This window comes from Marinomonas algae (assembly GCF_047525555.1).
GTDB lineage: Bacteria > Pseudomonadota > Gammaproteobacteria > Pseudomonadales > Marinomonadaceae > Marinomonas.
Genome location: NZ_JBLIXK010000007.1, coordinates 1 through 57,671, shown reverse-complemented (window position 1 = coordinate 57,671; position 57,671 = coordinate 1). Strand labels below are relative to the sequence as shown.

Below are 57,671 nucleotides of genomic sequence, written 5' to 3'. Positions count from 1 at the left end.
CACACCATATTCAGATACAGCATTGTTAATGTTGTCTGTGCAATTAACATGACCGAAAACACCATGATCTTCATAGAATTTCGAGTTACAGGCATACAAAAAACTGTCATGTCGGCCGACCGTATCTTGCACCAGTTCCAACATAGTCTTCTGATAAGCATCTTGAAACTTAGAATGCAGCCCTGGTGTTGGGGTCGTGCGACCATCAGTTGTTCGGGTGCCAGCAGCATCAATGATCACTTCTCGCCCCTGTTGCAGAGCATCATAATCAAAAGCAACAAAGTCCGAACACTGCTTCCCTTCTACATCGATGATTTGTATCCACTCACCTTTTTTCACAAGGTAGCTTCGCGCCGAACATCGAGGCACTCTGATGTCCTGAACTGGTTCAGCAAGGGGCGCAGGCAAATCATAGTAATCCGATTGACTCACCAAGTGATGAGCCACTAACAGCTCAGTGATGGGGTTCTGTTCATCAACCAGCATGTCTTCACCACAGCACAAGACGACAACAGTGGCGTCCTCATCAAAGTATAAAGTCGGCAACTCGCTACTAGAGAAAGCATAGGCTTGCTGAAGTAAATCTGAGGGGATATTCCAGCTGTCCAACTGCGTGATTAATCGTTCAGATGAAGCATTACTCTGTTCCATTTGAGCAAGAGCCTGCTTTGCTGGAACTCTATCGTAAGGCATTTTTTTAGGCTGACCATCCTGAGCTAAAACCAATAACTCACAACTTTGCAGCCCATCAAATGAGCTTATATCAAGTGATTCTCCTGCTTTAACATGCAACCTTAATGCGCTTTGCCCAATCACTCTGTGCTCTCTGATTAGGCCCGCTTCATGTGTATCTTGATGACATTGCTGCAAATTCATCTTTTATTTCCTACCAACAATAGTATGTTCATCAGCTCTCGAATCGACCTGAAATGATGCTTAAAAAAGATGTAAGAATCATCTTGGTGCGCTTTGCAATACACTGAAACGCGCGCTTAAATTATTCTCAACAGTTAAAAATATTTACCTATAGTGCTTTGCCACACAATGCTCAGGAAGGAGTAAGACCAATGGAGTAAGCTTCAATACCCACAATAAAAAGCAACCACTTGGCACACTAACTGCTTGGTCAAAGATCAGTTCACATTGGAAACGGTTGAGTACTCAATGCCTAATTCACTCTCTTTGCTACTGCATAATAGCTTCTCTGCTTTTTTCCCTAAAAAGGTAAAAGTAGAGAAAAAAGAAGCAATGGAAAGCTTTGACCACCTAATATTGGATCTTGCTTTAAGTGATGACATAGACCACACCTTGCGCACAGCACTCAAAGACATCCAAAGCTACATTCGAGAAAAACTGGATGCTGATGTTTTTGTTCTAAGCCCTAAAACTCAGAACAACCAATGGCTATTTGCCAAAAGTGTGGCTTCTGTACCAAGTATTCTAAGTAAAATTAATAAGCAACATCCCAAAGTAATATTTCAACATAGACTAGCCTCACCAAAAGACACATCAACATTGTCTAGTCACGTTAGTGTTATTCAATATGGAAAAAATCCCCCTTCAACCAAGGAAAGCACTTTACTCACTTTGGTCTTTGCCAGTCAGAAACCATCTGATGAAAAGATTCAGTTTTATTTAGAAAAAGTCATTTATACCCTAGAAAAGGGATTAAGCGCTTGGCATAAACAACAAACCAAAATGCAAAGTGTTGTTGATGAGATTAATGCCAATTATGCAGCTGAATTACACGACACACTTGCTCAAACATTAGGATACCTAAGAATCAAAACCTGCGGTTTGGCAAAGGAATGTCAGAACTTTGAAGGTTCGTCCGTTAGTGACACCAGTGCAGAAATCGCCTCTCAAGTGAAATTGGCTTACCGTCAGGCACGAGACATTATTACCACATCACGCACTAAGCTTGAGTCGGAAAACCTCATCAAGCTAATCAGTAACGCCATTGAAGATTTTGAATTACGTTCCAGCATCGTTTTCGAGTTCGATAATCGCCTAAAAGGTGATCTGCACACGCCAGATGATGGACAAGTGCTTTACATTGTCCGTGAAGCACTTAGTAATACCATACGCCACGCTCAAGCCAGCCACGCAAGGGTTCTGATCCAACATCAGGACAATGGCCGCATATTGATCCGCGTAGAAGACAATGGAAAAGGTATACAAGAAAATGGAAAGCGTCATGACAGCTTCGGACTCAGAATCATGCACGAACGGGCTGAAAAAATATCAGCCTCTCTTACCATTAATAAACGACAAGGCGGAGGCACTCGAATTGATCTGAGTCTTCCGGAGGTAAACGAATGATAGGACATGAAACAACAAAAGTTGTTGTATTAGATGACCATCCACTTTTTCGACGCGGTCTTGTAGAACTATTAAATAGCCATCCAGATTTTCACGTGATGGCAGATTATGATGATGGTTTTGAGTTTTTAAAATCGCCCTACCCAACTCAAATCGACTTATTGCTCCTCGATTTACACATGCCAAAAATTTCAGGCATCGACACCTTAAAAAAAGTTCGAGCACTGCAAAATCAACTCAAAGTTGTCATTATTACCGCTTCTGAAGACAGCTCCGAATTATTTGAAGCCATCACTCTTGGGGCAAATGGTTATTTGCTAAAAGACTCCAGTCCAGACGCCATCCTCAGTCAATTAGGAACTGTACTGCAAGGTGACATTGCGATTGATGCAACAGGCGTCACCATGCTGGCGAAACACATCAGCGAAGGGAACAATACCGCCTCACCAGTAAGCCATGAAGATGATGCCTTTGAACTGACAGAGCGCGAAAAACAAACCCTACAGTTAATTACCCAAGGCATGAGTAATAAGCTCATCGCCCGTGAATTAGGCATCAGTGACGGAACAGTGAAAGTCTACGTAAAAAACCTATTAAGGAAGCTTAATTTAGGGTCAAGACTTGAACTGGCTGCATGGGCTCACGCCAGCCATAATTTCCAGTCGGAGTGACCCTATGATCGGATTGGATTTCTTATTTCCTCAGAGAAAAAAAGCAAAAGCATCACGCTACCAAGAACCTGATGTGGTTTTAAACAGCTTAAACGATGCTATTTTAGTGTTGGATCATCACTACAGCATTCAGCACTTTAATACCTGCTGGTCAAATATGATCAAACGCAGCACCAAGCACATTATCGATTCGCTATTCATCGATTACATACATCCTGAAGATCAAGCTAAATGGCGAGATGCGATTCAATCTATCCCGAAAAAGCTCACTCCGACCCAACTCACGCTACGGATTCTCACGCCAGATCAAGAAATAAAATGGTTTGAAGCACAACTACAGCAGCTCAATCCACAACAAATATTTCCTATCACAATGACATTGAGTGATGTCACAAGGAAAACGCAACAACATGAAATACGTAAGGCAGGCCATCGAAATCTGGCAGGCTTAGTGAGCCGCATGCCGGCTATTTTGTATCGTGGTCTGAATAACACCAAATGGACAATGGAATACATCAGCGATGGTTGCTTTGAACTCACGGGATACCATCCAGAGCAGTTGATCAACCAGACGCAGTTTTCATTCGGCGACCTAATTCACCCAGAAGATGCACAAAGCGTCTGGGAAGAAGTGCAAATCGCCATACAAGAACAACGCTACTTTGATTTGTCTTATCGCTTGCGTCACGTTGATGGCCATTACAATCGAGTCACTGAAAAAGGCCAAGGAATTTATTCTCAAAGCGGAGATGTACTGAGTATCGAAGGCATTATTTTACAAGTGTCATGAACATAGAAAACACAGATCAAGCAAGAAATAGCGCACAAAGAAGCATCACGCTCGCTATTCGTGCATTAAATTAGGGTCATTAGAGTTTATTAAAAGCGTTTTATTTGAGGAAAGGTCAGTACAGAGTCAGTTAGGTGCGAGAAACTACTCACATCTACCTACTTTTACTTATCCTTTATGAGGAATTTCAGCATTACGAAATAATTCTTACTCTGTTGGTATATCCATTTTTCATACAACACAGTTTACAGAAATCAGGAGAATTAGATGTCAAAACGTATTGCTATTATCGGTGCCGGTCCAAGTGGTTTAGCACAACTACGCGCATTTCAATCTGCTCAGGCAAAAGGTGCCAACATCCCTGATATGGTCTGCTTTGAAAAACAACAAGATTGGGGCGGGCAATGGAATTACACATGGCGAACAGGTCTTGATGAAAACGGTGAACCTGTTCATAGCAGTATGTATCGCTACCTATGGTCTAACGGCCCAAAAGAATGTCTTGAATTTGCTGACTACAGTTTTGAAGAGCACTTCGGCAAAGCCATTGCGTCTTATCCTCCTCGTGAAGTTTTATGGGATTACATTAAAGGACGTGTTGAAAAAGCCGATGTTCGAAAATACATTCGCTTTAATACCGCGGTTCGTAGTGTCACTTTTGATGAAGCAACAGAACTGTTCACTGTTACTGTACACGATCACACAAAAGACAGCATTTACTCTGAAATTTTTGACCACGTAGTGGTTGCATCTGGCCACTTTTCTACACCAAAAACACCTTATTTCCCTGGTTTCGAAAGTTTTGGCGGTCGAATTCTTCATGCCCATGATTTCCGTGATGCACTTGAATTCAAAGGCAAAGACATCCTGATTGTCGGCAGCAGCTATTCAGCAGAAGATGTCGGTTCTCAATGTTACAAGTATGGCGCAAAAAGCATCACCTCTTGTTACCGTACTGCGCCAATGGGCTTCAAATGGCCTGACAACTGGGAAGAAAAACCTCTACTGGAAAAAGTAGATGGCGACATGGCCTTTTTCGCAGACGGTACTTCCAAACACATTGACGCCATCATCTTATGTACCGGTTATCTTCATCACTTCCCATTCTTACCAGAATCACTATGCCTAAAAACAGACAACCGCTTATGGCCGCTTGACCTTTATAAAGGCGTCGCATGGGAAAGCAATCCAAAACTTTTCTACCTAGGCATGCAAGACCAGTGGTACACATTCAACATGTTTGATGCCCAAGCTTGGTACGTTCGCGACCTCATTATGGGCCGCATTGAGATGCCAGAAACCAAAGAAGAAATGCAGAAACATAGCCAAATGTGGCGTGAACGTGAACTGACATTAGAAACAGCTGAAGAAATGTTCACCTTCCAAGGTGACTATATTTTAGAGCTCATCGAAGCGACGGATTACCCGACTTTTGATATTGAAGGTGTGCGCCAAACATTCCTTGAATGGAAGCACCATAAAAAAGACGACATTATGGGATTCCGTAACCACGCGTACCGCTCTTTGATGACAGGCACTATGTCACCGGTACACCACACACCATGGATTGATGCTTTAGATGATTCGCTCGAGGCGTACCTGAATGAGAAATAGATTAACAAACTAACCCGCGTTAAAAACCGATTAAATCTTTAATCGGTTTTTGCGTTTCTAGCACTTGATGATTATGGGGCTGAATTCAGCGATTTTTATTCACTAACAAAGGACTTTCATATGCCATTTTTTAAAAGTTCAACACCGGACCTGACAAATATAGAAAAAGCATTCGATGCCATAGTCAGCAACCAGTCGATTGACTCTGAACTTCACGCCGGCCAGAAGACCGATTTGTATAAATCGATCGTTAACAAAATGCAGGCGCTATGGAATAACAAAAAAGCGGAAGAACAAGGTTACCAGAAAAAAATCGCTTCTTTAGAAGCCGAGCTAGCGCAAACTCAGATTGAATTATCGAATTCAAAATCTGAGCTCGCTGAGGCCAATCAACATATCGAAACATTGAATCAAAGTTTAGTCGAGCACTCAGAAATAAAAGAAGCACACCAGCTGCTCATACAGAATCAAAGTGCGTGGGAACTTGCTCAAAAAGTCATTTCTGAGGGCTATTGGGATCTAAAGGTGATCGACGGCGACCCAGACAACGAAGCCAACTTAATCACTTGGTCGAGCAAATTCAGAGAGCTAATTGGTTACTCGAAAGAAGAATTTCCAGACGGATGGGATAGCTTTTTTGCCGTCGCCCACCCAGATGACCTAAAAGGCACAATGGATGCTTTTGGTGAACTAATGGAAAGCACAGATCCAGATTATCAGTACGTGACTGAATACCGAATGAAACACAAAAATGGCGAGTACATTTGGTTTCGTGAGCGTGGAGCCTGCTTAAGAGACGAGAATGGCACTTTGCTCAGAGTAGTTGGAGGGGCAAGTGACATCTCGGTTGAGAAAGAAACAGAGCGTGCTCAAACGAAAGAGTACGAACAAATGAAATCCAATTACGAACAAATATCCCATATCGTAGGTGTCATCACGAACATTTCCAGCGGCACTAATTTACTGGCGTTGAATGCGGCTATTGAAGCAGCTCGCGCAGGCGATGCTGGCCGAGGTTTTGCTGTGGTTGCCAATGAAGTAAAACAGCTTGCCACACAAACTCAAGATGCCACCCAGCAAATCCAAGCCATGTTAGATTCCAGCCAACAATCAATGAGTGCACGCAGCCACAACCAAGACAATTAACTTTCCAAGGCGGTTAATTCGTTAAAGCCATTAATCTGCATAAAATTACGCCGCATTTAATGCGGCGCAGTTTACCCTTTAGCATTACCAAAAAATCTTATTGATCAAACTGTGACAACCAATCTACCAACATACCGTGATAGCGAGTCAGACCTTTGTAATCAATGATTTCAGGTGGTAATGAACGCATCGTACGGTGAATTCTCTTCGCCCACTGAGGGTTAGTCACCAGATCTTCCATACTGATCAAGTAGGTTCGAATATTCATCATTAAAGCGTTGCTTCGTGGCATACGATCAAACACTTGCAGCTCGACTCTGAGATACACTTTTTCACCAATATTGTCCGGTGTCACCGTGGTTCTATCCGCTCCCCAACTAGGATATGTCTCTGGAGAAGTGTCCATTCTTGGATTAATTGTAAGCGTCCAATTCAAACGGCGCGTTGGTTGCTTTTGAGGAATCGACATCAAGAATTTTAAAGCTCGATCGATAATTCCCTCACTGTGAACAAATGGCACAGGACCATGCCATTGGGCAAAGCTCATACCAACATCAAACGCCAAAGACCAATCCGCTGGGCAAGTTATTAAACCAGCATCCATGAAAAGGTTATTTTCACGCTGATCCATTAACGCCAAATCCCCTTGCACCTGTTTACCAATGTAAGCAAGCGGTGGTTCAGGCAAGGTGCTGGAATCACCAAAGGTAAAATGATCTTTTCGATTCAATAGGCGGTTATGCCAAAACCACTGATCACCTTGTTTTTCAAGACTGAAATAATCAGGGTAGTCTTTGGACAAAGAATGCATGGTGACATCAATTAAATCCCAGCAAGCAAGATCCATATGAGGCAACATCAAGCAACTTGCAGGTCGCTCTTTCATTACCATTTCACGCTCTGCCATTTCTGAAAGATAGTGCTCATCTATGTCATAAAAGTACTCGAACACAGAACCTGGGCCGTCTTTTGGCTGATGCGGTTCAATGTTGACTGAATATCGGTATTCATCTTCTGGAAACGGGAAAGGAAAACGTGCAATGGCTTCCTTGGAGTTACAATAGGTAAAATCATCCCGAAAAGTCTGAACGGGTTTTGGTGCTAATCGCATTTCAACTCTCCTACAAATCTAAAACTAATGATGGGCCAGTTGCTCGCGAGACACAGGGCATAATACACTTCTTACTCGCTTTCTCGTCAGCGCTCAAAAATTCGTCTCTGTGTTCAATATCGCCATCCAATACGGAAACAAAACAGCGACCACAAACACCACCTCGACAAGAGCTTTCAATAGGGACTTCCGCAGCTTCCAATGTTTCTAAAATGCTGCTATCGGCTTTAACGTGCAGTTTCACGCCCGACTTGCTCAATTCAATATCAAATGGCTTACCAGGTTCTGGTGCTTTAAAGGCTTCGAAATGAATCGCTTCTCTTGGCCAACCTAACGCTTCGGCTGTTTCTAACACACCATCAATCAAGCTTTGTGGCCCACAAATATAAACATGTGTGCCAACAGGCTGATCAGACAAAATGTCGGTCAAATTACCACGTACGCCTTGGTCAGAGTCATAACAAAACAAGCGGTTTCCTAGCTGACTTTCAAGCTCATCTCGATAAGCGCCAGTCTTACTGCTATGAAACATATAATGCATTTCAACGGTTTCTTCAGACTGCAAAAGCTGAGGAATATAAGACATGAATGGCGTCACTCCGACACCACCGGCAATCAGAATGTGTTTTTTTGCTCCCCAATAAGGCGCAAACAAATTGCTTGGTGGCGTGATAGATAAAATGTCACCTTCTTTCACAACACTGTGCATAAAGACAGAACCGCCACGGGATTCTTCTTGTAGGCGAACTGAAATCTTATAGCATGAAGCATCGTTCGGGTTGCTGACGAGAGAATAAGCGTTGCGCATTACTGCCTCTTCACTTTTCATCGTCACAACCACATGGGAGCCAGCTGAAAAGGCGAGCAAATCGTCATCCTTTTCAGCGACTAAGGTAAATTCTCGAATGGCAGGCGCTACTTCTTTAATCGCACTCACCTTGACAGGAATGGTGTAGTTACTCATTACAGCGCCTCCTTCTCAGGAATTTCAGTAGGGTCTTCAGCGTTAATGTTTAAACCAACATAAGCACCATGAGCGCGGGAGAAATGATCGCGAACTAACAATAGCAAGCCACAACCCTGACAATGGATTGGTGTCTCAACAATGTCTTCCATAACGGTGTAACAATGGGTACAAAACACCCTTCTTGCAGAGGAAGCAGGTTCATTCAACTTCACCTGTTCAGACATAAACCCAGCACCCAGTGCAAACTGATGTATGTCCCACAAAAAAGCCTCTGAACCAAAGACATAGATTTTGGACGACATTGGCAGGCTCGCCATTGCGTTAAGCAAAGCTTGAGGAGGAAGCTTCCCACTTCCTTCTGTCGCCCAATCACTCAAACTAAAATGCAGCACTGTTTTTTTGTCTGCCTCCAACTTCTCGGATACCTCTGTCATGGCATCAGATCGACCCTCTTCCCCTACAAACAGACTCATGCTCGCAGTAAGATCAATCTCCACGGGTTGATAGCTAGGCTTACTTTTCACCTCGGACCCCCATTATCTTCTCCCACTTAATCCAAGACTCATTGTTAAAAATGAATCAATTAATCTTTCACAGTACGTTTTTTCTTCTCTGGATCGTCAAACGGTAACGAATGAGCAATAGCAGAAGTACTGAGGCTGCCTTTCACTTCTAAAGGAGCGCCCTGCTCAGCATAAGCAACATCAAAACGAGCAATGGCCATGGATTTTTTCGTCAAAGGCGAGTACATAGCACAGGTAATAACACCCACTTCTTTGCCATCTGCCCAAAGGGTATCGCCAGCCGCTGCAGCACTGTCTCCTTCCAGTAAAACGCCAAAGATCTTAAAGCGCTCTTTACCTTGCAGACGGAAGTGCTCAGCCGCACCGCGGAATTCTGTTTTGTCTTTGGAGACAGTGAAGTCCAATCCCAACTCCCACAAAGTATCCCCTGCAGGCTCATTTTCAAATGGGTAAACTTCAGAGTTATCATCTGGGAAAAACAACAAGCTACTTTCGACTCGAAGCATATCCAAGGCTAGGAAGCAGCAAGGTTTGATTCCCATTGGTGCGCCGTCTTCTAAAATCTTGTCCCAAATCGCCGTCACATCTGCAGCTTTACAGAAAATTTCGTAACCACGTTCACCTGTATAACCCGTGCGAGAGATCATCACTGGGTAGCCAAATAAGCGAGTTTGCATGTGGTGGAAATAAGGCAATGTACGAACTTCTGGAATGTATTTTTCTAAGAAATCAACCGCCAATGGGCCTTGTAGGGAAATATCATGCAGATCATCATCAAATAAGATCGCCACTTGTAGACCTTGAGCCGCACAAGTCAGCATTTCATAACCACGGCCAGCGCCATGCACCACCATAAAAGCATTTGGGCCAGTACGATAAATAATGCAATCGTCAACAAACTTACCCTGATCATCCAGCATAGAAGCGTAAACAGATTTGCCAGGATACAATTTGGACACATCACGAGTCGTCGCATAATCAATCAGCTTTTCAGCGTGCGGCCCTACGTAATGTACTTTTTTAAGACCAGAAACATCCATTAAGCCAGCTTTTGTGCGTATGGTTTCGTAGGAGCTTTCTACGCTAGCTTCATAAGTCCACGCGGTTTCCATGCCATTCCAATCTTCTAAGGTTGAACCCAATGCAACGTGTCGTGATGCTAGGGCTGTTCGACGCCATGAATTTGCCATAGTGTAGGTTTCCTTTTTATTGAGTTTCAGTAAGTATATCCTTCACTTTACAGAGCCAGTTCGAGATTAGAAATACCTCCTTAGCACTACTCCTAAAGGGTAATGATAAAATATATTTATCAATTAAAATCAATAAGTTATAGATATTAAGAGTATTATTTGAAGGGGTAATCAAATAAGGATTTACCGCATTTAAAACAGCATTTTTTAGATGACAGAAAAAGAGCAAAACAACTTAAAAGATTACACTCAAAATAGAGTGTTTATCTGGGAATACAGGAAAGAAAAGAAGGGAAAATAAAGCCGCTTTTACAAAGTAAAAGCGGCTAGTAGAAAGGATTAAAATTCTTGCGCGGAGTCTATCAAAGCATCCCAAAGATGCTGAGAACTAGACACATCGCTGCACAGTAAATAACGATCCGAAACGCTATCAGAAGCCGAAACATTCACAATAATGCCATTCACTCGTGCAATAGAGGTTTGCGCTATGCAGCCTGCAGCGAACTTATCATGAGACAAATCAACGCCACATACTTTTGCAAACATTTGCGAGCCAAGTGTTCCTGATATTTCAAACATCCCATGACTGTGCTGACAATAAAGTCGATAAACGTCTGCTAAGCCTTGAGAGAGCTGCTCAAGAAGAAAAATACTGTTTGATAGCTCTCCCGTTAAATCCACCAGCCAAAACTCTGTTTTACTCAAGCGTAAAACCCAAAGCCCTGCTTCCGAAAGAAGCGCTTGGTTAGGCGCACTAGGAAAGTTAACGCCTTGACTGGTCAGAAACGCTTCCACACCCACACCACGAAAGCCAACTCGGCTTTTTGTGGTGCTGTCTTTCAACTGAATAGAGCTTTGGTAGCCCGAAGGCAAAAGAGAAAATATCTGGCTCTGACGAGACTCCGCACTTTCACTTACAATAAATTCAGCCATCTTACGCTACCTCCTGACGAGCACCTGTTGGGTCATAGAAAGGCAAAGCAACAACCGTTGCCCACACTTCCTGACCATTAATGCGAATAGGGAAATTCTTGCCTTCATCTTGTTGTTCAATGCCAACAAATGCCAAACCGATATAAGTATCCAGTGTTGGAGAATACTCACATGAAGTCACATTCCCTGTAATATTTGCATCACTTCCTGCGGCATCTAAAACAATGTGGCCTTCTTCTGGTTTTGGAGAAAGTTTATCCAATGTAAAACCAACCAATTTACGCGTCTGCTGACGAGCCATCACAATGTCTACTGAGCGGCTGCCAACATAAAATGGTTTCTTACGGGCAATCGCCCAATCCAATGATAATTCACCCGGATGAGACATACCGTCCGTATCTTGGCTGACAATGATATGTCCCTTTTCAAGACGCAATAAACGCTGTGTTTCCACACCAAATGGTCGTATATCAAAGGCTTTACCAGCCGCCATTAACTCATCCCAGATTTTCAGAGCAAACAAGGTTGGCATGTGAACTTCATAACCTAACTCACCGACAAAACCGACTCGCATTAATCGCACTGGCATGCCATCAATGCTGCCTTCTCGGTAACCTAAGTAAGGGAAAGCTTCATTTGATAAATCCACATCCGTACAGACTTTTTCCAGCACTTTACGAGCCAAAGGCCCAGCGATATTGACCGCTGAAAAAGCAGATGTCACATTGGCAATGTCCACTTTTAAACGCCATTGAGCATTCCACTTTGTCATCTCACGATAAACAGCGTCGACACCACCTGTTGTCGCAGTGACATAAAAATGATCTTCAGCAATACGACACGCCACACCATCATCAACAACAACGCCTTGCTCATTGGTCAAAACCGCGTAACGGGTTTTACCAACTGGCTGCTTAAGGAAAGCGAAAGTGTACATGCGGTTCATAAATTCTGCGGCATCTGGGCCACGCAATTCAATGCCACCTAACGTACTCACATCGATAATGCCAACCGCATTACGAACGGCCATGGCTTCTTGTTTGATCCACTCGCTTCGCTTGTCTTTAGAGCCATAAAAAGCGGGACGACGCCATGCACCGGCAGGAATCATGTGCGCTCCCAACTCAAGGTGTCTCTTATGCATTGGCGTGTAACGATGAGGGTTAAAAATACGACCTGCAATGTTCGCTAATTTCTCAGGAACAAAAGGTGGACGAGCCGTCGTCACGCCAGTTTCGCTAACAGTACGCTCTGTTGCCTTCGCCACCAAACGCGCCGTCGGCAAAGCTGAGTGACGACCTTGAGAAGGCCCCATTCCAACCGTAGAAAAACGCTTCACCAACTGAATATCGCGATAACCTAAACGGGTCGCATTAATAATGTCTTTGGCTTGTAAGTCTTCATCCAAATCAACAAATTCTTTGCCTTTTGGATGTTTAAAAATAGGCCAATCAAAGTTGGTATTTTTAGTACAAGTCACCGCTTCAAAGGGCTTATCTGCCAAACCTAATGCAACCAGCATTTCTTGCGCTGCTCTTTGGCCATCTTTCATCACAGCGTCTAAATCGTGAACACCGTTCACAGAGCCCGCGATAGCAACGCCTTTCGGCAAACCTGTTAACGTGAAACGAGCGCTGGCATCGTCATATTGAAGCTTTGCGCCCCCCTGACACAAAAGCTGATAAGTTGGCATATAACCAGCCGACATGCAGAGTAAGTCACATGGAATTGTGACGCCATTGCGAGCGACCTTGCCTTGCTCAGCAATAGAATGGACTCGAACCGCCGCCAAATGCTTTTTGTCATGACTTGAAACCGCTTCAAACACGGTCGAGTTGGTTTTAATCGCGATGCCTAATGACTTCGCCATGTCGGATAATTCCGATGACGCGCCTTCTTTACGCATATCAACAATCAAAGACACCGTAACACCTTGTTGCGCCATTTCAATCGCAGCCAAGTAACCGTCATCGTTTCCTGTTAACACAACCGCTCGGTCACCCGGTTTGATCGCATAATGCTTCATCAGACGCATCGCTGCGCTGGACATCACCACGCCAGGAAGGTCGTTATTGCGGAAAACAACATGCTGCTCAAAGGCACCAGAAGCCACAATACATTGCTTCGCTCGGATTTTATGCATTCGCTTGCCTTGAATAACAGGCAAATAATTGTCTGCGAACCAAGCATTACAAACCGCTTCTGTCATTACTTGAATGTTTGGATGTTGATCAACCTTGGCAACCAAAGACTGTAACGTGCTTTCTGCCAAGCCGCCTTCAGCATCAAATCTGTGGTAAGTAAGCGCACCGCCAAGCTGCTTATTTTCATCAATCAAGATGACTTTAGCTCCCGCTTCTGCCGCTTGAATGGCTGCCGCTAAACCGGCAGGGCCAGCACCAACCACCGCAAGATCACAAAAACCATAAGCTTTATCGTAATAGCTAGGTCGGAAAGTTAGATCGGCAAAGCCTAATCCTGCTTTTTTACGGATGAAGGGTTCCCACTTATCCCAAATCCCTTTTGGCTTATAAAACGCACGGTAATAAAAGCCTACTGGCATAAAACGCCCTGCGTAACCTAACTTATCATCAGCATCGTCTTCTAACGTGCCGGAATAGTTTTGGCCAAACACGCACATGCCTTTCTTGATGTCTGTTCTATCTGCCAAGACATTCGGTTCTTCAGGCAACTGAACAAGCGTATTTGCATCTTGTCCCGCCATGGTTAATGGCGCTCGTGGTCGATGGTATTTAAAGGAACGGGACATAAGCCATTGATCATTCGCGATCAAAGCGCTGGCAATGGTGTCACCTTCAAAGCCCATATAACGATAGTCTTCAAATTCGAAATTGATCTTTTTATTACGATTAATTAACGACCCCATTGGGGCAGGCAAACGGTCTAAAGCACTCATGCTCTTCCCTCCTGAAGATTTTCACCCTGTTCAAAATCGACTCTGTCTTGATACAACTCAGATGGATCATAGGTTCGTAAAATTTCATCGCTCGCGGTGTGACGCTCAGCAATAAACCAGTAGCCAGAAGGTGAATGAAACCACCATTCTTGAATCACTTTCACTGTGTTATCAGAGTAAAAAACGTAATCGGCCCACTCTTTGTCACTGCAGGTTTTATGGTTAGGCATTTCTTTCACTTCACCGCCGTAGACAAATTCGGTGATGTTTCTAGGGCCATTTAATGGACAAGTCATTAATTTCATTTCGATCCTCCTAGTGACTAGCGGCCGTCGCGCCCATTTCATTGACTTGGCGGAAAACATCAAAGCGATCCATAGCAAAAGGCGCAATCAAATCTGGCACCTTACCGCCATTTGCAACCAATTCAGCCATAGTTTTCCCGCAGATTGGTGTCGCCTTAAATCCCCACGTTCCCCAGCCAGCATCAAGGTAATAATTCTCTACTGGGCTTAACCCCATTATTGGGCTGTAATCTGATGTCATATCTGTAATACCAGCCCATTGACGCATTAGCTTAAGGTTCGCCATGAAAGGAAACATTTCTACCGCACTGGCTAATAGACTTTCTTTTAAATCCAAAGTGGAACGGGTGTTGTACAAAGGATAAGGATCCGATCCGCCACCGAAGACGATTTCTCCACGGCCAGTTTGCTGCACATAGCAATGCAAAGCAGAAGAGCTGACTAATGGATCTAAGAATGGTTTTACAGGTTGAGTAACCATGGCTTGCAACGGATACGTCGTAATTGGCATCTTAATGCCCGCCATCGCCGCCACAATGGAACTGTGACCAGCAACCGCTTGAACCACACAACCACAACTCACCTTGCCGCGATTAGTCTCTACGCCAACGACTTTCCCATGATCAACCGTAACGCCTGTCACTTCGGTTAATTGGTGCAATTCAACGCCACGTTGAGTCGCGCCTTTTGCGTAACCCCAAGCAACCGCATCGTGTCGAGCGGTTGCCCCATCAATGTGCCAAAGACCCGCTAAAATAGGCATATCAGCTGGGTTCATGTTCAAGGTAGGTACCAACTCTTTGATTTGCTTCGGATCGATCAATTCAGTACGACCACCAAAGTGCTTATTCACTTCCGTACGCTGACGAAATGAGCGCACTGTGGCATCTGTGTGAGCAAGAGTCAGTTGGCCACGAGACGAATACATAATGTTGAAGTCAAACTCGTTAGATAGCCCCTGAAAGAGGTCAACCGATTGCTTGTAGAATTTCACCCCTTCAGATGTCAAATAGTTAGATCGAATCACCGCCGTATTACGAGCCGTGTTTCCTCCACCTAAGTAGCCTTTTTCCAAAATAGCGACATTAGTAATACCGTGATATTTCGCTAGATAATAAGCAGTTGCCACGCCATGACCACCGCCGCCAATGATGACCACATCATAATGGCGTTTTAGCTCGGTCGGTGTTGGCAAGTCCGCATCTTTCTCAAATGGATAATCATTGGAAAGACCATATTTCAACAGAGAAAATGGCATAGCAGAGATCCTCTTTTAAATCGTGTATAACCGGCTTAATGCGAAATGTTCATTAATCGTTTCGCAGCCACTAGAGTATTTTTCATCAAACAAGCGATGGTCATTGGTCCTACACCACCAGGAACCGGTGTAATCGCCTGACACATGGGTGCGACTTTGTCGTAGTCCACATCGCCGACTAATTTACGCTTACCATCAAGTTCAATCGCATTGATACCAACATCAATCACAACCGCACCGGGTTTAATCCAAGCATCGTCCACCAGCTTAGGCACACCAACAGCGGCTACTACAATATCCGCCATGCGGCTAATTTCGCTCGCGTTTGGCGTTCGAGAATGCACAACCGTGATGGTGCAGTTTGCCTGCAATAAAAGGTTCGCCATTGGTTTACCAACGATATTTGATCGACCCACAATCACCGCATGCTTACCAGACAAATCACCTAATTCTCGCTGCAGCATTTCCAGACAACCTAGCGGAGTACAAGGAATCAAATCCGCTTGCCCTGTGCCTAACAAACCGACATTCACTGGATGAAATCCATCCACGTCTTTTTGCGGTGAAATCAAACGGATAATACGTTCTTCTGATAAATGCTTAGGAAGAGGTAACTGAACTAAAATGCCATGTACTTCATCGTCTTGGTTCAACGCTTCGACCACTGCGTCTAATTCTTCTTGGCTACAATCTGCCGACATACGCTTTTCAATAGAACGAATGCCTGCTTGCTCAGCTCGTCGAATCTTGTTGCGCACATAAACGCCACTGGCAGGGTCGTCTCCCACTAGCACAACAGCCAAACCTGGCGCTGCATGTCCGGCTTCACACATTTGCTGCACTTCTAAACGAACTTCTTCAACCAGATCGTCTGCCACACTTTTACCGTCAATGACCTTGAACGTCATGTTTGCTCTCCTCAATTATTTAAAAACAACGGTTTTGTTACCGTACATAAACACCCGATTTTCTAGGTGCAGACGCACTGCGGTAGCAAGAGCAACGGTTTCTGTATCACGACCCACTGCCACCAAACGATCTGGCGAGAACGTATGATCAACAGGCTGAACCGATTGAGAAATGATTGGCCCTTCATCTAAGTCAGACGTCACATAATGGGCCGTAGCGCCAATTAACTTCACACCTCGTTCATGGGCTTGGTGATAAGGCTTGGCACCTTTAAATCCAGGTAGGAAAGAATGGTGAATATTAATCGCGCGGCCGTTGAGTTCTTTACATAGACCATCTGAAAGAATTTGCATGTAACGAGCCAATACAATCAAATCCGTTTTGGTTTCTTTCACTATGTCCAACAAAGCCGCCTCTTGTTCTAGCTTGTTTTCTTTATTGACAGGCAAATGTACAAAGCGGATACCTTCACGTTCAGCCATTGGGCGCAAATCTTTATGGTTAGACACAATGGCGGTAATTTCCATTGGCAACTCGCCTTTACGATGGCGGTACAATAAGTCGTCCAAACAATGATCAAATTTACTGACCATCAATAAAACACGCATAGGGGATGCTGTATCCGTCATATCCCACTCCATATTGAATGGAGCCACTTGTGCGTCAAAACCTGCTCGAACTGTATCTAAGCTCGTTTCTGCAGATTCGATGCGACACACTGCACGCATAAAAAAGCGTTTATTTTCTTCATCATCATATTGATGCATTTCTGCGATATAACAGCCTAAGTCTGCTAGGTAAGACGTCACGGAAGCCACAATTCCACTCGTTGCATCACAAGCCGCTTTAAGAACAAACTCTTTTGATTCAGACATTTTTTCTCCTAGAGCACTTTATTAATGAATAAAAGTCATAAATTGATTTGTTTATTTACAGTAAATTAAATATATTCTTAAGAAATAGTTATGACAATAACTTAACCAAATAAAAGCTCATATCTCACAAATTAATTCATATAGTAAAAATACATTTGTATTTGGATAAAAAGATGACGAAGACAACAGAGTATCAAGTACCCGCTTTAGTAAGAGGCCTGCACATTATCGAACTATTCGATGCCAACCATCGTGTATTAAGCACTCAAGACTTCGCAGATCAGCTTGGCGTGAGTGCTTCATCGACTTACCGAATCGTACAAACCTTGCTAGATAGAGGGTATTTAAAAAAAGTCGCACGCAACGCTTATGAACTAGGCCCACAGATAGTGTCCCGTGGTTTTGCTTACTTGGCAGGGAAAGATTTAATCGACGTGGCTGCACCACATTTGAATCAGCTCAGAGATGAGACTTCTATTTCTTGTCATTTGGCGATACGCGATGGACTGGATACGCTCTATATCTATCGAGCACAAGCCTCACAACGACTGTCCGTCAATATCCCGCTAGGAACTCGGCTACCCTGTCACACTAGCGCCATGGGACGAGTTTTATTGCAGCAACTGAGTGATATCGAGTTCAGTGCTATTTATCAGACCCAGCAGCTAGACATGCACCCTCATCCGCATCCGCAAACCATCGCAGAATTAAAGCGTTTGTTAAAAGATGAATGGCAGCAAGGTTACTCTAGTAATCGCTCGGACAACGCCACCGCCATCGCCGCACCAATCCATAATTACATGGGAAAAGTAGTCGCCGCGATCAATATTTCCGGCGCCGACCAAGTGATGAATGATCCAGAGAAGTTTGAAGAGACAAAAAACCAACTATTGAAAACGGCAAAAGCCATCTCACAAGTAGTTCCCATTTAAGGGAACTACTTCATAGGCATCTGTTTTTATTGACTAAAACGATTAAATATCCCCTAAACAAACATATTTCATTTCTAGATAATCCTCTAAGCCATACTTAGAGCCTTCTCGTCCTTGGCCTGACTCTTTGACACCACCAAAAGGAATCACTTCAGAGCTGATGGCCGTCTCGTTTACGCCAACCATGCCGTAATCTAAACGCTCACTGATTCGCCATGAACGAGATTGATCTTTCGTAAACAAATACGCAGCCAAACCAAACTCCGTATCATTGGCCATGGCGACGGCCTCTTCTTCTGTATCAAACCGAAAAATAGGAGCAACAGGCCCAAAAACTTCTTCCTTGGCGATACGCATACTTTGATCTGCATCTCGAATCACGGTTGGTTGGAAAAAATAGCCCCCTTCTGCTCCGCTATTATCACCACCAGCCGTTAACTTAGCCCCTTTGCTCAGGGCGTCTTCTACTAGTGAAGAAACATTTTCAACAGCAATTCGAGTTATAAGCGGCCCCATAGTACTTTTTTCAGCAAGGCCATTTCCGACAACGAAAGCCTGCACTTTTTCCGTATATTTGCTGACAAACTCTTCATAAACACCACTTTGAACAAGAATACGGTTAGCACAAATACAGGTTTGACCCGCATTACGAAATTTAGCGGCTAAGGCACCTTCAACGGCTTTATCCATATCAGCATCGTCAAACACCAATACTGGCGCATTCCCTCCTAATTCCATTGATGTACGTTTGACTGTTTGAGCGGCCTGAGCCATTAGAATTTTTCCAACTCGAGTAGAACCAGTAAAAGTGACTTTTTTAACTAATGAGTGCCCTGTTAATTGCTCTCCTATCTCTGCTGCTGCAACGCCTGGAACCACATTAAACATGCCACTTGGAATACCTGCGCGCTGAGCCAACTCGGCCAAAGCAAGAGCGGACAATGGTGTTTCCGCGGCTGGCTTTAAGACAATAGAACAGCCAGCCGCTAAAGCAGGAGCCACCTTTCGAGTAATCATAGCCACAGGGAAATTCCATGGTGTAATGGCACCCACAACCCCAATAGGTTGCTTAATAACAAGTGAACGACGATCTGTACTTGTACTAGGTAAAACATCCCCATATATGCGCTTCGCTTCTTCAGCAAACCATTCTATATACGACGCTCCATAGATTACTTCTCCTCGAGCTTCGGCAAATATTTTGCCTTGTTCAAGCGTCATAATTTTGGCCAAATCATCTTTATTTTCCATGACCAAATCGAACCACTTCCGCAACACTGCCGACTTTTCTTTTGGTGTCTTTTTAGACCAAACCGCCATGGCATCATGCGCAAGCTCAATTGCTTGTTTGGTTTCTTTACCGCCCAAATCAGCCACTCGAGCAATGACTTCATTAGAGGCAGGATTAACCACATCAAACTCAGCACCATTCTCAGCGGAAACCCACTGACCATTAATAAAACCCTGTGTTTTTAAAAGGCTAGTATCACTTAACATCTGTTCGATCATCATATTCTCCTAGGCGAAATGCCAAGCCTCAGAAATACATGAGCTTATTGGCACGGACTCGCAGACTGAGCCGCCTTACATTTATTTTGGGGATTTTTAAGGTCTCTTATCTCGCTACTGCAACCCTTAACGAGATCAACTTGTACTTTGAGCCAAATGCTTTATTGAAATAACAACAATGCACTCTAGGTGATGCGTACATCACCTAGACAACATTGAAAACGATTAATGAAGCTGAGTTTGGAGTTATCTAACGCATAACAAATGGGTTAGACATAGGTTCACTTGACGTACTAATCCAGGTGGTTCGTACTCGTATATAGTCTTGAATCGCTTGAATACCAGCCTCACGACCATAACCAGATTGGTTTACACCGCCAAAAGGTGCCATGTAAGACACAGCTCGATAAGTATTCACCCAACAAATACCAGACTGAATTTTTTGCGACACGCGTAAAGCTTTAGAAAGGTTCTCGGTAAATAATCCAGACCCTAGACCAAATTCAGAATCATTGGCTAAGGCAATGGCTTCTTCCTCTGTATCAAAGCAGGCAATCGATAAAACAGGACCAAACATCTCAACATGCAAGGTTTCAACGTCATGGTTAGGACATTCCACAATCGTCGGAGCAAAATAGTAATCTGAACCCAAATCAGGTAAACGAGTTCCGCCCATTAAAATTTTGCCTCCTTGCTCAACCGCTTTAGCCAGCGCGTCTTCTATGGTCTCTACCTGAGCCAATGTACATAACGGCCCAATGTGAGAAGTGGAGTCAAGAGGGTCACCAACACAGATCTGAGCGGTTCGCTCTAACAGTTTGTCACGCAAGATAGGGTAAAAATCACGCTGAACATAAACTCGAGAACCAGCGACACAAGATTGCCCAGACGCCCCAAAATTACCGGCAATAATACCGTTAACCGCACTTTCTAAATTGGCATCATTAAAAACAATAATGGGCGATTTTCCTCCCAATTCGAGAGAAGTGATCGCAAAATTATTCGCTGTGTTACGAACAACATGCTTCGCCGTTTCAGGGCCCCCCGTAAATGCAAGCCTGTCTATATCTGGATGAGATGTTAGAGGTATCGCACAGCCTTTAGCGTCACCTGTAATTACTGAAACCACACCTTTAGGAAAGCCAGCCGCTTGTATCAACTTAGCAAATTCCAAAATAGCGGCAGGGGCAATTTCAGATGCTTTAATAATTACACTGCAACCTGCCGCTAATGCTGGAGCAAGTTTTGTCGCTGTCAGAAACATTTGAGCGTTCCACGGCACAACCGCAGCAACGACCCCGATAGGTTCAGGCTTAGTAAAGACATGCATATCAGGCTTATCAATAGGAAACGTATGCCCTTCTATCTTATCGGCTAAACCAGCGTAATAACGGTAGTAATTCGCAACATATTTAGCTTGAGATTGCGTTTCTGCTGCTAACTTCCCGCTGTCCGTTGTTTCGACTGCACCCAATGCTTGAGAGTTAAGCTCCAATTGATCTGCCAACTTACACATTAATTGGCCACGGGCGGTTGCACTCAACCCTGCCCATTCAGGATCTGATAACGCACGACGAGCGGCTTTCACAGCTCGATCCACATCTTCTGGCTCAGCGCAGGCAAACGTCGCCCACTTTTCACCTGTGGCTGGATTTATTGTTGGCATTACATTGCCTGCAGCGCCTTCAACCCACTCATTATCAATAAAAAGGGAGTAGTGAGGTAATGTTAGTTTTGACATACGACTGACTTCTCTAAATTTTTAGTTAAATGCAGGCATCACTTCGTCAATGAATCGGCGCAGTGAAGCTTCTTTTTCAACTCGGCTCATACTTGAATCACTCCAATAAGAAAATTCGTCATAGCCTAGGTCTTCATAATATTTCAGACGTTCGATGATTTGTTTCGACGTGCCTATCATCAAATCCTTACGAATAGCATCACGCTTATAAAATGGGTGATTGTCTATTTCTTCTTGGCTCAACGCTTCAATTAAACCTTGATTAATCGGACGTTCATTTTTGAACCAAGCACCAAAGTAGCAGTAGAACTCATGCAGTTTACGAGCCGCTTGTGCCAACTCTGCTTCATCATTTGAAACATAAGCATGCTGTAGAATCATGATCTTGGTACGCTTATCGTACTTGGTACAAGCTTCTTTGTATTTTTCAATAAGCGACTCTACTTCTTCGATGCCTTGCCACAATGGGGTAACTTGCACATTACAATCCTGACTCACGGCAAACTCATGACTATTAATGTCTCGAGCTGCAACCCAAATTGGAGGGCCATCTTCAGTCAAAGGTTTTGGAGATGATGTGGTTTTAGGGAAGCTATAATGCTTACTATCTTGAGCATAATCCCCTTTCCACAAACCTTTAATCGCAGGAACCATTTCTCTTAAACATTCACCCGCTTGCCATGCGTCAATGCCACCAGGCACCATACGTTCGTACTCAAAACTATAAGCACCGCGAGCAATGCCTAATTCCAAACGGCCACCAGTGACAAGATCTGTCATTGCGGCTTCACCAGCGAGCTTTATCGGGTGCCAAAATGGTGCGACTACCGTACCTGTCCCCAGTCGAACATTTTTAGTTTGGTGCGCTATATCAATCAAATTTAAAAATGGGTTAGGCGCAATGGTAAAATCCATACCATGATGTTCACCTGTCCATATCGTCGTCATACCACCTTCGTCCGCCATTTTACAAAGAGATAAAAACTCCTCATAAAGCTCGGCTTGACGTTGCTGTTCGTTAACGCGCTCCATATGAGCGAACAATGAAAACTTCATCGAACATCTCCTTCTACTTCATTGCCAAAATACAAACGAAATACACCATTTTTCTTCTCGCTAACAAAACGACTGACCATGGACGTCAGGTCTGCAGAAGCAAATGACAACTTCGGCAAGTCACCTAAAGGAACATACTCATATCCTTCTGGTGCTGTTTGTTCAGCATGTTCTACGCGATAAAAAGCAACAAAGTTGCCAGTTTGAGCTTTTTCATACACTGAAAATGCCTGACCAATCTCATAGCCTCCGCCTAAATTAAGCATAAATTGCTCCAAAGACGCCCGAGACCCTTTATCCGCCAAAACATCAACGGTCGGCAACTGATACCCTGCTGCTGATTTTTGCACTAACAACTTATCTGAAGATTCAATGAGCCCACCAACACGAGCACATTTACCATGAGCCATTTCTTCTGCTTTATGCTCCATTCCTAAGCTAAAGTAACCGCCTTTGGCATAACCCAAACCGAACTTTTCAGTTGTATTAAATGACTCTACTTTGCCAACCAGCATAAGATGATCACCGGCTGATATTTTCTCAAATGCAGAACATGAAAAGTGTGTCACGGCATCACGAATCAGTGGCGTTCCAAACTCATCTTCAAACCAATCAACTTGTGCAAATCTATCCTCTTTCGAGCCAGCAAAAGTATTGGAAACATCCTGTTGGTCTTCTGCAAGAATGCTCACAGCAAAGTGTTCACACTGCTCAAATACGTCAAAACTAGACAGCTTATTCGCAGGGCAAACCAGCAAAAGCGGAGGATCCATGGATACTGATGTAAAAGAATTGGCTGTAAACCCTACTTTTTCTCCAGTTTTACTCACCGCAGTAACGACCGTAATGCCGGTCATAAAAGAACCAAATGCATTACGTAAGGCTCGGGGATCATTCGTACTCATGGGAAACTTCCTCTATAGAGTTAATACTCTGTTGAAAAAACTTAACAATTGCTGAATTGATTTCTTGATAATGAGTCATAGGAGCCATATGCCGAGCCCCTTCAACAAGGTAGCATTCGCCTTCTGGACAAAGCTTTGCCATTGCTTCAGACATTTCTGCTGTCGAGTTTGGATCACCTCGGCCAGTTAAAAACAAAGCAGGAACATTAAGTGCTCGAAGCTCTGAATCTTCAGGTCCGTCGTTCAAGCAAAACACTTCATAAGCCTGTCGATAACCGTCTAGCGAAGCTTGCTCCAACCACTCACGACAAAATTGAGCGTTTTGGACATCGTCACCTTTTAATGGAAAATCAAACCAACGCTTTATCGGTGCAGTGATGTTTTCACTCGTAATGTTTTCTTTTATCTGCATCACTCGGTGCTGGACAGCTTCTTTTGCCTTTTCTGACCGACGAAAAACAGAGTTCATCGCAATGACACCAGAACATTTTGATGGGTAACGAATGGCAAAATTAAGCGCGATCATAGACCCCATAGAATGCCCTGCAATCACCACAGGAAACACGACATCACTCTCAATCCAACGAGCCAACACATCAGTGTAATCACTTATATTCCGGCACTCTGGAAAAAGATCACTTTCGCCATGACCAGGCATATCTACTGCATAAACAGTAAAATACTCAGCCAACGCACTCATTTGGTTTAACCATGCTTCCAGCCTTAATCCAACACCATGAATAAGAACCAGAGATGGGCCACTCCCCATCTTCACATAAGATAAACCTTGCGATGATTTAAACCGCTGCGGGATTGTCGATATCATGCCCTAACTCCTTAAGCTCTTGATATCTATCACCAATTCGGTGATGAGGTCGCCCACCTGTTGCACCACCCAACACCACAACAATTTCGTCATCTCTTGGAGCATCACAAATATTAAATTGCAGCGTTAAATAATGAGATCGACGGCCACCATCATTTTTATCCATCATAGGAACGGCGATAGCAGCATTTGCAGGGCCACGAGTATTAGAGAAAGATAAGAAAGATTTTGCTTCGACAGCTTCACGGTAGAAATTGCCAAAATGTAATGTATGAATAAGAGCAGAGGCGTGCTCAATCTCACCATCCAAACCAACTACAGCTGCTTTACCAAATGCTTCAATGTTTTCTGCACCACCAGCTATTTCACAAATACGATCCGTCAGCAACTTGCCTAACTGAGGGCCATACTCCAGCACTAAAGGTCTTAAGTCTTCAACATAACGACCAGCCCACGGGTTTTTGACCACAGCCGCAGCAGCAAACATGCGCAAAGGTTTGTCAGCTTCTTTGAATCCTTCAATTAAGGTTTCTTCTTCAAAACAGACTATTTTTCGAATCTCTAAACTCATAACGATTTCCTAAAGCTCAACAATGATGAATAAATTAACTTTGTAGTATGGTATACCATATGATATAAACATAAACATACTATCTTTTATAGTTCAACCAATATTGTGCTAATATGTGAAAAAATATTTTTTTAGAAAAAGGACAAATAATCTAATGCAAAAGGTTGAACGCCCAAAAACCCTCAAGGAAACCGCACTAACAACATTACGAGATGCCATTACAAGTAACTCATTAAAACCAGGCACGCGCTTGGTTGAACGAAACTTATGCGAAACCATGGGAGTAAGCCGAACGGTTGTACGGGAATGCATTCGACATTTGGAAAGTGAGAGATTGGTAAAAGGTATTCCTAATTCAGGATTTGTTGTCGCCTCTATCAGCGACTCAGAAGCTCGTGAAATATATGAAATTCGTGCTTTATTAGAAAGCACCGCTGTTAAAGCCTGTAGCGAAGTCATTACCCCTGAAATCATTACTGAGCTTTATAGATTGCATGATGAAATTGCACTGCACCTTCAAAAAGATGACATTAAAAATGCTTTAAAACTCACAACAAGTTTCTACGAACTCATCTTCAAAACCGCCGAAAAGCATGTTGCGTGGGTATTGGTTGAACAGTTGAACTCCAGAATATCTCGTTTAAGAGCATTCACTCTAAGTGCTCGAGGCCGAAAAACAGCAGGCCCAAAAGATCTATACGACATGGTTAAGGCTCTTGAGGAACACAACCCCGAAGCCGCTGTAGAAATATGCGAGCGCCATTTACGCGAAGCCTATGAAATAGCGACACACATAGATAAAGGAAACGATGTATGAACAAAGAACGATTTGAATTAGGCCTTTCAAAGCGCAAAGCAACCCTTGGTAATGAGTATGTTGAGCGCAACCTAAAAAAAGCAGACGCGTTTAACCTTCCCTTTCAAGAAGCAATGACAGAATGGTGTTGGGGATTCGGATGGGGTGATGAAACTATCGATGCCAAAACTCGCTCTATGATGAACTTAACCATGATTGCAGCATTAGGCAAAATGGAAGAATGGGAGCTTCACTTAAATGGCGCCATCAATAATGGCGTAAGCGTTGAAGAAATACGCGCTATTCTGCATACCATTGCAATCTATTGTGGTGTTCCACAGGGCGTTGAATGCTTCCGTATAGCACGAGCATTATTAACGGAAAAAGGTTTATTAGAACCGAATGAATAATATTTAGGAGGTAAAGATGAAAGGTTATTGGATCGCACATGTCCAAGTTGAAAATATCGACCAATACGAGGCGTACCTTGCTGAAGCTCCTTCTGCCTTAAGTGCATTTGGCGCTCGCATGCTTTCCCGCGGAGAGGACTTTACTGTGTTAGAGGGAGCAAACCCTACGCCTACTCGTGCCGTTGTATTTGAATTTGACAGTTATGAGACGGCTTTGGCTTGCTATCACTCTGACGCCTACCAACATGCCCGACAGCATCGCCTTTCTTGCAGTAATGCCACCGTACTTATTCTAAAAGGCCTTCCTCAAATTTAATTTTTTTATAACGGCTTGCCTCTGTGCAGTCGTTATATTACCGCTTTACCTACCTGCTTCTTTTTTTCCTTTACCCTCTCGCTACCAGCCTTCTTTTGCTTGGTTTTTTGCCAAATGCCGCTTGTTGCTCATCAATCGCAACATCAACTTTTTACTTGTGAATAAATCCGCACGATATGAAAAAAGTGTAAAAGCAGCTTGACCATATTATGGAATACCATAATATGGTAGATCTCTAGTGTGTTTTTTAACCAATAAAAATCACTGATAGAAAGAGACTAAAAAGACGAAAAGCTATCCATAATTAAAAAGTAAAAGGAACATAAAAATGAACAAACGATTTAAAAGTGGCATTCTAGCGTTCGCTATTAGCATTACGGCAACAGCAATTCATGCAAACGAGTCAATGAACTTTGTAAGTTGGGGCGGCTCCACTCAAGAAGCGCAACAACAAGCATGGGCGATGCCTTTTACAGCTAGTACAGACATAAAAGTAATACAAGATGGTCCAACAGATTACGGCAAGCTAAAAGCCATGGTCGAGAGCGGTAACGTTCAATGGGATCTTGTAGATGTTGAAGCTGATTTTGCTTATCGTGCTGCAAGTGAAGGGCTACTTGAACCATTAGACTTCTCCATCATTGACACTACCCATATCGATCCTAGATTCGTATCTGATTATGGTATCGGCTCTTTCTATTTCTCTTTCATTCTCGCCTACAACAAAAGTCAAATATCTGGTGAACCTACTTCTTGGGAGCAATTATTTGATTTAGAAAACTACCCTGGAAAACGTGCTCTGTATAAATGGCCAAGCCCTGGTGTTCTTGAAATGGCACTTATTGCTGACGGAGTAAAAGCCGACGAACTCTACCCTCTTGATCTAGATCGAGCTTTCACAAAGCTAGATTCAATTAAAGATAAAATCATTTGGTGGGGTGGTGGTGCTCAATCACAACAATTACTGGCTTCTGGTGAAGCATCAATGGGTATGTTTTGGAACGGTCGTGTTTTCTCATTACAAGAAGATGGTCTTCCTATTGGCGTAAGCTGGGAAAACAATCTCGTCATGTCCGATTTCTTAGTCATTCCTAAAGGCGCAAAAAATAAAGATGCTGCGATGAAGTTCTTAGCTTACTCAACAAGCGCACAAGGACAAGCTGACTTTGCAACCATGACGGCTTACTCCCCTATTAACACTCAAAGTAGCGAGCTCATCGATAAAGGTATCAATGCTTACCTTCCTACAAGCTACTCAGAAGACCAAGTGTCCTTAGACTACAAATATTGGGCAGAACATGGCCAAGAGATCAGTACTCGCTGGAACAACTGGTTACTGAAATAACACAGTGATTTACCCCTTTCCATTTTAATTAAACACTGAGCAAGCGATTGCTCAGTGTCTTTAAAGGTAAAAACTATGTTTTTAAGTACTTCTCATCGTAAGCCAAAAGGTATTTTGCTTCTCTTACCTATTTTGCTTTTTTTAGGGATTTTTTTTCTCATCCCCTTAATTGGGTTACTCATTAAAAGTGTGACTGAACCCACGTTAGGATTAGGCAACTTTTCAGAACTCCTCGCGACATCAACCTACATACAGGTCCTTGGGAATACATTCTTAGTGGCCACTCTAGTGACACTGTTTGCCATTTTATTAGGTTTCCCTCTTGCATGGTGCATAACCCTTTTTCCAAAAGGATGGGGAAGATTGCTCCTGAATATTGTTCTGCTTTCAATGTGGACTAGCTTATTAGCTCGTACCTACTCATGGTTAGTATTGCTGCAGTCTTCAGGCGTACTGAATAAAGTACTTATGGGAATAGGCATCATAGACCAGCCTCTTGAACTAGTGCATAACCTAGCCGGCGTCATTATCGGCATGACTTATATAATGATTCCGTTTGTCGTCTTACCACTACAAGCTTCTATGAGCACTATTGACCCAATGATTTTGCAAGCCGCATCCGTTTGTGGCGCACCTGCTAGAACAGTCTTTTTCCGTGTTTTCATCCCTTTATGCAAACCAGGAATTTTCTCTGGAGCGTTAATGGTTTTCGTGATGTCCCTCGGTTATTACGTGACACCAGCATTGCTAGGGGGAGTTAGCAACATGATGCTTCCTGAGTTCATTGTTCAGCAAATTCAAAACTTTTTAAATTGGGGAATTGCAAGCGCCTCAGCTTCTATTCTTATTTTGGTGACCTTAGTGATGTTCTATATCTATCTAAAAATCCAAACAGATTCTCCAACTTCATCTAACACAGGAGACTAGTATGTTATTAACTCAACAGTCGATGGGTTGGAAACTTAAGTCCACTCTTTACTTCATCACAGGGGCTATTGCGTCATTTTTAGCATTACCTATATTTTTTATCGTTGCACTTTCGTTCGGTTCTTCTCAATGGTTGGTATTCCCTCCGCCACATTGGACGACAAAATGGTATGAACGCTTTTTTGAAAACCCTCAATGGATTGAATCCGCTCTCACTAGCTTACAAGTCGCTCTTATTACTTCTATTTTAGCGACATTGATTGCATTACCTGCATCGTTTGCCTTAGTAAGAGGGAAATTTGCCGGACGTGATTACCTATACAGTTTGTTCACTCTGCCTATGATAGTCCCAGTGGTGATCATTGCTGTTGCCACCTACAGCATGTTTCTCAGTTTAGGGCTAACTGGCACCTTGGTCGCCTTTATCATTAGTCATGTCATTGTAGCTTTACCTTTCGCAATCATCTCTATCATTAACTCATTAAAGTTATTTGATAAATCCATTGAAGACGCAGCCGTAATTTGCGGTGCAAACCGACTGTACGCCATTTTTAAGGTTACTTTTCCTGCCATCAAACCAGGCATTTTTTCAGGTGCTTTATTTGCGTTTCTAGTGTCTTGGGACGAAGTCGTCATCAGCGTCATGATGGCCAGCCCAGAATTGCAAACTCTCCCTGTGAAAATGTGGTCTACCTTACGTCAGGACCTGACTCCTGTCATCGCAGTGGCTTCTACCCTACTTATTCTTCTTTCTATATTGATCATGCTTGTCTCAAATACTTTACAGAAGCGTAGCCAACAGGCCTAACGCTTAGGAGCTTTTTATCTATGTTAACTCAGCAAAATTCATCCTCATTGGTTACGCTAAAACAACTTAACAAAGAGTACGGAGAGTTCACTGCCGTCAACCACATCAACCTTGATATAGAAAAAGGAGAGTTTCTCACCTTCTTAGGGTCCAGCGGTTCAGGGAAAAGTACGACACTTTCTATGATTGCAGGATTTGAAACACCCACATCGGGAGAAATACGTCTTAACGATAAATCATTAATCGAGGTGCCATCCCACAAACGTGGCATTGGTATGGTTTTCCAGCATTACTCTTTATTTCCACATATGAATGTTCGGGACAACATTGGCTTTCCTTTGGATATTCGTAAGGTTCCAAAACAAGAACGAGACAAAAAAGTAGACGACATCTTAAAACTGGTACAGCTAACCGACTTTGCTGATCGCCGACCTAGCATGCTTTCAGGCGGTCAAAAGCAACGTGTCGCTATTGCTCGCGCACTTGTTTATGAGCCTGAAATTCTACTGATGGATGAACCATTAGGCGCTTTAGACAAAAAGCTTCGAGAAGACCTACAAGATGAGTTGCGTCAAATTCATAAACGACTTGGCATTACAATCATTTATGTCACCCATGATCAAGATGAAGCCATGCGATTATCTGAGCGAATTGCTATCTTCAAGGAAGGCGAAATTATTGGATTAGGCTCAGGAAAAGACTTGTACAACACTCCTCCTAACGCTTTTGTGGCGTCATTTTTAGGAAACTCCAACTTCTTAAAAGTTAAAATAGTTTCAGAGACCGAAGCGCAATTCGAACAACAAACATTAAAACTTAAAAAACCAGCCACACCGATTCCAGATCAAGCTGATGCGTTAGTCATGATTCGCCCAGAAAACATCTATGTGTTATCGAAAGAGCAAGCAGAACAAGAGCCATTAGCAAGTGATATTAATCAGATTAGCGCAACGGTTGAAGAAACAGTCTTCCTTGGAGAAAGCTACACCTGTTCACTTATCACTTCATCTGGACAACGTATTATGGGGAAAATAGTAGCCAGAGAACATTCCGAGATTGCGCCTGGCAGTGAAGTATATGTTCGTTGGTCAACTCAGCATTGCTGCGTTTATGACAACTGGAATGAGCAAGACATAACAAAAGCCAGCTAAACAAAATGTTCGCCTCTGGGAGCTTCGGCTCCCTTTTTTTACCTATCTTACAGAGGCATGAGACTTTTTGAGTAAGCGATACCCGCCATGCTACAGCCACAAAAAAGCCCCTAAACGGGGCTTTCATTGTTTGTTGCACTTAGGGGGGCGCAACATAATAGTAGTCTTTATATAAACACTACTATTTGGTCTCTTGACCAAACTCTGGGTAAGCGTGCATACCACATTCGTGCATATCCATGCCTTCAAGCTCTTCTTCTTCGCTGACTCGAAGTCCCATCACTTTCTTAATAACCCACAAAGAAACCAAAGTAGCGCTGAACATCCAAACAAATGTACAAACAGTACCAATCAGTTGTCCCATGAAAGTGGCATCATCATTGGAAATCAACACAGCAAAAATCCCCCAGATGCCAGCAGCACCATGAACTGAAATCGCGCCTACAGGATCATCTAGTTTCAGCTTATCCAACAACAAGACAGAGAAAACAACCACAACACCACCAATTGCACCAACTAAAGAAGCAACAGTTGCTGAAGGTGCTAATGGCTCTGCGGTAATTGCAACAAGACCTGCTAATGCACCGTTAATTGTCATTGTTAAGTCTGTTTTGCCAAACAATGCTCGAGCCAATAATGCAGCAACGATCATACCCGCCGCGGCAGCCGCATTGGTATTAACGAAGATCTTTGCAACAGCATTCGCTTCTTCCACATTAGAGATTTTTAACTCAGAACCACCATTAAAACCGAACCACCCCATCCAAAGAATAAACATACCAAGAGTTGCTAAAGGTAAGTTTGCTCCTGGAATAGCGCGTACTTCGCCATTTTTTCCGTAACGCCCTTTACGTGGCCCAACCATAAGCACTGCTGCTAATGCGGCTGCAGCACCGGCCATATGAACCACCACAGAACCTGCGAAATCTTGGAAACCCAATTGATCTAAGAATCCACCGCCCCACTTCCAGTAACCTTCTACCGGATAAATAACAGCAACCATGACTACGGCAAACACAAGGAATGGCCATAAGCGCATACGTTCAGCAACGGCACCAGAAACAATCGACATAGTGGCTGCAGCAAACACGGCTTGGAAAATAAAGTCAGCCATTGTTGAGTAATATGGCGCACCTTCTCCAGAAGTCACATCCGCTACGCTATTGTCTCCACCTAAGAAGAAATCTAGACCTGGAATGTAAGCACTAACTGGATTAGCTGGGTACATGACGTTGTAACCCACTACCAAGTAAACAAAACACGCAACACCATATAAAAGAGCATTTTTGTTCAAAATCTCAACGGTATTTTTACCCCTAACCAGACCTGCTTCCAACATGGCAAAGCCTGCTGCCATCCACATAACCAAAGCAGTACACATTAAGAAATAAAACGTGTCTAAGGCGTAACTCACCTCAATGACCATATCTCCCATAAAACACCTCTACTAAAAAATTAAATGCGCGATATAGACGCTCTACAATTAAAAAAGCCACACATTAAGCATGGCTAAATAACACTTTATTGACCGAACTTAGTACTGTTGACCAGGAATCCAAGTCGTACCCGCTAATGGCACACGAGCCATGGCTGCGGCTTCCACATTAAGCGCAACAAGATCTTCTGGCTCCAAATTGCGTAAGTCGTTTTTGCCACATGCGCGAGCCAAAGTTTGCGCTTCTAGAGTCAAAACTCGTAAGTAGTTCGCTAAGCGATTACCCGCTGCAACAGGATCAAGACGCTTCATCAGTTCAGGGTCTTGAGTCGAAATACCAGCAGGGTCTTTGCCTTCTTGGTAATCGTCGTAGAAGCCAGCCGCAGAGCCAATTTTCTGGTAGTCTTCTTCCCATCTTGGATCATTACAACCAAGCGCAACCAAAGCCGCTGTACCAATTGCAACCGCATCAGCGCCCAACGCCATACATTTCGCTACGTCTGCACCGTTACGGATACCACCCGATACAATCAACTGAACTTTACGATGCATGCCCATTTCTTGTAAGGCTTGAACCGCTTGAGGAATCGCTGCCATAGTTGGAATGCCAACGTGTTCGATAAACACATCTTGAGTAGCCGCTGTACCGCCTTGCATACCGTCAACAACAATGACATCGGCTCCGGCTTTTACCGCCAATTTCACATCGTAATAAGTACGAGTTGCACCTACTTTGATGTAAATCGGCACCTGCCAATCTGTAATCTCACGCAGCTCTTGAATCTTGATCGCCAAGTCATCTGGACCTGTCCAATCTGGGTGACGACAAGCAGAACGCTGGTCAATACCTTTTGGTAGGTTACGCATTTGCGCAACACGATCGGTGATTTTTTGACCAAGCAACATACCGCCGCCACCTGGTTTTGCGCCTTGTCCTAATACCACTTCAATGGCATCGGCTTTGCGCAAATCGTCTGGGTTCATGCCATAACGAGAAGGCAAGTATTGATAAACAAGGTGTTTCGACTGACCGCGCTCTTCTGGCGTCATGCCGCCGTCACCAGTCGTTGTGGATGTTCCTGCAATAGAAGCACCTCGACCCAAAGCTTCTTTTGCATTGGCAGATAAGGCACCAAAACTCATGCCTGCAATGGTTACAGGAATGTCTAATTTAATTGGTTTTTTCGCGAAGCGATCACCTAGTACCACAGAGGTATTACAGGTTTCTCGATAACCTTCTAATGGATAACGAGACATACTGGCACCCAAAAACAATAAGTCATCAAAATGAGGGACTTTGCGTTTTGCACCAAAACCACGGATATCATAAATGCCGGTATCTGCTGCTCTGCGGATTTCTGCCATAGTGGCACGGTCGAAAGTAGCGGACTCTTTTAGGCTGTCATTTCTTTTGCTGTCATTACTCATGATTCTAACCTCGTAAACTTAGTATGCTGATGCGTTATCCACTTTAAATGTGTAAAGCTGACGCGCTGATCCATAGCGTTTGAAAGAAGCAACGTTTTCTTCCACACCGGCTTTAGCAAGCAATCCGCTTAACTCTTCAACGTGCTCTGGGCGCATTTCTTTTTCAATACAATCAGCGCCTAGAGATTTCACCGTACCTTTCACATAAATATGCACTTCATACAATGAGTCACCTAACGCTTCACCCGCGTCACCGCACACAACTAAAGAGCCTGACTGTCCCATGAAACAGCTCATGTGACCGACACTTCCTTTTACAACAATGTCCACGCCTTTCATTGAAATACCACAGCGTGCACCAGCATTACCTTCAATCACTAACAAACCGCCTTGAGCAGTAGCGCCCGCCGCTTGCGACGCATCGCCTTTCACTCGAACCACGCCAGACATCATGTTTTCTGCAACGCCTTGACCTGCGTTACCATGCACCGTGACATTGGCTGACTTGTTCATACCAGCACAAAAATAACCAGCATGACCTTGAATCGCCACATTCACCGGTGCATCCAAACCCACCGCAAGGTTGTGACTGCCCTTTGGGTTAGTCACCGTCCAATCCTTTTCTGTCAATGTTGACGCTTGCTCATGGAGAGCTTGGTTAAGTTCACGAACCGAGGTTGTAGCCAAATCAAATTCTTTCATTCTTTGCTCTCCTATTACTTGCGTTCCCAGATGTAAAATGTCGCTGGCTCTGGTTCCCAGACAGTCGCGTTCTCAATACCAGGTAAAGAGGCTAAAGCTTGATACTCTGATGCCATGGCAACATAGTCTTCCGTTTCAGCCAAAACCGCTGGTTTACAGGCAATAGGATCGCGCATTACGGCAAAGCCGTCTTTTGTACCAATGGTGAAAGTGAAGAAGCCATCTAGGTCTTTTAACGCATTTTCCAAAGCTGTCTGCAAAGAGTCGCCATTGTTCAAACGCCACGTTAAATAGCCCGCTGCCACTTCAGAATCGTTCTCTGTTTCAAAGGTAATGCCTTCACGCTTTAGGCGATCACGCAAACGGTTGTGGTTCGATAGCGAACCGTTGTGAACAAGGCAAAGATCAGAACCAGTTGAGAACGGGTGACTGCCTTCCATCGTTACAGCGGATTCAGTCGCCATACGAGTGTGACCAATAATGTGGCTTCCTTTCATACGACTTAAGCTGAACTTAGAAGTAATGTTTTCTGGCAAACCTACTTCTTTTAAGATCTCAATGGATTGACCCGCACTTAAAATCAACACGTCTGATGCATTGGCGCCTAGCCACTCTCTTACGCTCGCTTCGCTTGCTTCCAGTTTAAGCACAGCAACATTGGCGTTTTGCATCCATTCAATAGCGCAACCTAAAGCGCCAGTTAAGGACTCAGTTAGACCTGCCCAATCGTAATCTTCCTTTGGGTGTCTTAACGTAAACTTCACCCAATCACCGGTAACATCATCACCGTAAATAGCAAAGCCAGCACTGTCTGGGCCACGATCCGTCATGGCAATCAGCATAGGCTCAAACAGCTCACCTAATTTGTTCTCATATTTATCATTTTTAAGATAAAGACCTACTATTCCACACATGGGCGAAACCTCTATTCAATTTAATTGCTGTAAAAAGATGATGATTAGAAAAACTCTGCGTATTTCGCCACTTCCCAATCAGAAACATGGCGCTGGTATTCACCCCACTCTGCACGCTTCACATTTAAGAACTCGGCAACAATGTCGCTGCCCATTGCTTCAACAAACACTGTGTCTTTTTCTAGCTCATCCAAGGCATCGCCCAAGTTCTGAGGCAGAATAGAAATGTTTTTCGCAATGATTTCTTCTAGGGAAAGGTCGTATAAGTTGATGTTCATTGGCTCGCCTGGATCCAGTTCACGCTCAATGCCATCCATACCAGCGGCAATAAGAGCTGCGTGTACTAAATATGGGTTACAACCAGAATCAGGGAGGCGGAACTCCAAACGACCATAAGGAACACGAACCAAAGCAGAACGGTTGTTATCGCCGTAACATTCGTAAGCAGGCGCCCATGTTGCACCAGAGCTGTTGCCGCCTACGACAAGACGCTTGTAAGAGTTAACGGTTGGAGCGGCAAACGCACAAATCGCCTTAGCGTGTGCCAGAATACCAGCGGTAAAGTGATAAGCCATTTTCGACAAGCCCATTCCATGCTTATCGCTGTCATCGTTGAATAAATTCTTACCAGATTCATCGGTGATGGATAAATGGAAGTGCATACCATTACCTGTTTTATCTGCAGCAGGTTTTGGCATGAAGGAACAAATCATTCCCATGTCGTTCGCAATTTCACCAGCGGCCATACGTACAAAAGTAAAGCGGTCAGCTGATTCCAATGCATCGCCGTAGGTGTAATTGATTTCAAATTGGCCGTTAGCATCTTCGTGGTCAATTTGGTAAACATCAAAATCAACCGCTTGAAGCGATTCCACAAGGCGCTCAAGGAAAGTACGAGAGCGAGACAAGCCTTTATAGTCATAACATGGCTTCGCCAAGGTATCCGAGCTGTCTACTGGCAATAATTCACCACGCTCACCTTTTTTAAACAGATAGAACTCAGGCTCTAAGCCTGTGTTCAGCGTCCAACCTTTTTCGTCTAAACGCTTCAGTTGTTTTTTCAATACAACACGAGAGCAATATGGATGTTGCTCACCGTTTACGTAGCCGTCACACGCCATACGAGCGTAACCTGGCTGCCAAGGAACAATGCTTAAAGTAGAAAGGTCGCCTCGTGCTAAAAAGTCTGGGCCATGTGGCTCCATAGCAAGGCCCGATACAGCGAAACCAGCGAAACCAGCACCTGTATTCACCACATCAAAAATATTTTTTGCCGGAACAGATTTCGTCTTCGCAACACCGTGGATGTCCACAAACTGGGCTAAAACGTATTTAATCTGATTGTCTTTCAAAAAGTTTTCTACTTCATTGGCTTGCATTGCATGTCTCCTAAGTAAGTTCCACAACCTATAAGAATTACGAAAGTTAAGTAATTTCTACTTACCTAATGTATTTCTCGTAGGGAAAGTATTATTCTCTTAAAGAAAGCAAAACGCTTGCCAATAAATTAACTGAAAGGAATTTATTTTTCCTGATAGGAATTAAGTCACTAAATTCAAGGGATTCGGAAAAAGTAAATCTGCTATAATTAGACAAAGGAAATGATAAGGCCCCTTCAAATGAAAAAAGATGCACCATCTAGGCACATACAAGCCCTCAAAAAGGGCGAAATAAGTCATGAGCGTACTGGGTCACCGCGCTTACGACTGGAAGATTACATTGCGATGCAGGTAAAGCGTAAACGCATGGCACAAGATTTAAAGATTGCAGACGTCGCAAGAATTGCGAAGTTGAGCCAAGGAATGGTGAGTAAAATAGAAAATGCGCAAGTGTCCACCAGCTTAGACACGTTAGGTCGACTCTGTGATGCGATCGGTCTGTCTATTTCACAGCTCTTTGCAGACTATGACCGCCCTGAAGGCGATGCACAGCACACAAAGTCTGGTCAAGGAATGGAGGTGGTTCGAAGAGGAACAGAAAAAGGCCATACATATCACTTGCTGAATTACACAAGAGGCGAAACTCAACTGGTCGAACCTTTTTTAATCACAATGGATGATGCCAGTGAAATCTTCCCGACCTTTTCACACCCTGGTCAGGAATTTATCTACATATTAGAAGGTGAAATTATGTACCGTCACGGTAATAAACTTTATCACCTGGAACAGGGCGACTCTTTATCATTCGACTCAGGCATCCCTCACGGACCTGAAGTACTTTTAAAGGTGCCAATCAAGCTTTTGTCTTTTATCACTCACAGTGGTCAGGACAATTAATCATTAAAAGGGCTTTATCTCATTCAATAAAGCCCTTTTTTTATTAGCACAAGTTAGCCACTTCTTAGACGTATTTTTCCCCACCAATACATCGCGACCCCCAGCAAACTCGCCCTCCTCTCCCTCATACGTTCATTAACAATAACAGCAGCCGATTTAGTCCAGATATTCATCCGACACAGAAATTCCAACATTAATTAGAAATGCAACGAAACTGTAAACAAACCTTCATACGAAACCAATACTATTTCGAACAACAAGATTTAGCGCACTTTAAGGTTTCGTATGATAGAAGAAATATCAGAAAGACAAGAAGAGATTCTTAGTTTACTTAAACGTCATGGTGGAAAAATTTCCAGTGCAGAGCTCACTGAACACTTTGACGTGTCTGTTCAAACGATCCGTAAAGACCTGCATATACTTAGTGAGCTGGCTTTAGTAAAACGGATCCACGGCGGCATTTGCTTACCTGTACAAAGCAATAATTTGTCTTTTTCTAATCGACAAATTATTCACTTGGAAGAAAAGAAAGAGATCGCCAGAAAGCTGGTTGAATATCTGCCGGAAGGTTGCAGCATATTTTTGGGCATAGGCACCACGCCAGAACAAATTGCTCGCCATCTTATCCATCATCCTGGACTCACGGTGATTACCAATAATCTAAATGCGGCCATTGCCTTATGTGAGAACCCCAACATCGAAACACACATGGTTGGTGGCCGCATTCGTGCCACGGATCAGGACGTGGTAGGAGAAGATGCCACACATTACTTTCGGAAGTTTCAGGTCAATTTTGGTATTTGTGGCGTGGGCGGTATTTCCAACTCTGGCGATTTACTCGACTTCTCTCCAGAAGAATCCCACCTGTCCCAAGCCATTTTAGAAAATTGTGAACAACGATTGTTAGTGGCAGACCATCATAAATTCGAGCGCAGCGCGCCGGTAAAAAGCAGTCATTTGAAATGCATCGACATCTTCTTCACCGATCAAATATCCAATGAATTAAATCAACTTTGCCAACAATTAGGTGTGAAAGTTGAGTTATCAAACGATGAACCTCTGAGGGCATTATGAGTTTTTTAAGTATCACTAGTTTAAGCAAGGAATATGCTCATCACTGTGTCGTGGACGATATCAATTTCACCATAGAGCAAGGCGAATTTCTGTCTTTGCTTGGCCCAAGCGGTTGTGGAAAGTCAACTACCTTGAACATGATTGCGGGTCTTGAATCGCCCACAATGGGTCAAATTCACCTTGGGAATAAAGACATCACTCACCTTCCACCAGGAAAGCGTGAGTTGTCTATGGTGTTTCAGTCGTACGCGCTTTTTCCACACCTCTCCGTTAAGGAAAACATCTTATTTGGCTTGAAAGCACGCCGTGTGGACAAGCAAGAACAAATTAAGCGACTAAAACACGCCATTGAATTAGTGAGCTTAGAAGAACACCTTAACAAAAAACCTAGCCAGCTCTCTGGTGGGCAATGCCAACGGGTGGCGCTGGCAAGAAGTATTGCTTCTCAAGCCCCTCTTTGTCTGATGGATGAACCCCTTTCAAACCTAGACACAAAGCTGCGCAATGAAATGCGTAACGAATTACGTCACCTGCAAAAGTCGTTAGGTTTGACTGTGGTGTACGTCACCCATGACCAGATTGAAGCTATGAGTATGGCAGACAAAATCATCTTACTTAACCAAGGCAAAGTAGAGCAACAGGGCTCTCCAGAAAGCTTTTATCAAGCACCTGAATCTACCTTTGTTGCCAGTTTTATTGGTCATCCACCAATGAACCTGATGACAGGTCATGAACATATCATCGGCGTCAGACCTGAGCACATAGAAGTTCAAGAAGTTGGTCACAAGGCAAAGATCAACAGCTGCGATTACCAAGGTGCGGCCACCATTATCAATGTCGACGTGATAGAGGGGCCATTTAAAGGCTCAAAAGATATTCAACTGTCCCTAATGGGTAAACACCAACTAACAGAAGGAAGCCACTTAAACATTAATTGGTCCGAGCAAGAGCAACATCTGTTTTCCAAATCCACTGGCAAGCGTATTGCCAGTCTATAACATCGTTAAAATCAACCTGAAAGGAGCTACTGCAATGCGTTCAAACATTAAAAAACTTCTTACTTTAGGAGCGATAGGGCTGAGTTTTTCGGCTCTTGTACAAGCTAAAACAGAATTAACCATGTATTACCCAGTGTCTGTTGGTGGCGCTTTAACCAAAGTCGTTGACTCTATTGTTGACGATTTTGAACACCAAAACCCAGATATTGATGTAAAAGCCATTTATGCGGGCAACTACAACGATGCACGAGTAAAAGCTTTAGCGGCACTAAACAGCGGAAAGCCTGCGCAATTATCCGTGATGTTCTCCATTGATGTGCATGAGCTAATGGGGCTAGACGCCATTGTGCCTTTTGATGACGTCATTTCCACGGCTGATGAACGTAAGTGGCTAAAGAGTTTTCACCCAGCATTGATGGAAAATGGCATTGTTGATGGTAAAACCTACGGTATTCCTTTCCAGCGCTCTACCATTGTCATGTACTACAACAAAGACATGTTCCGTGCTGCTGGCCTTGATCCAAACAAAGCCCCTAGTAGCTGGGAAGAGCTGGTTGAAATGGGTAAGAAGCTTACCAAGAAAGACAGCAATGGAAATGTCACACAATGGGGTGCAATGATCCCATCTACAGGTTATCCATATTGGATGTTTGGCGCACTGGCAAAAGAAAAAGGTCATAAGCTCATGAACCAAGCGGGTAACAAAACCTACTTCAATGACCCTAAAGCCATTGCCGCATTAGAGTTCTGGAAAGACCTAGGCAACAAGCACCAAATCATGCCAAAAGGGATGATTGAATGGGGTACGCTGCGCCAGAACTTCCTAGAAGAAAAAACCGCCATCATGTGGCACTCAACAGGTAACTTAACTGCTGTGAAAAACGCCGCTAAATTTGACTTCGGTGTGGCAATGCTACCAGCCGATGAAGAGCGCGGTTCACCAACAGGTGGCGGTAACTTCTACCTGTTTAAAAATGCTTCTGCAGAAGAAAAGCAAGCGGCTCTTAAACTCGTTAAATTTATGACATCACCACAGCAAGCGGCTAAGTGGAGCATAGAAACGGGCTATATGGGCATCAGCCCTGCGGCTTACCAAACGAAAGAGTTGACTAACTATGTGGCGTCTTTCCCACCAGCGGCGGTTGCTCGTGACCAACTAAAATACGCAACAGCGGAGCTATCAACACACCAATCAGGTCGTGTCAGAAAGCTATTAGATGATGCGATTCAATCCGTACTAAATGGCCAGCAAGATGCCGAAGAAGCATTAACAGCGGCGCAAAAACAAGCGGATCGAATCCTATCTCGTTACCGTTAACTCTCGTTACTATGAAGTCTTGCTAACGTTAAACCTTACTAGCGTTGCATGACATTCTGAACACAACGGGGCTAGCACTAGCCCCGTATTGGAATGACTTATGTTTAAAACCTATAAAGCTCAAGCTTGGTTACTTTTAGCACCAGCGCTCATTCTTTTAGTTGCCTTCACTTATCTGCCTATAGGCAATACCCTTTGGCGCAGTGTATTTGGCTTTGGCGTGCAAATGGGAGACCTAGCTAGCAGCGAGAACTATGCACGTTTACTTGATGATCCCGTTTTCTGGGAAGTCTTAAAGAACAGTGCTCTGTATGCTGTGATCACAGTGCCTGCTTCTATATTTTTTGCTCTCATCATGGCACTTTGGGTGAATGGAAAAATCGCTGGCACAGGCTTTATGCGACTTTCCTTCTTTACCCCAACCATGTTGCCGATGATCTCTGTCGCTAACATTTGGTTGCTCTTTTATAGTTCTGAAATTGGTCTATTTAATGCCATCTTGGGCTGGTTTGGTTGGTCTGGTGTGAATTGGTTAGGCAATCCAGATACCGCCCTTTACAGCCTAATGACCATGACCATCTGGAAAGAAGCAGGATTCTTTATGATCTTTTATCTTGCTGCGCTACAAACCATCTCGCCAGATTTATATAAGGCCGCGAAAACCGAGAATGCTTCAAGCTTATACATCTTCCGACGCATTACTTTTCCTTTGCTTATGCCAACAACGCTGTTTGTCTTTGTGAACGCGCTATTAAACTCGTTCAAGCTGATTGACCACCTGTTCATCCTCACTAAAGGTGGGCCGAACAATGCCACCAATCTCCTGCTTTATTACATCTATGAGAACTCTTTCGCCTTTTTCGATACGGCTTACGCATCCGCACTGACAGTCGTGCTGCTGCTGATATTGATTGTGATGGCACTCATACAATTCGGTGTGATTGAACGTCGCATCCACTATTAACCACCAAACAACCGAGATTGATAATGAATAAAACACTGACTCTTTTATCTTCTAGTATTGCTTTGGTATTAGCATTTCTGTGGATATTCCCTTTGCTGTACGCCTTTTGGGCGGCTTTTCATAGCTCCGAATACACAACGAGTTTTTCTTTGTTTGCCCCATTGGAACTAGGGAACTTTAAAAAGGCTTGGTCTCAAGCGCCTTTTGTCAGCTACATGTTCAATACTTTTGCCATCAGCCTTTTAACACTGGCGGGGCAACTCATTGTCTGTACTTTGGCCGCTTACGCATTAGCTCGCATTCAATTCAACGGACGAGCACTGGTCTTTAGCCTGATCATTATGCAATTGATGGTGACACCTGAAATACTCATTGTGGAGAACTATCAAACCTTGGCTCAACTTCATGCCATTGATACCTATTTTGCGGTCGCGATTCCTTACGTTGCCAGTGCCTTTGGTATTTTCTTATTGCGTCAAAGCTTTAAGACCATTCCTATCGACCTAGAAAATGCGGCAAAACTGGAAGGATGTAATCTTTTACAAATCATTTGGAAAGTCTATGTGCCTCTCGCCAAGCCGACTTATGTGGCTTATGCCTTAGTGTCCATTAGCACACATTGGAATAATTTCTTATGGCCTTTAATCGCCACAAACACAGAAAATAGCCGCCCACTCACCGTTGGTTTGTCTATTTTTGGTGCGCCAGAATCTGGTGTAGATTGGGCCATCATTTGTGCTGGAACCCTCATATCCATTGGGCCGCTTCTGCTCATGTTTATCGTCTTTCAGCGTCAATTCATTCAGTCATTTATGCATGCAGGGATAAAGTAATGCGCTTACTCAGTTGGAACATTCAATCCACAAAAGGATGCGATGGTGTATTCAATATACATCGAATTATCGATGTCATTAAGGCGTTTGGAGAGCTCGATGTGATCTGCTTGCAGGAAGTCTCTAGAAACATACAAGCCTACAATGACGACGACCAAAAACAGCTTTTCGAAGACGCTTTTGAAGGCTACCACAGTGTTTGGGCAACCGGTTTTAGTCGCCCTTTAGCCAATGGCAAGTGCCAAGAATTCGGCAATCTAACGCTCGTAAAGCAAGGTAAACTTTTAGATCAGCGTATCCATCAGTTGCCAGCTCCTTATGTGTCTCCCGCGATACAAATTCCGAGAACCATTGCTGAAGCCGTCATTTCCTATAAAGGCAACAGCATCACCCTATTAAACACGCACCTTGCTTATCACTCAGAGTTCGAGTCGGCACAGCAAATTGAGCACCTCACTAAGCTTCGAGATCAGATTCTCTCTCACCAAAAGCCACCAGCCTCTCAACCCAATGATGCTTATCACCTCGCCCAAAGAGGCCAGCACGTCTTATTATGTGGCGACCTTAATGTTGACTTGAACAGCGCCAAATACACAAGAATGACCAGTGAAATGGCATGGTTGGATGCAGCAGAAATCCCATTAGAAAATAACGATTCTGCACAACGCCAGCCGACTTGCGGTGTCTTTGATACCAACCTCTGGCCAGAAGGCGCTCATGTACGAGACTACTTTCTTTGCTCCTCACTGCTCCACAATCAGATATCCAGCGTTGACGTAAACACCTTAACCATGGCGTCCGATCATCAACCTATTTGCTTAACTTTAAAAGATTAAAACCATGACACAAAATCCAAAAAGCTTACCGAAAACCCTCGCTAACCCAATCAAAGTCCTATTCACAGATGTGGACGATACCTTGACCCTTAATGGAGAAATCCCGCTTCAAACCATCCAGTCATTACACACGCTAAGACAGAACAATATTCTTGTTATTCCGGTTACTGGAGCCAGCGCAGGATGGTGTGACTGCCTACTCAAGACGCTTCCGATAAAATACATTATTGGTGAAAATGGGGCTTTTTTTATGACACAGGAAGAGCGCGGTCATACTCGATTAACCCATTTAAAAGACCCAAAAGAAGTAGAAAGTGATTTAGAAAAACTCAAATCATTGGCCAATCAGCTGAACAGCAATTTCCCAGACATTAGCTTTACACAGGATCAAGACTTCCGAATCACCGATGTTGCATTAGACATAGGGCAAGCGGTTCAAGTGGATTTTTCCGATGCAAAACGAGCCACCCAATGGTTAAAAGAAAAAGGCGTGAATGCGAAACTCAGCTCCATTCATATCAATACTTGGATTGGCGACTACAACAAAGCCACAGGGGCTTTAGCTTGGCTGAAAGCACATGATATTTCTCTTGAGGAAACGGCGTTTATAGGCGACTCCAGCAACGATGAAGCCATGTTCCAAGCCATTCCTCTCTCCATTGGTGTTGCTAATGTTGAAAGGTTTCTCCCAACACTGACCCATAAACCCAATTACATCACACAAGAAAAAGGGGGATTAGGTTTCGTTGAACTCGCTAACTCGCTGGTTTCTTAACATTAGCAAGACACTGACAAATGAGTAACAGCTTTCATTAAGTACAATTAGGCTGTTACTCGTTGGAGGGTTACTGACTTAAACGCAAGATCAAAATGCCCGCAAGTGCCGCAAGCAGCCCCAAGATTTCTTGACGGCTAAACACTTCTTTTAGAAACACTCGCGAATACAACAAAATAATCAAAATATTCATTGCAGCAATTGCTGACACCAAGCCTGTCGTTCCGATAGCAAAAGCGGACAATATCGCCATCATTCCCGCCACATTGGTTAATCCGATCAGCATTCCACATCCGAACGTTTTTGCACCAGACCAATGTGGTGCAACATCATTTCCATTACGATCGGTAATACGACGGTTCTTCAACCAGCCAACCGCAAACAGAAAACTGCCAAAGCCAAACATCAGTGTCAGTGTCGCAAACATATCCGAATCTAAACGGGTAGATTGCTTCCCAAACACATCGTTCAAAGCAAAACATAAGGCGGCAAGTAAGCCCCATTGCGCCCCTTGTAAATTACGGAAGGAAATATCGTTTGAATAACGTATGGTATAAAGCCCAATAAAAATAACGATAAAACCGATAAACTGTTGCGTGGTGAGTGTTTCGTTCCAGAACAAAAAAGCCATCAAAACGACAAACAAAGGCGGCAAGCCTGACAGCACACTAATAAGAGACGCCTTCCCGACTGAAAAGCCTTTATGCAAAGCTGCATTTGCAGCAAAAGAACCAAAGCCCATCGCCAAACCCACAGCAACATGAGCCCATGTATACCACTGCTGATCCAACAGCCACATCGCAATAGAACTAATAACAAAGCCGACAAAAAACACACCACATAACATTAAATTCCGGTTAATGTTTTTTTGCGATGTCCATTGATACATCACTCCTCTCATGCCAAAAAATAGAGCGGCTAACAGCGCATAAACAATCCACATAATTTACTCCTTAAATTACTCTAAAAGGCACAAGAAGGTTCACCAACAAGGGAAGTGGGTTAACCGACTTTAAACGAGGAACCATTGTACAGAGTTATTTACAAAATGCTGCCTGTTCAGCGCCTCTTATAAACAGCCGAAATCATGAGAGACATTACTCATGAATGGGACACTTGGACTTAAAAAGCGCTTGATGTGAAAATGTAGCAAGCTAAGCTAGCCGAAATCCTCCCTTTTCTTCCCATAAATTGGAAGAACTACTGCTCGCTATTTGATACGCCCAATCTGAAACTGCAAGAGATTTTTCAGGATTACACTCAACATAAGCTGACAATTCCGCATTAAGAGTATTACCAGCAAAGTCCTTCGCAAACTTTTCATAATAATGAGCGGTGCTATTTTTCAAGTCCATTTAATTACGTCCATTAAATTTCATGATGTAGTACAGATATTATCAGGAATAAGATCTGAAGCACTAACTTGGGGAAGATGTTACTTTGATAAAACACTAAGCTTTCAATAGCAATACTTCTGCTCTTTATTATCAATATACTGCAGTAGGAAAACTTTTTAGCTTTTATTCAAATTAGGCTTGAAGCGATATTGAATAGGTAGGATTAAAACTGGAGGTTAATCGGAAATGGTGGGTGTGGAGAGGTTCGAACTCCCGACATTCGCCTTGTAAGGGCGACGCTCTCCCAACTGAGCTACACACCCATATAGTTTTACATCTTTAGGTAGATGTGGAGCTCTTAACTCCAAATATCGATGTAACTTGTAGGAAAGAATTCCAACTTAGCTGCACACCCATTCTAAGCTGTCTTACTACCATTTACTTAAAGCTTAATAAGTAATGGCGGAATGGACGGGACTCGAACCCGCGACCCCCTGCGTGACAGGCAGGTATTCTAACCAACTGAACTACCACTCCAACACAATCTAAATCTTTTACTTATCTTTCAATAAGTCCACTGTTTAGCAAGTGGTGGGTGTGGAGAGGTTCGAACTCCCGACATTCGCCTTGTAAGGACTAAAAATCAAAAGAACTTTAACTTACCTCAACCAACATTGTGGAACATTCTAACCCAATTTCAATATAAATCAATAACTTATAAAATAATTTATTGGTTTATTTTGGTTAAGTTGCATATAAGCAATAAGTCTAACAACCAATTTTTTAAAAAAACATGGTCACATTTCTATTTGCTTGCCCAATTAATGCTAACACTAACTTTTTGGGCTTCGCTCTACAACGGGCGCAGATATTACCTTATTTATTTTATATGTCTAGTGCTGAATAAGCTTTTTTTTAAAAACTCATCTCTTTAAATAACTCCTACCTGACAGTTTATTGCAAAATTGAGTTAGGATTATGGTTACCTCTGTTCGCTACTACCGTCTTGGGCTGCTTCCTTATCAAAAGACAAGTTATTGTCTGCATCGAATGCAGTATCTAGGGAGCGTGCGATTAAGTCAGCTAATTAGTACGAACTCACTACTGACTCGATTTACTTTTCAATTTGCTTAATGCCTCAGTTTTTAGTGTGTTTTGTTCTCTACTTGGAGTATTGAAAGCTCCAACTATCGTCATCAAGACGGATTAACTCCATGCAGACAATATCATCTGATCCACTCGCAGTATGTTTCCCAATGCAAACAATGATAATTAGAGTCAGATTGTCTTAGCGATAATGTTAGGGAAGGTGCGAATAAGTCCTTTTGATGCGACAATCTGATTTTCATACTTAGAGCCTCAACCATGTCACATCAACTCACTTTTGCCGACAGCGAGTTCAACAACAAATGCCGTAAAACACGTAAGGAAATTTTCCTTTCTCGCATGAATGATTTGATGCCTTGGGATCAACTAGAAGCGGTTATTGAGCCGTTTTATCCTAAACCAGGCAATGGCAGAAGACCTTATCCACTATCAACAATGTTCCGCATTCATTGCATGCAACATTGGTATAACATGAGTGATCCAGCGATGGAGGATGCCTTGTATGAGATCACCTCCATACGCTTATTTGCAGGCTTATCGTTAGATACTCCAATTCCTGATCACACCACCATCATGAATTTTAGACACTTATTAGAGAAGCATAAACTCTCGCGCCAGCTTTTTAAAGAAGTGAACAGATGGCTGTCCGATGCAGGCATTTACCTCAAAGAAGGCACCATTGTGGACGCGACTATTATTGAAGCGGCCAGCTCAACGAAAAATAAGGCCAAAGAAAGAGACCCTGAAATGCACCAAACCCAAAAAGGTAAACAGTGGTTCTTTGGCTTAAAACCCCATATTGGTGTTGACGCTAGAACAGGGTTAACTCACAGCGTGAGTACAACGGTGGCCAACGTTCATGACATCACGGAAACAGCGAACCTTCTTCATGGCGAAGAGTATTTTATCTCGGCGGATTCTGGCTATCGTGGTGCTCAAAAGAGAGAAGAGTTAAAAGGCGTCAAAGCAGACTGGTTGATTGCGGAGATTCCAAGCAAAATAAGAACCTTAAAAAAACACCCTAGAAAGAATAAACAGCCCATCCGAACGGAATATGTCAAAGCCAGTATTCGAGCAAAAGTCGAACATCCCTTTAGAATCATCAAATGTCAGTTTGGTTTTAGAAAAGCGATTTATCGTGGATTGGCTAAAAATGACAGTAAGCTCACCATGCTGTTTGCTCTTGCCAATGTGTTTCGAGTTGATCAGATGGTCCGAGCCGCAAGGGGGTAATCCGTTTAAAAACCACTAAACAAGGTGTAATTATCTTGTTTAGTGGTAGAAAAGTGATAAATCAGCCACATTACTGACTGATATTGGGCTTTTCAGAATATTAAGGCGTGTAGCTCGACTTGATCGCATGTTCCCTAGGAAAGGGATTTAATTTTACTCTGCCCTCATTTATGTGACCCCATTTATCAGGCACTCCTAGTTAATTTCTTCTTTTTTGATCTTCACCAATATTTTTTCAGCATTGTCACGTGAAAATTTCTCTAGAGAGTTTACTCTATTAATATTATAAGGAAATTTATCTATCAGATGCGGAGCTACTCTTTCAAGGTTAAACTCCATCACAGAAAACGGGTAACCGTAATAGTTAAGGTTTGAAACAATCATTGATGAATAATTAATAATGTACTTTTTTTCATCTATATTTAAACGGCTTTTATTACTAAAAGCGTAAAAAATTGCTTGTTCAAAACTTTCTATTGAACTATCTCGGCTACCTAAAGTTCCAAATAAAAAACCTTTTAGTAGAAAAAAACACTCATCTTTTACATATCTAAATTTTTCAGACCTCTCCAGTAAAATAAGAGACTTCTTATAATCTCCTGAGGCGGCTTTAGATACTGACTTTGACCAATAGAAGGCTGCAACACAAGCCCTTGGTAGCCTTATTAATACTCTTAATAATTTTTTCATTTAGTTATATCAACATCGTCAGTTATATTGCTCATTACATCGCGAATAAGTTCTGTAATAGCTCCCTTTCTGCCTTTATTTTCTGGCTTCGAAATATCAATATTTTCAGATTGAAGAAGTCTATTATAAAACTCCTGATCCGAAAGACTATTATCTAACGTAAATTCTCCCGAAATATCCTCTGTTTCAGGTAACTGAGAAACTAAAACATCAAGTTTTGCCTGCCCACTAGCCTCTTCATATATAGAGTCAGAAGGATTGTTACCATCAAAATCTCCTTCAGCCTCATAAGATCCATTATTCCCTGTACTATTCGATGTCGTAGTGTTATCTACTTCTCCAACTTTAACAACACTGGTTGCTACTTTACTCACGCCTGTTAACGCTGTGGCTGTCTCAGCTGCGACTAAACTCCCTGTAACAATCGCTTGTCCTTGATTTACGCCCGCTTCATAAAAATCCCCTGCTCGCGCATCAAGGTTTGCTTCAATTAAATTATCTGTAGTCGGTGACACCTTGTCCGCAACATATTGAGCAGGATCGCTAAGAAGATCGTACGCCTCTTGTTGTATACCTTCTGATATTGCCGCGCCCGTTTCTAAAGGGTTCGTTGTAGCTAATGTGACCACAGCGTCTTTCACATTTTCTGCTGTCTGCTTGACCTCTTGTAAAATGCCCGCTTCTCGACCCAATGCCTGAAGCGCTTCATCCTCTGCACTGGCATTAATAGGGTAGGTTTGGTCATAAAACTCTCTAACGACAGCCTCGTTTTCAGTCAATAAATCAATCGGCGTAATTAAAGCCTCTCCGCCAATCGTTCTATCTTCAAAAGCAATACTGTGAGTCTCACCATAATTTTTTAGCGCCTCAACAATCTCCTCTTGGCTGTAACTTGGGTCGATGGCGGGAATATCATTAGCTATGTAATCTTCACCCTCTAAGGAATCCGCCAGATACGCTAAAGCACTGTCATCTGGAACAAAACCAGCGGCTTTGGCTTTACTCTGAAAATCCGCATCAATGTAATAACGTAAGGTATCACCTAATTCTTTTTCCGCACTGTTTTGAGTAATGCCTCGCTCTTCTGCGTATTGTTGGCTGACAGATTTAATGGCTTCGACTTCACTGGCGTATATTTGCCTATGATCTACTTCAGCATTACCTACTTTATTCGCTTCTTGCGTTCCCTCATAAACCGCATACGTGTTGGCAAAATCATTACTCGTACTGCTTAAACCGCCACCTACTGCTTGGTTAACTCGATCCGCAAATTGCGCTCCAAACGCATCTCCTAATGCTTCTTGTGTGTCCTCAGAGTTTGCTATCAAACCAAGACCACTGCTTTGTCCTTGTAGGTCTTGTGTTTCTAGTACTTCATGGCCTAATGTATCAATAATGCCTATTTCACTTTCACCGGCGACATCCAGCTTAATAGTACCGTATTCTTCATTATTACTATCAACAACCACGCCACCTTTAACATCAACAACATCTGTATTAGCTAAAGAAGCACTGGTTGTTTCGTCGCCATTGTATAAATCAATATCAGAGAGTTCTAAGCCAAATTTGTCTTGAGCTAAACGACCTAAATCTTTGTACGCTTGTGCCTTAACTTCTGGGTCTTCGCTAGTTAATCCTGCTAAGAGCTCTGCATTTTCAGGGTTGCGTATCAGATAATTTTTAAGCTGCGTTCCCATTGCATTGTTATGCAAGGTTTCACCAAGGTTAAGAATGTTCAGATCGTCACTTTCCGCCAGTGTCGCTACCGTACGACCAATATCTTCACCGTGCTCATAGGTATCTACAAAGTCATTCGCTATATCCTGACGCCCTTCTTCCGTCAGTACTCTATGATCCACGGTCACACTGGCATCCAGTCCGCCGCGTTCCATGTCTTTGGTGATTTCTTGGCTGGTCGCCACATCACGGTTAAGGTCGGCAAATTCGGCTTGATCTTCTATTGATTCTCCGCCGACGGTGACATCGCCTAAGCCGATTGTGGCATAGGTGGTTTGTTCTGTTTCATGGCCTGAGAAGTTACCACCGATTGTGGTAGAACCACTCCCTGTAGACAGGTCGATGCCCATTTGTTTGCTGGTGTCGCTGTCTTCTAGGTTAGCAACGGTTAGGGTATCTGTGATTAAGGTCAGGTTGTCGGTGGTGTTGCCGTTTTCATCCACGGCCGCAATGGTAGCACCTGTGATGCTGGTGTCTTTGGCGGTGATGTTCACCGTACCGTCTGTGATACCGCTTTGTTGGCTGACCCAAGCACTGCTGGATTCGCCTTGGCTGGCATTGATACCAACACTGCTGACGCTACCGTCACCAAAACCAACATTACCGCCTTGGCTTTCATTGCTGCTGTTTGATGTGTCTTGTAAGCTAGTCACCGCAAGGGTGTCAGTAGTGATGTCAATCTCACCACCATTTAGATTACCGCCTGCTATGGTGAGGCTGTCACTGTTGCTGACAATACTACCGCCACTCAAGCTGCTATTGACGTGTTGTGTACTTTGGCTTTCACTGGCGTTCACACTGCCACCGAAGTTGCCGCCAGTGCTCACAGTAGCACTGGCGCCTGCACTGCTGCTTTCAGTATTTTCTGTGTAAGTGTTGGTGCCAGCAATAACGCTGATGTTTTGTGCATCAAGGTTAAGCTCTCCTCCCGTATCAACACTAGAACCTTCCACTGTGAGGTTATTCTCACTGGTTAAGTTGGTGTTACCGCCCACGCTAATACTGGAACCATTCCAAGTCCCTTGGGAGATGGTTGTGCTGGTTTTATCTGTTTGAGTACTTGCTCCTGCTGTGGCCGTAAAGCCGTAGGTCGCAGTGCTGGCAGCAGCAGTTGCTCCTGCGCTTGCAACCGCAAGTGAGGCATTGGCGACATTTGCTTGAGCCGCCGCAATGTTGATTTCATAAAACTCAAGGTCACTTTTTGGTAATGTCCCTGCAGCAACTTTGGCTTTTGCTTCGTCATACGCGTCTTCTGCGTCACTAACGGCGTCTTTGGCTTCATCCAAGGCTTTGACGGCATAAGCCACATCCACATAGGCGTTTTTAACTCCAACGGTATAAGTTTCCGTTTTCGTGGTGCTGTCGTAGGTCGTGTCGTAGGTGTCTTCTCGCCCACCGACTAGGATGTTTTCCCCTTCGATACTGGCGTTGTTTTCTACCGTAATATCACTGGCGATGATGGCAACGTTTTCTTCTGCGTTAATGGTTAGGTTACCCGCGTCGAGGTTGCTGCCTTTCCATGTGGTGGCTGTGGTGGTTTGTTCTGTTTGATCGGTTTCCGTTAAGCTCAATAACGTCAACTCACCCGTGTCTTCAGAGAAAGACGCCCCTGCGGACGAAATAGTGACGTCTGTATGAGATTCACTGACGGCGATTTTTTCCTGTGCCGCATCAACGGTCACGTTGTTGGCATTAATAGTGGCATTGTTTGCCACATAAACATCCGTACCGATCAAGGTGACGTCGTTTTGGGCATCGATGTCTAGGTTGTTTGCTTGAACAGTAGTCACTTCATGGGGAATGGTGTCACGTCGCACAGCATCGGATTCACCTACCTTGATTTCACCTTCGACTCCGACACTTGCAGCAACAATCGCAAAGCTTTTAACGACGTCTTTTAAGACACCGCGGAAGCCTGAAGACGATTCGCTCCATTCGCTGTTGTGCAATTCTTGTGTCCCTAAGGTGATGTTGCCTACCACCTCACCATCAGCATTCACATAATTGCCCTGTGCATTTTGGGTCACGGCCACAGCGTCGTTACCGCCAGCGGCCAGCGCTAAGGTATCCCCCGCGCTTAACTCCGCGTCTTCAAGGGTGATGTTTTCACCGCTTTGTATGCTGATGTCGCCATTGGCCACAAAGCCACTGCCTACCGCCGTTTGTGTCACGGAACCTGACGCTTTGGCTTTTACTTTGAAGGTGCCTTTTGTCTGCGATTGGTAACTTTCAGGGGGTTAAGGATGGTTGGCACTGTTAATATCATGCACCGAAAATCAGATAACCTTAATCTAGAGTATTGAATAATATAAAACTCAAAGGATGAGAAGAGCGTATGTGGACATGGATGAAAACAACGGTATTTTTTCGATGGTTAATGCGTTAGTGTAACCTATTTTGTGTGATTTTTAAGGCTAAAAAGCAACGCAGGTTTTATATTGTACCTCGTAAACAATCTACCGTTGAAGAGTCTTCTCATTCTTTTGCTAACAGAACAAAACCACGTTGGGTGTTAAAAGAACTACTCTATTTAAAAGCGATGAATCCAAGTATGGGATGTCGTCATATTGCCCATTTATTTAATCGTCGCTTTGCCGTTAGTAAGCGTATGACAGTGAGTAAATCCTATGTGTATGAAAAGCTAAAACAGCACAAATACGAGATACAAATTCTAAGGCGGAAAATAAAACACAGACGCCCTAAAGCGGTGAAGATAAACCATTGCTGGGGTGTGGATTTGGCCACGGTAACCGATCAATCAGGCATACAGAATACCGTATTAGCCATGGTAGATTACGGCAGCCGATCTTGTGTGTGTTTGCAACACCTCAACAGCAAACACTCGATAAAATTGTTACTCGTTTTATTTAATACTATGAAACGTTACGGCAAGCCCCGTTCCATCAAAACAGATAATGAAGCGTGTTTTACGTCAATCACATTTCGACTGGGGCTTAACTTACTCGGTATAAAACACCAACGTAGTGACGTAGCCTGCCCGTGGCAAAACGGTCGAGTGGAACGTTTTATCGGCACCTTTAAAAGCAAAATACGCCAAGTCATCATCAAAAATACACACCAACTACAATGCGAATTACGAGAGTTTGTTTTTTACTACAATGTGGTGCGACCGCATGACTATCTGGATGGTCGAACCCCATACGAAGTCTGGCACCAAATCGACGTGTTCAAACGCGCCCCCAAACGTATCGAACCTTACCACGCGTGGGATGGCGTATTAACAGGTGAACAACTTTTGTATTGAAAGTACAGACAGACAAAAAAACAGATGAGATAAAACAAGGCGAAAACATCACCGTCCACAGATAATGCCGTTTGGATAAAATAAATTGATCAAAAAAACACACAAAGCAACAGAAATTAATAAATAGAAATCGTATAGAACCCTAAAAAAGCGTATAAAAAAGCCAGTTTACAAAACAAACTGACTTAAAAATGGTGATGTTATAAACAAGAAACGTCTAATGGACGTCTGGACGGGACAAAAACAAACTGACTTAAAAATGGTGATGTTATAAACAAGAAACGTCTAATGGACGTCTGGACGGGACACCTTAATTGATTAAGATCAACTTAACAAAACCATAAACACATAAAATTCCAGAGATTATATAAAATAAATAAAAGGTAACTGGATTTCGTTTCCGAATCAGTTTTAATGGTTTAAGCAAACCAACTACCATTATTTTTTCTCTATCAGTAACTATATATTTTTTGGTTGTCTCATCTATATCATCAAAAATCTCTAATCCATATTTATCAGATAAAAGATAAACTCTAATCCCTAATGGTATACCAAATAGAAATAGCAAAATTTTTAAAAAAAATTCAACGTTATCCATAATATATGCCTGAATTCAAGTTCGAAGTGCGACACTTTTCATTTCAAGCAGCCAAACACATCTGTTTAAAGATAACGGCTGGCTGCTTGAACCCTAAACACTTCCTTGGACGATTGTTTATTCGCCTCATCGCGAAGTGTATTCTCTCTTCTGTAACACGTCTTAAATCAGTACCTTTGGGCACATACTGCCTTAGAAGACCGTTACTATTTTCATTGGCTCCACGCTCCCAAGAGCTATATGGGTGAGCAAAATATACTTTCGAATCTAATGCTTCAGCTATTTCAGTGTGATAGGCAAACTCTCTACCATTATCTGCTGTGATTGTGTACACATGATCTTTGAAAGGCATCAATAACTCTATGGTCGCTTGAGCTACATCTTTGGCTGACTTTGAGTTCACTTTCTTTATTAGATAAAAACGCGTCTTTCTTTCCAATAAAGTCACGATAGAACCCGTTCCATGTCTGCCTAAAACAGTGTCTATTTCCCAGTCACCAAAACGCTTTTTTGTCCCTACAATGGCTGGGCGTTCATCAATAGAAACCTTGTTTTTAATCACTTCTGCTTTCGTTCGTTGGCCTTTCCGGTAGCGCTTTTTTCCTTGTCTCAAATGACGATAAAGTGTTCCTTTGTTTCTTTTGTCATTATGGATATATTGATAAATCCATTCATGACTAACAGGAATACCGCAGTTTTTGAGTACGTTAGAGACTTGCTCAGGACTCCAATCGATTTCAATTAAAATACGAATAAAATCAATCATTTTTGATGATATGCGATATTTGGCGGCTGTCTTTCGCCTTATCAAACAAGCCCTTTGAGCTTTGTCAGGGCAATATTCTGTTACTTTTTTATTCCGCTTTAACTCACGATAAATCGTCGCTCTATGACAATTCAGTGTTCGTGCAATATTTGCCACTGATATTTCTTGCCCTAAAAGAGCGGAAATCTGGTATCTTTTGCCTTCGGTCAACTGCTGATAATTCATGTTGGTACTGCTTAGTTTTGTGGTGAAAAGAAGTGTACCAACTTCAGCAGTTGGCTTCTTCTACACCTGATTAGCAGTGTCGCACTTATTATCTGAATTTAGGAGTGTAAAGTTTACTGGGCTCATGCTTTGTCCTCTTTCATATCAATTTAAGACATCGTACAAAATAAATGAGGCAGAACTCTACATGAGACAAAATTATTTGAATATCATTTTATTTAACTCTTAGTAAACTTAGGTACAGCATCAATCAATTCCTGCTGATGTGGTTGTAAATCTTGCTGCCCCCATAAAGAAATTTCCTCATTGAGTGGATCAATAACAGAACTAGAAAGCCGACTCAGTTCTTCAATTACAGCCAACCCACAAAAAGGAACATAACTTTCAGAGTAACCGCCCTCATGAACAAAAACGAGGCGCCCCTGACATTCAGAATCAGCAACTTGCATAAGTTTTTTTGTCATCTGCCTATAGCAGTCACTATTGATAATCATTGGCCCTAATGGATCTAATGCTGCAGCATCAAATCCACATGCCACTATTATTAAATCAGGTTTAAATTCTTCTATAGAAGGTACTACTATTTGATCTATAACTGCCAAATAAGCACCAATACCACTTCCTGCAGGTAAAGGAACGTTAATATTATATCCCTTTCCTTTCCCCTCTCCGACCTCATCAATGGCACCAGAATCTATTGGAAAGTTATTATCGTGATGAATGGAGATTGTCAGCACATCATCACGATAATAAAACGCCTCCTGCGTTCCATTACCATGGTGTACATCCCAATCAACAACTACGACTTTCATCTTTGGTCTTTCGGATTGTGCGGCCATAATGGCAATAGGAATATTTCCCAAAAGACAAAAACCATTCCCTTGATGAGATTGGGCATGATGGCCTGGTGGGCGACATAACGAATATGCATTTTGAACTTGGCCTGTCATAACACTTTCAACGGCTGCTATAGCCATGCCAGCAGACTGAAGCGCTATTTCAAATGCTCCTTTTGAAAAAGGTGCTCTTTCTCCTGCATCTCCCGAACCTAAACTGCTTTCTAGTTCTAGTTTTTCAATATATTCATCACTGTGAAATCGCAATATTTCTGTGCGTGTCGCAGGTAAAGCTGAAATTCTATAAAGCCCATCTAAAATCCCGCTGACTTCAATTAGGTTTTTAAGCCTTCGTTTTGACTCTGGATTTTCAAATGGTATTTTGGGTTGGTAGTAAAGGCCTGCACCATCAAATAAACACCGATTTCCAGCATCATGCCACATACATATTTCTTGATATAAAAAACCAGTCTTAACTTTCATTACTGCATACCTAAATATTCAAATTATAAATTAGGCTAATCTAAATAATATAATCAGGAAATAATATTTATCTTATCTTATGAATAGATAAATATTATGCTTATTAGTAGCTAAACAACTGATTTTTTAGTCTGAAAATAAGCATATTTAATACTATGAAATATGCAGCAAAGCTCTAATGAGTATCGCGCTATGGACTTCCCAGAGTTTGCTAGATACCTATCAAGGTTAAAATTAAGTAGCTCTCGTTCATATAAGCCCACATGTTTTGAACACCCCTGCATATAGCCCGTTCTCTGCACCGCTACAAGACTCAAACAACAAAAACCTAGTCACACTTGCTTCAAATACAAATCAGCTCAGACTAAAGCTAGCGACGATACAAAACAGCATACATGACAAATTAGCAGAGAAATTTTAAGAGCTTATAAGATGAAATAAGGTACTAGAAATAGCGAAACTAGAAGACTTGTGACTAATTAGTACGAATCTCAAAAATACCAAAAAAAGGCTTTTGAAATGTGGAAATAAAAAATAGGAATTGTCATTTATGGCACAGATTGGTCACACTGGGGTCACACAACATTTTCGAAAAAATATGGTCACAGACTAGTCACAAAAACCATGAGATATGGATACAAGAAAAAGGATTATAAATCAAACAGTTAAAATAGATTTACTGAGGATAAAAAGATGGTGGGTGTGGAGAGGTTCGAACTCCCGACATTCGCCTTGTAAGGGCGACGCTCTCCCAACTGAGCTACACACCCATATAGTTTTACATCTTTAGGTAGATGTGGAGCTCTTAACTCCAAATATCGATGTAACTTGTAGGAAAGAATTCCAACTTAGCTGCACACCCATTCTAAGCTGTCTTACTACCATTTACTTAAAGCTTAATAAGTAATGGCGGAATGGACGGGACTCGAACCCGCGACCCCCTGCGTGACAGGCAGGTATTCTAACCAACTGAACTACCACTCCAACACAATCTAAATCTTTTACTTATCTTTCAA

The 57,671-nt window shown here is 43.0% G+C and carries 52 protein-coding genes and 4 tRNA genes (1 of these 56 running past the window's edge); 23 read left to right on the top strand and 33 right to left on the bottom strand.

What is annotated here, in order from left to right; genetic code table 11:
• Positions 1–876 carry the beginning of a DUF1989 domain-containing protein gene (locus tag ACMUMQ_RS10955; protein WP_414682027.1) on the bottom strand. The gene continues 1,422 nt to the left of window position 1, outside the view, so the window shows 876 of its 2,298 coding nt (coding positions 1–876); it begins with the start codon at positions 874–876; its stop codon lies off the left edge, out of view.
• 288 nt (positions 877–1,164) lie between these two features.
• Here ACMUMQ_RS10955 and ACMUMQ_RS10950 point away from each other — a divergent pair, with 288 nt between their 5' ends.
• From ACMUMQ_RS10950 to ACMUMQ_RS10930, 5 genes are all read left to right on the top strand, one after another.
• Entirely contained in the window at positions 1,165–2,322 is a 1,158-nt protein-coding gene (locus ACMUMQ_RS10950) for a sensor histidine kinase (protein ID WP_414682026.1), read from the top strand.
• Positions 2,319–2,993: a response regulator gene (locus tag ACMUMQ_RS10945; protein ID WP_414682025.1), complete on the top strand. Its 675-nt coding sequence runs from the start codon at positions 2,319–2,321 to the stop codon at positions 2,991–2,993. Before ACMUMQ_RS10950 ends, ACMUMQ_RS10945 begins: the two co-directional genes overlap by 4 nt.
• A 4-nt stretch (positions 2,994–2,997) precedes the next feature.
• On the top strand, positions 2,998–3,783 hold the full coding sequence (locus ACMUMQ_RS10940; RefSeq protein WP_414682024.1) for a PAS domain-containing protein: 786 nt from the start codon (positions 2,998–3,000) through the stop codon (positions 3,781–3,783).
• 267 nt (positions 3,784–4,050) lie between these two features.
• Complete coding sequence (locus ACMUMQ_RS10935) at positions 4,051–5,397, top strand: trimethylamine monooxygenase (protein WP_414682023.1); 1,347 nt, start codon at positions 4,051–4,053, stop codon at positions 5,395–5,397.
• 120 nt (positions 5,398–5,517) lie between these two features.
• Positions 5,518–6,543, top strand: coding sequence for a methyl-accepting chemotaxis protein (locus tag ACMUMQ_RS10930; RefSeq protein ID WP_414682022.1), 1,026 nt, complete (start codon positions 5,518–5,520; stop codon positions 6,541–6,543).
• A 97-nt stretch (positions 6,544–6,640) separates the two neighbouring features.
• Here the strand turns inward: ACMUMQ_RS10930 and ACMUMQ_RS10925 are convergent, their stop codons facing one another.
• The 10 genes from ACMUMQ_RS10925 to purU form a co-directional block, all read right to left on the bottom strand.
• Positions 6,641–7,654 carry a heme-dependent oxidative N-demethylase family protein gene (locus ACMUMQ_RS10925; RefSeq protein WP_414682021.1) on the bottom strand — a complete coding sequence of 338 codons (1,014 nt, stop codon included), beginning with the start codon at positions 7,652–7,654 and terminating at the stop codon, positions 6,641–6,643.
• A 10-nt stretch (positions 7,655–7,664) separates the two neighbouring features.
• A complete protein-coding gene (locus ACMUMQ_RS10920) occupies positions 7,665–8,618 on the bottom strand; it encodes a PDR/VanB family oxidoreductase (RefSeq protein WP_414682020.1) in 954 nt (317 codons plus the stop codon).
• On the bottom strand, positions 8,618–9,145 hold the full coding sequence (locus tag ACMUMQ_RS10915) for a dimethylamine monooxygenase subunit DmmA family protein (RefSeq protein WP_414682019.1): 528 nt from the start codon (positions 9,143–9,145) through the stop codon (positions 8,618–8,620). Before ACMUMQ_RS10915 ends, ACMUMQ_RS10920 begins: the two co-directional genes overlap by 1 nt.
• 59 nt (positions 9,146–9,204) lie before the next feature.
• The gene (locus tag ACMUMQ_RS10910) at positions 9,205–10,335 is read right to left on the bottom strand and encodes an aminomethyl transferase family protein (RefSeq protein ID WP_414682018.1); all 1,131 of its coding nucleotides are present in this window, start codon (positions 10,333–10,335) and stop codon (positions 9,205–9,207) included.
• A gap of 339 nt (positions 10,336–10,674) precedes the next feature.
• The gene (locus ACMUMQ_RS10905) at positions 10,675–11,268 is read right to left on the bottom strand and encodes a sarcosine oxidase subunit gamma (RefSeq protein WP_414682017.1); all 594 of its coding nucleotides are present in this window, start codon (positions 11,266–11,268) and stop codon (positions 10,675–10,677) included.
• Position 11,269: 1 nt separating this feature from the next.
• Positions 11,270–14,185, bottom strand: a complete 2,916-nt coding sequence (locus ACMUMQ_RS10900; protein ID WP_414682016.1) for an FAD-dependent oxidoreductase — start codon at positions 14,183–14,185, stop codon at positions 11,270–11,272.
• The gene (locus ACMUMQ_RS10895) at positions 14,182–14,490 is read right to left on the bottom strand and encodes a sarcosine oxidase subunit delta (protein ID WP_414682015.1); all 309 of its coding nucleotides are present in this window, start codon (positions 14,488–14,490) and stop codon (positions 14,182–14,184) included. Before ACMUMQ_RS10895 ends, ACMUMQ_RS10900 begins: the two co-directional genes overlap by 4 nt.
• 10 nt (positions 14,491–14,500) lie before the next feature.
• A complete protein-coding gene (locus ACMUMQ_RS10890; protein WP_317004198.1) occupies positions 14,501–15,748 on the bottom strand; it encodes an FAD-dependent oxidoreductase in 1,248 nt (415 codons plus the stop codon).
• Between the two features lie 35 nt (positions 15,749–15,783).
• Positions 15,784–16,656, bottom strand: coding sequence for a bifunctional methylenetetrahydrofolate dehydrogenase/methenyltetrahydrofolate cyclohydrolase FolD (gene folD, locus ACMUMQ_RS10885; protein WP_317004199.1), 873 nt, complete (start codon positions 16,654–16,656; stop codon positions 15,784–15,786).
• Between the two features lie 15 nt (positions 16,657–16,671).
• Positions 16,672–17,532, bottom strand: a complete 861-nt coding sequence (gene purU / locus ACMUMQ_RS10880) for a formyltetrahydrofolate deformylase (RefSeq protein ID WP_414682014.1) — start codon at positions 17,530–17,532, stop codon at positions 16,672–16,674.
• A 173-nt stretch (positions 17,533–17,705) separates the two neighbouring features.
• Between purU and ACMUMQ_RS10875 the strand changes: the two genes are divergently transcribed.
• On the top strand, positions 17,706–18,464 hold the full coding sequence (locus ACMUMQ_RS10875; RefSeq protein WP_414682013.1) for an IclR family transcriptional regulator: 759 nt from the start codon (positions 17,706–17,708) through the stop codon (positions 18,462–18,464).
• A gap of 42 nt (positions 18,465–18,506) precedes the next feature.
• Here the strand turns inward: ACMUMQ_RS10875 and ACMUMQ_RS10870 are convergent, their stop codons facing one another.
• From ACMUMQ_RS10870 to ACMUMQ_RS10845, 6 genes are all read right to left on the bottom strand, one after another.
• Complete coding sequence (locus tag ACMUMQ_RS10870; protein WP_414682109.1) at positions 18,507–19,973, bottom strand: NAD-dependent succinate-semialdehyde dehydrogenase; 1,467 nt, start codon at positions 19,971–19,973, stop codon at positions 18,507–18,509.
• Positions 19,974–20,223: 250 nt separating this feature from the next.
• A complete protein-coding gene (locus ACMUMQ_RS10865; protein WP_414682012.1) occupies positions 20,224–21,714 on the bottom strand; it encodes an aldehyde dehydrogenase in 1,491 nt (496 codons plus the stop codon).
• 21 nt (positions 21,715–21,735) lie between these two features.
• Complete coding sequence (locus ACMUMQ_RS10860; RefSeq protein ID WP_414682011.1) at positions 21,736–22,770, bottom strand: LLM class flavin-dependent oxidoreductase; 1,035 nt, start codon at positions 22,768–22,770, stop codon at positions 21,736–21,738.
• Complete coding sequence (locus ACMUMQ_RS10855; RefSeq protein WP_414682010.1) at positions 22,767–23,675, bottom strand: flavin reductase family protein; 909 nt, start codon at positions 23,673–23,675, stop codon at positions 22,767–22,769. Before ACMUMQ_RS10855 ends, ACMUMQ_RS10860 begins: the two co-directional genes overlap by 4 nt.
• Complete coding sequence (locus ACMUMQ_RS10850; RefSeq protein WP_414682009.1) at positions 23,662–24,501, bottom strand: alpha/beta fold hydrolase; 840 nt, start codon at positions 24,499–24,501, stop codon at positions 23,662–23,664. Before ACMUMQ_RS10850 ends, ACMUMQ_RS10855 begins: the two co-directional genes overlap by 14 nt.
• The gene (locus ACMUMQ_RS10845; RefSeq protein ID WP_414682008.1) at positions 24,473–25,072 is read right to left on the bottom strand and encodes an amino acid synthesis family protein; all 600 of its coding nucleotides are present in this window, start codon (positions 25,070–25,072) and stop codon (positions 24,473–24,475) included. Before ACMUMQ_RS10845 ends, ACMUMQ_RS10850 begins: the two co-directional genes overlap by 29 nt.
• 154 nt (positions 25,073–25,226) lie before the next feature.
• Here ACMUMQ_RS10845 and ACMUMQ_RS10840 point away from each other — a divergent pair, with 154 nt between their 5' ends.
• From ACMUMQ_RS10840 to ACMUMQ_RS10810, 7 genes are all read left to right on the top strand, one after another.
• Positions 25,227–25,889: a GntR family transcriptional regulator gene (locus ACMUMQ_RS10840; RefSeq protein ID WP_414682007.1), complete on the top strand. Its 663-nt coding sequence runs from the start codon at positions 25,227–25,229 to the stop codon at positions 25,887–25,889.
• The gene (locus ACMUMQ_RS10835; protein WP_414682006.1) at positions 25,886–26,278 is read left to right on the top strand and encodes a carboxymuconolactone decarboxylase family protein; all 393 of its coding nucleotides are present in this window, start codon (positions 25,886–25,888) and stop codon (positions 26,276–26,278) included. The genes ACMUMQ_RS10840 and ACMUMQ_RS10835 overlap by 4 nt, the downstream gene beginning before the upstream one ends.
• Positions 26,279–26,294: 16 nt before the next feature.
• Positions 26,295–26,594 carry a DUF1330 domain-containing protein gene (locus ACMUMQ_RS10830; protein WP_414682005.1) on the top strand — a complete coding sequence of 100 codons (300 nt, stop codon included), beginning with the start codon at positions 26,295–26,297 and terminating at the stop codon, positions 26,592–26,594.
• A 328-nt stretch (positions 26,595–26,922) separates the two neighbouring features.
• Positions 26,923–27,939 (top strand): ABC transporter substrate-binding protein, encoded by a 1,017-nt coding sequence (locus ACMUMQ_RS10825; RefSeq protein ID WP_414682004.1) that lies wholly within the window; start codon positions 26,923–26,925, stop codon positions 27,937–27,939.
• 75 nt (positions 27,940–28,014) lie between these two features.
• The gene (locus ACMUMQ_RS10820) at positions 28,015–28,866 is read left to right on the top strand and encodes an ABC transporter permease (RefSeq protein ID WP_414682003.1); all 852 of its coding nucleotides are present in this window, start codon (positions 28,015–28,017) and stop codon (positions 28,864–28,866) included.
• A gap of 1 nt (position 28,867) precedes the next feature.
• Positions 28,868–29,674: an ABC transporter permease gene (locus ACMUMQ_RS10815; protein ID WP_414682002.1), complete on the top strand. Its 807-nt coding sequence runs from the start codon at positions 28,868–28,870 to the stop codon at positions 29,672–29,674.
• Between the two features lie 20 nt (positions 29,675–29,694).
• Complete coding sequence (locus ACMUMQ_RS10810) at positions 29,695–30,825, top strand: ABC transporter ATP-binding protein (RefSeq protein ID WP_414682001.1); 1,131 nt, start codon at positions 29,695–29,697, stop codon at positions 30,823–30,825.
• A gap of 181 nt (positions 30,826–31,006) precedes the next feature.
• Here the strand turns inward: ACMUMQ_RS10810 and amtB are convergent, their stop codons facing one another.
• The 5 genes from amtB to glnT form a co-directional block, all read right to left on the bottom strand.
• A complete protein-coding gene (gene amtB / locus ACMUMQ_RS10805) occupies positions 31,007–32,260 on the bottom strand; it encodes an ammonium transporter AmtB (protein WP_414682000.1) in 1,254 nt (417 codons plus the stop codon).
• A 99-nt stretch (positions 32,261–32,359) separates the two neighbouring features.
• On the bottom strand, positions 32,360–33,688 hold the full coding sequence (locus tag ACMUMQ_RS10800; RefSeq protein WP_414681998.1) for an FMN-binding glutamate synthase family protein: 1,329 nt from the start codon (positions 33,686–33,688) through the stop codon (positions 32,360–32,362).
• An 18-nt stretch (positions 33,689–33,706) separates the two neighbouring features.
• Positions 33,707–34,390, bottom strand: a complete 684-nt coding sequence (locus ACMUMQ_RS10795; protein WP_414681997.1) for a GltB/FmdC/FwdC-like GXGXG domain-containing protein — start codon at positions 34,388–34,390, stop codon at positions 33,707–33,709.
• Positions 34,391–34,404: 14 nt separating this feature from the next.
• Positions 34,405–35,304 carry a class II glutamine amidotransferase gene (locus ACMUMQ_RS10790; RefSeq protein WP_414681996.1) on the bottom strand — a complete coding sequence of 300 codons (900 nt, stop codon included), beginning with the start codon at positions 35,302–35,304 and terminating at the stop codon, positions 34,405–34,407.
• A gap of 44 nt (positions 35,305–35,348) precedes the next feature.
• A complete protein-coding gene (gene glnT, locus ACMUMQ_RS10785; protein ID WP_414681995.1) occupies positions 35,349–36,683 on the bottom strand; it encodes a type III glutamate--ammonia ligase in 1,335 nt (444 codons plus the stop codon).
• 240 nt (positions 36,684–36,923) lie between these two features.
• Between glnT and ACMUMQ_RS10780 the strand changes: the two genes are divergently transcribed.
• From ACMUMQ_RS10780 to ACMUMQ_RS10745, 8 genes are all read left to right on the top strand, one after another.
• Positions 36,924–37,580 carry a helix-turn-helix domain-containing protein gene (locus tag ACMUMQ_RS10780; RefSeq protein WP_414681994.1) on the top strand — a complete coding sequence of 219 codons (657 nt, stop codon included), beginning with the start codon at positions 36,924–36,926 and terminating at the stop codon, positions 37,578–37,580.
• Positions 37,581–37,865: 285 nt separating this feature from the next.
• Positions 37,866–38,654 (top strand): DeoR/GlpR family DNA-binding transcription regulator, encoded by a 789-nt coding sequence (locus ACMUMQ_RS10775; RefSeq protein WP_414681993.1) that lies wholly within the window; start codon positions 37,866–37,868, stop codon positions 38,652–38,654.
• On the top strand, positions 38,651–39,652 hold the full coding sequence (locus tag ACMUMQ_RS10770; protein WP_414681992.1) for an ABC transporter ATP-binding protein: 1,002 nt from the start codon (positions 38,651–38,653) through the stop codon (positions 39,650–39,652). The genes ACMUMQ_RS10775 and ACMUMQ_RS10770 overlap by 4 nt, the downstream gene beginning before the upstream one ends.
• A gap of 34 nt (positions 39,653–39,686) precedes the next feature.
• Complete coding sequence (locus ACMUMQ_RS10765; protein WP_414681991.1) at positions 39,687–40,970, top strand: ABC transporter substrate-binding protein; 1,284 nt, start codon at positions 39,687–39,689, stop codon at positions 40,968–40,970.
• 100 nt (positions 40,971–41,070) lie between these two features.
• Positions 41,071–41,934, top strand: a complete 864-nt coding sequence (locus ACMUMQ_RS10760) for a carbohydrate ABC transporter permease (protein WP_414681990.1) — start codon at positions 41,071–41,073, stop codon at positions 41,932–41,934.
• Positions 41,935–41,957: 23 nt separating this feature from the next.
• Positions 41,958–42,767: a carbohydrate ABC transporter permease gene (locus ACMUMQ_RS10755; RefSeq protein ID WP_414681989.1), complete on the top strand. Its 810-nt coding sequence runs from the start codon at positions 41,958–41,960 to the stop codon at positions 42,765–42,767.
• Entirely contained in the window at positions 42,767–43,603 is an 837-nt protein-coding gene (locus ACMUMQ_RS10750) for an endonuclease/exonuclease/phosphatase family protein (protein ID WP_414681987.1), read from the top strand. Before ACMUMQ_RS10755 ends, ACMUMQ_RS10750 begins: the two co-directional genes overlap by 1 nt.
• Positions 43,604–43,607: 4 nt before the next feature.
• On the top strand, positions 43,608–44,378 hold the full coding sequence (locus ACMUMQ_RS10745) for an HAD-IIB family hydrolase (RefSeq protein WP_414681986.1): 771 nt from the start codon (positions 43,608–43,610) through the stop codon (positions 44,376–44,378).
• A 70-nt stretch (positions 44,379–44,448) separates the two neighbouring features.
• Here the strand turns inward: ACMUMQ_RS10745 and ACMUMQ_RS10740 are convergent, their stop codons facing one another.
• The 4 genes from ACMUMQ_RS10740 to ACMUMQ_RS10725 form a co-directional block, all read right to left on the bottom strand.
• Positions 44,449–45,321, bottom strand: a complete 873-nt coding sequence (locus tag ACMUMQ_RS10740) for a DMT family transporter (protein ID WP_414681985.1) — start codon at positions 45,319–45,321, stop codon at positions 44,449–44,451.
• A gap of 211 nt (positions 45,322–45,532) precedes the next feature.
• Positions 45,533–45,733, bottom strand: coding sequence for a hypothetical protein (locus ACMUMQ_RS10735; protein ID WP_414681984.1), 201 nt, complete (start codon positions 45,731–45,733; stop codon positions 45,533–45,535).
• 229 nt (positions 45,734–45,962) lie between these two features.
• Positions 45,963–46,038: transfer RNA gene (locus ACMUMQ_RS10730), tRNA-Val, on the bottom strand.
• Positions 46,039–46,175: 137 nt separating this feature from the next.
• Positions 46,176–46,252: transfer RNA gene (locus tag ACMUMQ_RS10725), tRNA-Asp, on the bottom strand.
• 828 nt (positions 46,253–47,080) lie between these two features.
• Here ACMUMQ_RS10725 and ACMUMQ_RS10720 point away from each other — a divergent pair.
• A complete protein-coding gene (locus tag ACMUMQ_RS10720; protein ID WP_414681983.1) occupies positions 47,081–48,055 on the top strand; it encodes an IS5 family transposase in 975 nt (324 codons plus the stop codon).
• Between the two features lie 195 nt (positions 48,056–48,250).
• On the opposite strand, the gene ACMUMQ_RS10715 is transcribed toward ACMUMQ_RS10720, so the two are convergent.
• Both ACMUMQ_RS10715 and ACMUMQ_RS10710 read right to left on the bottom strand, forming a co-directional pair.
• Positions 48,251–48,745, bottom strand: coding sequence for a hypothetical protein (locus tag ACMUMQ_RS10715; RefSeq protein ID WP_414681982.1), 495 nt, complete (start codon positions 48,743–48,745; stop codon positions 48,251–48,253).
• Complete coding sequence (locus tag ACMUMQ_RS10710) at positions 48,742–52,653, bottom strand: hemagglutinin repeat-containing protein (protein WP_414681981.1); 3,912 nt, start codon at positions 52,651–52,653, stop codon at positions 48,742–48,744. Before ACMUMQ_RS10710 ends, ACMUMQ_RS10715 begins: the two co-directional genes overlap by 4 nt.
• A 230-nt stretch (positions 52,654–52,883) precedes the next feature.
• On the opposite strand from ACMUMQ_RS10710, the gene ACMUMQ_RS10705 reads away from it, so the two are divergent.
• Positions 52,884–53,747: an integrase core domain-containing protein gene (locus ACMUMQ_RS10705; protein ID WP_414681980.1), complete on the top strand. Its 864-nt coding sequence runs from the start codon at positions 52,884–52,886 to the stop codon at positions 53,745–53,747.
• A 310-nt stretch (positions 53,748–54,057) separates the two neighbouring features.
• Here ACMUMQ_RS10705 and ACMUMQ_RS10700 read toward each other — a convergent pair whose 3' ends face one another.
• The 5 genes from ACMUMQ_RS10700 to ACMUMQ_RS10680 form a co-directional block, all read right to left on the bottom strand.
• Complete coding sequence (locus ACMUMQ_RS10700; RefSeq protein WP_414681979.1) at positions 54,058–54,345, bottom strand: hypothetical protein; 288 nt, start codon at positions 54,343–54,345, stop codon at positions 54,058–54,060.
• A gap of 43 nt (positions 54,346–54,388) precedes the next feature.
• Positions 54,389–55,336 carry an IS30 family transposase gene (locus tag ACMUMQ_RS10695; protein ID WP_414681978.1) on the bottom strand — a complete coding sequence of 316 codons (948 nt, stop codon included), beginning with the start codon at positions 55,334–55,336 and terminating at the stop codon, positions 54,389–54,391.
• Positions 55,337–55,554: 218 nt separating this feature from the next.
• Entirely contained in the window at positions 55,555–56,655 is a 1,101-nt protein-coding gene (locus ACMUMQ_RS10690; RefSeq protein WP_414681977.1) for a histone deacetylase-like amidohydrolase, read from the bottom strand.
• A 694-nt stretch (positions 56,656–57,349) separates the two neighbouring features.
• Positions 57,350–57,425: transfer RNA gene (locus tag ACMUMQ_RS10685), tRNA-Val, on the bottom strand.
• Between the two features lie 137 nt (positions 57,426–57,562).
• A tRNA-Asp gene (locus ACMUMQ_RS10680) sits at positions 57,563–57,639 on the bottom strand.
• Positions 57,640–57,671 lie beyond the last annotated feature (32 nt).

Bases quoted from the DNA above. Each gene is read 5' to 3' on its own strand.
- ACMUMQ_RS10795 (WP_414681997.1), bottom strand. From the start codon at position 34,390: ATGAAAGAATTTGATTTGGCTACAACCTCGGTTCGTGAACTTAACCAA.
- ACMUMQ_RS10865 (WP_414682012.1), bottom strand. From the start codon at position 21,714: ATGTCAAAACTAACATTACCTCACTACTCCCTTTTTATTGATAATGAG.
- ACMUMQ_RS10890 (WP_317004198.1), bottom strand. From the start codon at position 15,748: ATGCCATTTTCTCTGTTGAAATATGGTCTTTCCAATGATTATCCATTT.
- ACMUMQ_RS10735 (WP_414681984.1), bottom strand. From the start codon at position 45,733: ATGGACTTGAAAAATAGCACCGCTCATTATTATGAAAAGTTTGCGAAG.
- ACMUMQ_RS10800 (WP_414681998.1), bottom strand. From the start codon at position 33,688: ATGAGTAATGACAGCAAAAGAAATGACAGCCTAAAAGAGTCCGCTACT.
- ACMUMQ_RS10825 (WP_414682004.1), top strand. From the start codon at position 26,923: ATGAACAAACGATTTAAAAGTGGCATTCTAGCGTTCGCTATTAGCATT.
- ACMUMQ_RS10780 (WP_414681994.1), top strand. From the start codon at position 36,924: ATGAAAAAAGATGCACCATCTAGGCACATACAAGCCCTCAAAAAGGGC.
- ACMUMQ_RS10695 (WP_414681978.1), bottom strand. From the start codon at position 55,336: ATGAATTATCAGCAGTTGACCGAAGGCAAAAGATACCAGATTTCCGCT.
- amtB (WP_414682000.1), bottom strand. From the start codon at position 32,260: ATGGGAGATATGGTCATTGAGGTGAGTTACGCCTTAGACACGTTTTAT.
- ACMUMQ_RS10765 (WP_414681991.1), top strand. From the start codon at position 39,687: ATGCGTTCAAACATTAAAAAACTTCTTACTTTAGGAGCGATAGGGCTG.
- ACMUMQ_RS10945 (WP_414682025.1), top strand. From the start codon at position 2,319: ATGATAGGACATGAAACAACAAAAGTTGTTGTATTAGATGACCATCCA.
- ACMUMQ_RS10830 (WP_414682005.1), top strand. From the start codon at position 26,295: ATGAAAGGTTATTGGATCGCACATGTCCAAGTTGAAAATATCGACCAA.
- ACMUMQ_RS10770 (WP_414681992.1), top strand. From the start codon at position 38,651: ATGAGTTTTTTAAGTATCACTAGTTTAAGCAAGGAATATGCTCATCAC.
- ACMUMQ_RS10700 (WP_414681979.1), bottom strand. From the start codon at position 54,345: ATGGATAACGTTGAATTTTTTTTAAAAATTTTGCTATTTCTATTTGGT.
- ACMUMQ_RS10750 (WP_414681987.1), top strand. From the start codon at position 42,767: ATGCGCTTACTCAGTTGGAACATTCAATCCACAAAAGGATGCGATGGT.
- ACMUMQ_RS10840 (WP_414682007.1), top strand. From the start codon at position 25,227: ATGCAAAAGGTTGAACGCCCAAAAACCCTCAAGGAAACCGCACTAACA.
- ACMUMQ_RS10745 (WP_414681986.1), top strand. From the start codon at position 43,608: ATGACACAAAATCCAAAAAGCTTACCGAAAACCCTCGCTAACCCAATC.
- ACMUMQ_RS10895 (WP_414682015.1), bottom strand. From the start codon at position 14,490: ATGAAATTAATGACTTGTCCATTAAATGGCCCTAGAAACATCACCGAA.
- glnT (WP_414681995.1), bottom strand. From the start codon at position 36,683: ATGCAAGCCAATGAAGTAGAAAACTTTTTGAAAGACAATCAGATTAAA.
- ACMUMQ_RS10910 (WP_414682018.1), bottom strand. From the start codon at position 10,335: ATGGCAAATTCATGGCGTCGAACAGCCCTAGCATCACGACACGTTGCA.
- purU (WP_414682014.1), bottom strand. From the start codon at position 17,532: ATGTCTGAATCAAAAGAGTTTGTTCTTAAAGCGGCTTGTGATGCAACG.
- ACMUMQ_RS10860 (WP_414682011.1), bottom strand. From the start codon at position 22,770: ATGAAGTTTTCATTGTTCGCTCATATGGAGCGCGTTAACGAACAGCAA.
- ACMUMQ_RS10850 (WP_414682009.1), bottom strand. From the start codon at position 24,501: ATGATATCGACAATCCCGCAGCGGTTTAAATCATCGCAAGGTTTATCT.
- ACMUMQ_RS10855 (WP_414682010.1), bottom strand. From the start codon at position 23,675: ATGAGTACGAATGATCCCCGAGCCTTACGTAATGCATTTGGTTCTTTT.
- ACMUMQ_RS10935 (WP_414682023.1), top strand. From the start codon at position 4,051: ATGTCAAAACGTATTGCTATTATCGGTGCCGGTCCAAGTGGTTTAGCA.
- ACMUMQ_RS10940 (WP_414682024.1), top strand. From the start codon at position 2,998: ATGATCGGATTGGATTTCTTATTTCCTCAGAGAAAAAAAGCAAAAGCA.
- ACMUMQ_RS10820 (WP_414682003.1), top strand. From the start codon at position 28,015: ATGTTTTTAAGTACTTCTCATCGTAAGCCAAAAGGTATTTTGCTTCTC.
- ACMUMQ_RS10790 (WP_414681996.1), bottom strand. From the start codon at position 35,304: ATGTGTGGAATAGTAGGTCTTTATCTTAAAAATGATAAATATGAGAAC.
- ACMUMQ_RS10930 (WP_414682022.1), top strand. From the start codon at position 5,518: ATGCCATTTTTTAAAAGTTCAACACCGGACCTGACAAATATAGAAAAA.
- ACMUMQ_RS10925 (WP_414682021.1), bottom strand. From the start codon at position 7,654: ATGCGATTAGCACCAAAACCCGTTCAGACTTTTCGGGATGATTTTACC.
- ACMUMQ_RS10900 (WP_414682016.1), bottom strand. From the start codon at position 14,185: ATGAGTGCTTTAGACCGTTTGCCTGCCCCAATGGGGTCGTTAATTAAT.
- ACMUMQ_RS10870 (WP_414682109.1), bottom strand. From the start codon at position 19,973: ATGATCGAACAGATGTTAAGTGATACTAGCCTTTTAAAAACACAGGGT.
- ACMUMQ_RS10690 (WP_414681977.1), bottom strand. From the start codon at position 56,655: ATGAAAGTTAAGACTGGTTTTTTATATCAAGAAATATGTATGTGGCAT.
- ACMUMQ_RS10905 (WP_414682017.1), bottom strand. From the start codon at position 11,268: ATGGCTGAATTTATTGTAAGTGAAAGTGCGGAGTCTCGTCAGAGCCAG.
- ACMUMQ_RS10720 (WP_414681983.1), top strand. From the start codon at position 47,081: ATGTCACATCAACTCACTTTTGCCGACAGCGAGTTCAACAACAAATGC.
- ACMUMQ_RS10835 (WP_414682006.1), top strand. From the start codon at position 25,886: ATGAACAAAGAACGATTTGAATTAGGCCTTTCAAAGCGCAAAGCAACC.
- folD (WP_317004199.1), bottom strand. From the start codon at position 16,656: ATGACGTTCAAGGTCATTGACGGTAAAAGTGTGGCAGACGATCTGGTT.
- ACMUMQ_RS10715 (WP_414681982.1), bottom strand. From the start codon at position 48,745: ATGAAAAAATTATTAAGAGTATTAATAAGGCTACCAAGGGCTTGTGTT.
- ACMUMQ_RS10845 (WP_414682008.1), bottom strand. From the start codon at position 25,072: ATGAGTTTAGAGATTCGAAAAATAGTCTGTTTTGAAGAAGAAACCTTA.
- ACMUMQ_RS10815 (WP_414682002.1), top strand. From the start codon at position 28,868: ATGTTATTAACTCAACAGTCGATGGGTTGGAAACTTAAGTCCACTCTT.
- ACMUMQ_RS10760 (WP_414681990.1), top strand. From the start codon at position 41,071: ATGTTTAAAACCTATAAAGCTCAAGCTTGGTTACTTTTAGCACCAGCG.
- ACMUMQ_RS10950 (WP_414682026.1), top strand. From the start codon at position 1,165: ATGCCTAATTCACTCTCTTTGCTACTGCATAATAGCTTCTCTGCTTTT.
- ACMUMQ_RS10740 (WP_414681985.1), bottom strand. From the start codon at position 45,321: ATGTGGATTGTTTATGCGCTGTTAGCCGCTCTATTTTTTGGCATGAGA.
- ACMUMQ_RS10775 (WP_414681993.1), top strand. From the start codon at position 37,866: ATGATAGAAGAAATATCAGAAAGACAAGAAGAGATTCTTAGTTTACTT.
- ACMUMQ_RS10920 (WP_414682020.1), bottom strand. From the start codon at position 8,618: ATGAGTAACTACACCATTCCTGTCAAGGTGAGTGCGATTAAAGAAGTA.
- ACMUMQ_RS10875 (WP_414682013.1), top strand. From the start codon at position 17,706: ATGACGAAGACAACAGAGTATCAAGTACCCGCTTTAGTAAGAGGCCTG.
- ACMUMQ_RS10810 (WP_414682001.1), top strand. From the start codon at position 29,695: ATGTTAACTCAGCAAAATTCATCCTCATTGGTTACGCTAAAACAACTT.
- ACMUMQ_RS10755 (WP_414681989.1), top strand. From the start codon at position 41,958: ATGAATAAAACACTGACTCTTTTATCTTCTAGTATTGCTTTGGTATTA.